This window comes from Methylobacterium longum (genome assembly GCF_022179385.1).
GTDB lineage: Bacteria > Pseudomonadota > Alphaproteobacteria > Rhizobiales > Beijerinckiaceae > Methylobacterium > Methylobacterium longum.
The window spans coordinates 55,811-105,636 of record NZ_BPQS01000018.1 but is presented as its reverse complement, the minus strand read 5'-3'; the positions used below and the strand labels follow the sequence as shown (position 1 = coordinate 105,636).

The window sequence follows — 49,826 nt, the reverse complement described above, 5'->3', positions numbered from 1 at the left end:
AGAGGCTCCCCCTCCGGCGCCGTCGCCTCCCGAGCCCTCGCGCCCGGGGACATCGCGAGGACGGCGAGGCCGAGAAAGACGGCGAACCCAGTGAGCCTCGGCATGTGCGCGTTCCTCAACGATCATCCAGCTGTCATCCGGGGGCGGTCTCAGCGGCTCGTGGCGGCGATCAGCCGTTCATCCGCCCGGTCCTGCCCGGCCGCCTTGGCGTAGAGATTCCTGGCGAGGTCCGGATCTGCTCGCAGGCCGCGCACGTTCCAGCTTTTCAGCATCGCCGGATCCCAGGTCTGCGCCAGAAGGAAGGTGGCGTTCGGGGCGTTGCGCGCCTGCGCGCGCTCCAGCAGGCGGCGGGCGCCGCTGATATCGCCGAGCCGGATCAGGCCCCGCGCGCGTTCGACGAGGGGATCGATCTGCGGCTTCGGCTGCGGAGACCCCGCGGGTCTTGGGAGGACAGCAGCCTGAGCCTTGGTCGCGAGCGTCTCATCCGCGACGGCCGAGACGGCACGAGAAGTGATCACTGCGGCGTTTCCGAGAGGTGCGACATTCACCTCCGGCACGATGACATCGGAGCTTGGGGCGTGCCGATCCGCGACGCTGAGGGCGGGTTGAATGGACGGGACTGCCTCGCGGGCCGGGACGGCAGACGGTTCGCGGCTGCCGGGTTCGCCACCGGAAGCCGCAGGATGGTCTGCAGGGCCTCGCATGAACCGGACGTTCAGGCGACGCGACGTGACCTCGTACCGGCCTCCGGTCTCCGGCATCCAGAACGCCGCGACCGCCAGCGGGAAGCTGCTGTTGCGCTCGTCACTCTGTGAAATCTCAAGCTTCGAGAGATCCCAGGTGCCGATGTCGACATCCGCGTTGTCGCTCGACGGCGAAAACGTGTGAGTCGCGTCGCTCACTGACGCGCCCGGAGGTAGACCAAGCAACGTAAGCGCTTCGATATCGACCTCTGGTGCGCGGACGAGCTTGATCTCCAGGGGGACGGCGGCACCCAGCCGTCCAACAACGTCGTGCGTGATGATCGACAGATCGGGCGCTTTGCGCGGCGCCGAATCCGAGTCCGGCCCGGTGTCGCGTGTGGCACGATCGGTGGGATGGCCATCGCCGAAGCGCTGCGCTGACGCCTGAAAGGGAACCGCAGACGTCAGCACCAGCGCGAGCGCGATCTGCGCGTATCGGGCCCTATTGCAGGAAGGCGTTGCCATCGGATGCACTCCGGGCCTGCGCTTATCAATAATATCTCTTGGGCAAATACAGTACTGGCCTACCAGCGTCAATTGATACGGATTAATATCGGACAGATCTGTGCGGAGGCAGGTGACGATATCGATCACATTGCAGGTGGCACTCTGCCGGATTTCAAGTTGCGGCTGGGGCGAGTTCGGCCGGTGCCAGGCCCGCGACGATGCGGTGTGCGCAGCCCACCACGCGCCTCATCGCCGAGGCGAGTGGGGGCGGCGATCGTGCGTCGGCAAGGCGTCACGGCCTCCGACGGCCCGTCGAGGGAAGCGTCCCCCTTCACGTCGACTCATCGTCCGAGACGGTGCCTCAGAACGGGCAAGGGCACGCCGTGCCGGGGGACCGGGAACCGGCGCGCCGGTCTCGGCGGCGCTTCGCGGAGTCCCGGAACGTCGGTGCCGTTACTCTTCGAGCGGGGCCGCAGGATCGTCCGGCTCCGGTTGGGCGTCATTCTTCGGCCGCTGCAGCACCTTCGCGGGCCGAGGCACGTGGGCCCGAACTTCCGTCTGGAAACTGGGCCGAGCCGGGGGCAGCGGCGGATTGGCGATCGGGTTGGTATTCTTCGGCTGCGCACGCGGGAGATGAGCCGTTCCGTTCACAGCGGACGTCGTGTCGGGGATCGGCGCGGCCGGCGTCGGGGCCGGGGATGCCGCCGGTCCCGCGGCTTCGGAGGTGGGGGCCGGATTTGGTGGCTCGACAGACGCGGTCGGGCTGGTTCGTCCTGAGGCGACGGGGGCTGCGGGCTTGGCACCCGGCGCCGGCACGGCCACCGCCTCCCCGGCGCCCCGCGATGGCCCAGGCGAGCCCTGCTGGCCGCAATTGCTGACGACGGCCTTGTAGGCTTTGCCCTCGATCGTCGCGGAGACGATGCAGGGCGCCGGATGGTAGATCAGCTCGTACTGGAAGCCTCCCCTCTCGTCGGATTCCGTGCGGAACTGACCGTCGAGGATCACGGGCGTGCGCGGCCGCTCGGTCGTCCCGAGGACGTAGAGCCGACCTGTTGCAATCGTTGCAATCGCGATGTCGGATCCCGCGGAAGCGGGCTCGCCGAGCATCAGCGCGGCTGCTCCTGCTGCCGAAAAGATCGAGATAATGCGGGGCAAATGAGCTGATCCTACCCGTCCGATTCAGTACGGTGATACAGACAAGCGAGGCTCGCCGACAGTTCCCTCCCCCGCCTGGCGGTTCTTCGCGCGACGATCCGGTACGCCCTGCTGCGCCCATGCGGGCCTCGGCTCGGTCCCAGAGGACCACGTCGGGCTCCCGGTCGCTCCGCGGTGGCTCACCAGTCATCTCGGCGAGCGGCGCCTCCCGCTCCCCGAGGGCGGGCGGGCTGATCGCCGTCGAGACGGCCGGGTACCTCCAACGATGGAGACCGGTTCGTAGCCCGGCTGCCATCCTGGATTTTGACATCGAACGGGACGCCGACCCGCTCTTGCGGGCGCATCTCGATGCGGTCGCCATATGGGATCGATGGGCGGGTCCGCTCGGCTGCAGCGCCCTATGCGGCCAGGTACACGCTCCCGTCGCAACGTCGGCCCTCCCAAGAGCCGGATTCAGCACGAATGGCCCGACGCACCTGACGACACGACGGGAAGTGCCATGCCTTACTCAACCTCATCATCGACGCGGGACAGGAATGAGGCCGGAATTTCTATCCCGAGTCGCTTCGCTTTCTGAAGATTCACCGACAAATAAAATCGCGTATTGAGCTGGACCGGAAGCTTGCCCACCTGCGCGCCGTCGATGATTTTCTTCACGTATCCGGCGGCTTTCCTATAGGCATCCACTTCCTCCGGGCCGTAAGCGATGAGCGCTTCGTTCAGCGCCGTAGCTTTGTTGTAGGCGACCACCGGCACACGGTATTGCTCCGACACCGTGCTGATGCGTTGGCGGTGCACGAAATTGAAACTGTCGTTCATCAACACCAAGCCGCATTTCCGGTCGGATAAATCACGGATCGTGCCTTCGATTTCCTGCTCGGTGGAAACATTCGACAAAATCGGCTCAATGCTCACTGACTTTGCAGCGTCCTCAAAGGGGCCCACGTAGTACTTGTAGTATGGCGCAGTCCGAGTGTTGTACATCATCGAAATGCACGGCAAGTCCGGCAAAAGTTCCTTGAGGTACTGAACCCATTTACCCGCGATGCTGCCCTCGGAATTTATGAATCCGGTCACGTTCTTCCCGGGAGCGGCCAAATTCTCCACGAAGCCGCTTCCAATCGGATCCGCGACAGTCGCGAACACGATCGGTATGGTCTTGGTTTCATTGAGCAGGGCGCTGACCACCGGTGTGGTGGCAGCAAAAATCGCGTCCGGACTGCTCGCGGCGACCTTTTTGGCATAGATCTTAGCGGTTTCAGTATTACCGCCGGACCAATAATACTCATACTTTATCGCCACATCGTTGCTTGCAGCTCGATCGAGAGCGTTCGCAAAACTCTTCACGAGATCCTGCGCTACCGCGTCATTCTCAGAGAAATTCGTAACGACCGCAACCTTCTTCTCTTTGTTGCGCGGCTCGGCGAGCGCTGGACCGCAACAGATCGTGATCGATAAGATCGGCATCGCGATTATCTTGATCATTGCTATGCGCGCTCGCTCGAGTCAGAATCCGTACGTGTGAATTGCGATGTCTCGTACTTAAGCTGACTACACTGATGCCCCGGAACTGCACATCGTTCCAAGCGAGAATCTGACAGGCCGCCTGCATCGCGCATATGGACTTCCGCGGCGTTCGACGGAGGAGCAGGATCGAATTCCCGGACTCGTCGGCATCCCTCCGTGATAGGCCTTGCGCGTCGATGTCGACAGGGCCGCGGGCGGGCTTCGACCAGCGCTGCTCGGTTCCACGTGTGAAGGATCCTGCGCCGACCGTCGCTGCGCCTCTGCAACACGTTCAGCCCATTTCCAGCGAGCTTCACCTTCGTGCCGCTCTCTAGGAAACCGGTCCCCGCCCAGCGCTGACACGCCGAGTAGACTGTCCTTCCCATCGCTTCATGATCCTCACAGCCCTGGACTTCAGACCTGAGGAGCACTCTTGGCTGCCGGCACCCGATCGAGGGACGCCTTTCGTGACTACGATCGCATCGGAGCTGTAGTATCTGCTGAAGACGCCCGCCGCGCCGGTGCGGTGAGCCTCAGCCCATTCGATCGCCGCGCCTTTGCAGGGGATTGCAGCGCATTGGACAAGACCGCACTTCAGGATGCCAGCATTCCGCTAGCAATCAATCGGGTAGCGAAATCACTGAGCGACGGACGCTCCATCCTATTGGATTATTTTAGGGCAAATACTGATGTTTCGGCAAGCACCATGATCGCTCCGCCTGTCGCGTTCTGCTCGGCATCGCCGAAATCGACATGGTTGCGGCCATCGGTCTGATGTCGCTGGCCATCGGTTCCGCGCGACAGCAGGTGAGGCAATTGGCGAACGAGGGATCATCGGCGATGTCAAAGACGTCTGCGGCCACGCTTGCCCTGTCGATGATGATCGCGGCCCCTGCGACCGCATGGAGCTTCGGCATCGCCGGGTGCCCCGATCTCCCCGCATACAATCGGGCATTGGGGACCCTCCAGGGGATCTCGACCTGTGGCATGTCCGTCGAGGAGGCCCGTCGCGTCATCGCGGATCATGACGGTCCTCCGGTAGCGGCACCGCCGGTCGCACCGGCGCCGGTGATCGCATCGAAGCCGCGAGCGGAGCACCGGCATCACCGGACGCGGACGCGGCACAGGGCGGCACACCGTCGGCGAGCCGTCACCGGCCAGGCGGATTGACCTGGATACCGATCCGCGGCGACGCGGCGCGCCCGGCATGTGTCATGGCAGCGCCGTCCAGCCCGCCAACGGGCAAAGCGTGCTACGAGGGCTGGTCAGTCGCATTCCTCGCTACCTGATCGGGAGATATCGATGCCGTCCCTCAGCTGGCTGATCTCCAAGACCATGCAGTTCTTTCTCGGCAGCGCGCAGGAGCGCCGAGCCGACGCTGCAGCCCGCGAAAAGGGAGCCGGGACATTCGACGACACGGCCAGGGCGCGTGGCCGGAACTTCGACGACGATTACAGAGCTGCGACGACGATGCTCAAGACGCGCGTCGATAGGGAGTTTCCCGACAGCTACTACGCAAGGCTGAGCTCCAAGAGTAACAGCTCGTACGATTATGGGCAGGATCGGGCCCTCGCCGTCGACACCATGTCGACCGCCATAGCGATGGCTCTGCGAGGGGGAGCGACCGTCCGACAGGCCGCCGATGCCGGTGCGGCGAGCGTCGGCATCTGAGCAGCGGCCGGCCGGCATAAAAGCTGCGTGGCCGACCGACAGCTTTGCCCGTCCCGCAGGTCTATCGGTGCGGGAGCCCGGCCGCAGCCCCGCGCCGCTGCTCCCGGATAAATCCCGATGGACGGCACGCGTTATGCGTCGGCGCGGATCAGGTCGGCCGCCTTCTCGGCGATCATGAACACCGCCGCCTGCGTGTTGCCGGAGACGATGCGCGGCATGATCGAGGCGTCCGCCACGCGCAGGCCCGTCACGCCGCGCACGCGCAGGTTCGGATCCGTGACCGACCCGGGATCGCCACCCATGCGGCAGGTTCCGCAGATATGATAGATCGTCTGGCCGTCGCGACGGGCGAAAGCGAGCCAGTCCGCGTCCGTCCGGCAATCCGGGCCGGGGTTGAGCTCGGGGCCGCGGAACCGGTCCATCGGCGCCTGGGCGACGATGGACCGGGCGATCTTCATCCCCTCGACCATCGCGCGGCGGTCCTCCTCGGTGGCGAGGAAGTTCGGTCGGATCGCCGGGGGCTTCAGCGGATCGGGCGAGGCGGCGTGGATCGTGCCGCGCGATTCCGGGCGCAGTTGCGTGACGCCGATCGTCATGCCGGGCAGGCGATCGAGCTTGCGCTCGGCCGCGTTGGCGTAGCTCGCATGCATGAAGAAGTACTGCACGTCGGGTCCATCGAGCCCCGGTCGCGTCCGCACGAAGCCGTGGGCGAGGCCGGTTCCGAGCGACAGGATCCCCTGCCGGGTGGCGAGGTAGCGCGCCGCCGCCAGACCGAGGCGGAGTCCGCGGGTCTGCTCGTTAAGCGTCACCGGCAGGCGCACGCGCCAGTTCATGCGCGTGCAGTAATGGTCCATGTAGTTGGCGCCGACCCCGGGGAGCGCGTGCTGCACCGGGACGCCGAGCCCGGCGAGGATCACCGGATCGCCGAGGCCGGACAATTCGAGGATCTGCGGGGTCTGGGCGGCGCCTGCGGCGAGGATCACCTCGCCGCGGCAGCGGAAAATCCGCTCGCGCCCGGCGACCAGCGCGGCGACGCCGTTCGCTCGGTCCTGATGGAAGGTCAGCCGCAGGACCTGCGCGTCCGTCACGACCGCGAGGTTCGCGCGCCCTAGCGCCGGCCTCAGGTAGGCGTCGGCAGCGCTGATCCGTCGACCGCCTCTCTGGTTGACCTGGTAATAGCCGAAGCCGTCCTGGCTCGCCGCGTTGTAGTCGGGATTGCGCGGATACCCTGCAGCCTGCGCGGAGGCGATGAAGGCCTCGGCGATGGCCGGACGCTCGGCCACCTCGGTGAGCGGCAGCGGTCCGCCGCGCGCCCGCAGCGGATCGGGGGCGCCATCGAAATCCTCCAGCTTGCAGAAGTAAGGCAGCACGTCCGCGGAGCCCCACCCGCGACACCCGGCCTGCGCCCAGGAATCGTAATCCTGCGGCTGGCCGCGCACGTAGATCATGCCGTTGATCAGCGTCGAGCCGCCGAGACCCCGGCCCCGTGGAACCGCGATCACCCGGCCGCCGGTCGCCTCCTCGGGTTCGGTCTGGAAGCGCCAGTTGTAGGCCGGGTGCTGGAGCAGGCGGCTGAACCCGGCCGGGATCGAGACCCAGGGACTGCGCGCGCGCCCCCCAGCCTCGAGGAGGAGCACCCGCTGCGTCCCGGTCTCGGTCAGCCGGTTGGCCAGGACGCAGCCCGCGGTGCCGCCGCCCACGATCACGTAGTCGAAGTCGCCCGCCTCGACGGCGTCGGTGTCGATCCGTTTCAAGATCCGGCCTCAGAGTGCGCCCATGTGACGGGCCATCAGGGCGATCTGCCGTTCCAGCATCGGCAGGCCCTTCTGGATGCGGCAGCCTGCGGCCAGCGCGGCGGCGAGCAGCGGCGTCATCTCCGGCTCCATGATCGCCTCGGCGACGAACTGTCCGTCGTGAAGGGCGGCGAGATCGAACGGGGCAGCGTCCTGCGGACGCATTCCGAGCGAGGTGCCGTTGACGAGAAGATCATGGTCCGGCTGAGCGCCTTCCGCCGCGACGACGAGTGTCGGGTAGGCCGCGCGCAGGCGGTCCACCAGCGCCTGCGCGCGGCCGGCGGTGCGGTTCAAGATCGTCAGGCGCGCGACGCCCGCCTCGGCCAGGGCGAAGGCGATGGCGCTCGCGGCGCCGCCCGCCCCCGCGAGCGCCGCATTACGGCCGCGGGGCTCCAGGCCCGAGGCGCGCAGGGCCTCGACGAAGCCGATTCCGTCCAGCATCGTGCCGATCATCCGGCCGTCCGCCTCGCGCCGGACGCAGTTCACGGCCCCGATCTGCTCGGCCTCGCGGGTGAGCGCATCGCACAGGCCGGTCATCGTCGTCTTGTGCGGGACCGTGGCGATGAAGCCGCCGAAATTGCGCAGGTGCCGCAGCCCGTCCATCACGGCGGCCAGCCCGTCCGCGGTCACGTGCAGCGGGACCAGCACGCCGTCCACCCCGTGGCGGGCGAAGAGCGCCCCCATCACCGCGGGCGCCTTCACGTGGTAGATCGGATCCGCCAGGATCCCGTAGACCCGGGTGCGCCCGGTGATCCCGGCGGCGCTGATCGTCCCGTCCATGGCCGTCCTCCCGTCCATCCGCCGTCCCGGCTCACGTCATGTACAGGCCGCCGGCCACGTCGACGGTCTGCCCGGTGACGAAGCTGGCCTCGGCGGAGGTCAGGTAGAGGGCGAGATCCGCGACTTCCTCGGGGGCGCCGAGGCGGCCCATCGGCGTCAGGCGGGCCTGTTCGTCGTTGACCGCGCGGCCCACTGCCCGGACCATCGGGGTCTCGATCCGGCCCGGCGCGATCGCGTTGACGCGGATGCCGAACGGGCCGAGCTCGGCCGCGAGGTGCTTGGTGAAGCCGATCAGCCCGGCCTTCGAGGCCGCGTAGTGGCAGGCGACGATCGGCGAGTAGGTCTTGCCCGCCACCGAGGACAGGTTGACGATCCAGCCGCGCCCGGCCGCGCGCATGGCCGGCGTCAGCGCCCGGACGGTGTTGAACGCCCCCGTCAGGTTGACCGCGACGACGCGGTTCCATTCCGCCGGATCCATCTCCCAGACGCGGTGGGCCGCGCCGTCGTGCTTGGGCGAGATGCCGGCATTGTTGACCACCGTGTCGAACGGGCCGTCGAGGGCGGCGGCGGCCGCCGACAGGGCCGCCGCGACGGCCGGATAATCGGCGACGTCGAGCTGCATCGCCAGGGCTCGTCCGCCGGCGGCCTCGATGGCCCCGACCGTCGCGGCCACGTCCTCCGGGTTCACGTCGGCGACGCCGACCAGGGCGCCGCGCGCGCCGAAGCCCTCCGCGATCGCCCGGCCGATCCCGCGCCCGGCGCCCGTGACGAGGACGCGGCGGCCGGCATGGCTCGGTCGGCGCGCGATCGGATCCGGATTCGTCTCCCGCTCGATCATCTCAGATCCCCAGATAGGCGCGACGGACATGGTCGTTGTCGAGCAGGGCCGCGGACGCGTCGGCCAGCACGACCTCACCGTTCTCCAACACGTAGCCCCGGTCGGCGACCTGGAGCGTGTGGAACACGTTCTGCTCGACGATCAGCACGGTGGCGCCGGTCTTCACGATCCGGTCGACGACCGCGAAGACCTGCGCCACCACGATCGGCGCGAGGCCGAGCGAGGGCTCGTCGAACATCAGGAGCTTGGGACGCGCCATCATCCCGCGGGCGATGGCCACCATCTGCTGCTCGCCCCCCGACAGGGACCCGGCATTCTGGTCGAGCCGCTCGCGCACCCGCGGGAACAGGTCGAGCACCTCCGCGAGCGTCTCCGCCTGGCGCCCCCGCGCCGCGCGGCGGTAGGCGCCCATCAGCAGGTTCTCCCGCACCGTCATCTCGGGGAAGAGCTGACGCCCCTCAGGGATCAGGGTGACGCCCCGCTCCACCATCTCGTGGCCCGAGAGACGGGTGACGTCCTCGTCCTCGAACAGGATCCGGCCGCGGGTCGGCTTCACCAGGCCGGCGATGGTCCGCAGCGTCGTCGTCTTGCCGGCGCCGTTGGCGCCGACGATGGTCACAACCTCGCCGGCGCGCACGTCCAGCGACACGGCGTGCAGGATGCTGGTCGCGCCGTAGCCGGCATCCACGCGCTCAAGCGTGAGCATGGACGAACTCCTTGCCGAGATACGCCTCGATCACGGCGGCATCGCGCACGACGTCCTGCGGGCTGCCCTGGGCGATGATCTGCCCGGAACTCAGGACGATCACCCGGTCGGAGAGCGCCATCACCGCCTGCATGACGTGCTCGATGGCGATGATGCTGACGCCGGTATCGCGGATCGACAGCATGAGGTCGATGGCGCGGCGCACGTCGGTCTGGTTGATGCCGGCCATCACCTCGTCGAGGAGCAGCACGCGCGGGCGCATGGCCATCACGCGGGCGACCTCGAGCCGCTTGAGGCCGCCGATCGTGAGGCCGCGGGCCTCGCTCCCGAGCCAGGGCGCGAGGCCCATCCGCTCGGCGGTCTCGCGGGCGACCTCTCGGGCCTCGCGCACGTCGCGGTGGCGGTAGAAGGCGCCGACCATGATGTTCTCCTCGACCGTCATGGCCGCGAAGGGCTGCACGATCTGGAAGGTCCGGCCGACGCCGAGCGCGGCGAAATCGGCCGGTCGGCCCGGGCTGTGCCACGTCCCGTCCGGCGCGCGGACGCTCACCGATCCGGCATCGGGCTTCAGGAAGCCGGAGATCATGTTGAAGACGGTGGTCTTGCCGGCCCCGTTCGGGCCGATCAGGCCGAGGATCTCGCCCTCGCGCAGCGTGAAGCCGACATCGTTGGTCACGTGCAGGCCGCCGAAGCGCTTCTGCAGGCCCTCGACCCGGATGACGGCCTCGCCGAGCGGCCGCCGCTCCGCCGCGCGCGGCGCTGCGGCGACCGTGCCGGCCTGCACCCCGCGGGTGCCGGCGCCGGCCCGCGTGAAGCGGGATACCAGGCCCATCAGGCCGTTGGGCAGGAACAGCACGACCAGCACCAGCACGAGGCCGTAAACCAGCCCGTGGAGCCCGAGCGCCTTGGCACCCAGCCAGCCGCGGGCGAGCTCGGTGATCGGCACGAGGAGCACCGCGCCCAGCAGCGGTCCGAACACCGTGCCCAGGCCGCCGATCAGCGCGAACATCGCGATCTGGATCGACAGGGTCAGCGAGAACACCGCCGCCGGCTCGATGAAGGTCAGGTACATGGCGTGGAAGGTGCCGACCATGGCGGTCAGCGCCCCCGACACCGCCACAGCCACGAGCCGCGTGCCCACCGTCGGCACGCCCGCGGCGCGGGCGGCCGATTCCCGCTCGCGGGTCGCCACGAGGTAGAACCCGATCCGGTGGGTCCGCATCCACCACGCGACGGCCAGCGTCAGCAGCAGCAGCCCGAAGGCGATGGCCAGGGGCGGCCAGCGGTCCCGGAACACCATCCAGGCCCAGCCGAACTTCAGCGGGATCATCAGCCCGGTGGCGCCACCGGTCAGATCCCGGAAATGCAGCGCCAGCACGCGGAAGACTTCGAGGAAGGCGATGGTCGCCAGCGAGAAGAACGGCCCGTGCAGCCGGAAGCACGGATAGCTGATGGCGAGCGCCACCAGCATGGCGAGGGCGGCGCCCGCCACCATGCCGATCCACGGGCTGATCCCGGCACCGACGAGCAGCATCCCGCAATAGGCGCCGAGCCCGTAGAAGATGCCGTGGCCGAGGGAGAGCTGGCCGGCATAGCCGCCGACGATGTTCCAGGCGGTCGAGAGCGCCGCGAAGACGCAGATCGTGATGAAGACGTGGTAGATGAACGGGTTGCCGACCGCGACCGGCACGGCCACCAGGGCCGCGAGAACGAGGGCCAGCGCCGCCGCGCCCCGGCGGGGGAACGCGGACAGTCCGGCGGACGGGGCGGCGGTGAGCGGGATATCGGTCATCGCGGCCCCCTCACGGCGAGACGTGGGACAGCCGGAGCTGTCGTCCGAACAAGCCCGAGGGCTTCAGGATCAGGATCGCCAGGAACACGCCGAAGACCGCGACCTCGCGCATGTCGGCCCCGACGTAGAAGCCCGTGACGCTGTCGATCAGGCCGATCAGGATCGCTCCGACGAAGGCGCCGCGGATCGAGCCGAGGCCGCCGAGCACGACGACCACGAAGGCGATCAGCACGAAGTAGGTGCCGCTGTTGGGCGAGGTCGGGTAGAGCGGCGCGATCAGCACCGCCGCCACGCCCACGCAGGCCGCGCCGATGCCGAAGGTCAGGGCGTAGATCCGGTTCACGTCGATGCCCATCAGCTCCGCCGCGGCGCGGTTCTGGGCCACCGCCCGGATCGCCCGCCCCGTGCGCGTCCGGGCCAGGAACGTCTGCAGCCCCGCCACCAGCAGGATCGCCGTACCGAGGATCACCACCTGTCCGAGGAGCACCCGCACCGGACCGATCTGCAGCGGTTGGCGCAGGCCCGACGGCGGGGTGTTGGCGATGTCGGCCCCGAAGACGAGGAGGGCGAGGTTGATCAGCACCGTCGACAGGCCGACCGTGGCGAAGATCTGGATGTGGTGGTCGCCCGCGGCGAGCAGCGGCTGGATCAGGAACCGCTGGGTCAGGGCGCCCAGCAGGAACAGGACCGGGACGACGAGGATCACGGCGGCGAACGGGTGCAGGCCGAGTCCGCTCACGGCGAGGTAGGTCAGGTACATCCCGACCATCAGGAACTCGCCGTGGGCGAAGTTGACGACCTTCACGATGCCGAAGATCAGGGTCAGCCCGACGCTGACGATGGCGAACAGGCCGCCGAGCATCACTCCATTGGCGAGCACCTGGAGGAAGACGTCCATCCCCGATCTCCGTGGCGGCGGCGCGGCTACTGGCGCGTCTGCATCGGGGCGACGGCGGCGCTGTCGGGATAGACCGTGACGAGCTTGCCGCCTTGCCACTGCATACCCATCATCGCGGCGCGCTCGTTCTGGTTGTTCTTGCCGAACTTGAACCCGTAGCCGACCGCGGTGACGCCGTCCTTGACGTCAATCCCCTTGGCCGCCTTGACGATGGTGTCGGGCTCGAAGCCCTTCGCCTTGTCGATGGCCTGCAGGATGAGCTTGGCGCCGACGTAGTTGTTCAGCGAGTGCCCGGAGCGCGGCGCGCCACCGTATTTCTTCTGGTAGGCCGCCACGAAGCTTTCCAGGCCGGGCGTGTACTGCGTGTTGACGAGGTACTGGGTGAAGTCGGTGTCGAGGACGCCCTCGATGACCGTGTGACCGACCGCGTCGGCGGTGGGTTGCATTGAGTATCCGCCGCCGCCTCCGATGATGGCGCCTGGCTTGAAGCCCGCCTCGTTGGCCTGTTGGAGGAACAGGACGGAATCGTTCTGGTAGGAGGTCTGGAGCAGGACGTCGATGCCGCGTCCCTTCAGGTCGAGGACTAGGGACGACATGTCGACCGTCGCGGCCGGATAGCCCTGCGCGGTGACGACGTTCAGCTTGGCCTGGGCGGCGAATTTCTTCTGGAAGCCCGCCACCGAGGTGCCGTAGCTCGAATCCTCGTAGATGATGCCGATCTTCAGGTCCCCGGGCTTCTTGCCGAGCCCGGCCGCAACCTTGTTGACGATCATCTCGACCGCGAGCTTGGCCATGTCCTCGGCCGTCGGGTTGGTGCGGTAGAGATACTGCAGGCCGCGCCCGGTCACCTCCTCGGCCACCGCGCCGAGCTCGAAATACGGGAGGCCCGACAGCTCGGCCACCTGGCTCGCGGCGATCGAGCGGGCGGACGAATAGGACCCGAAGATCGCCACCACCCGCTCCAGGGAGATGAGGCGGCGCGCCTCGCCGATCGCCTGATTGTTGTCGACCGCGTCGCCTCGGGCGAGCACGACCTTCTGGCCCTGGACGCCGCCGGCGGCGTTGATCTCGTCGACGGCGATCTCGACGCCCCGGGCGCTCTCCTCGCCCAGGAGCGCAAGCTGCCCGCTGAACGGGAACAGCGCGCCGAACTTCACGTCGGCGGCCCGAGCCGTCGTCGGGGCTGCGGCGCCCAGCGCGAGGGCGGCGGCGAGTGCACGCGCCAGAACTCTCATCGTATCCTCCCGTGTTCGGTGTCGACCCGGCGCTTCGCGCGCCTTCTCGGTGGGCCGGTCGTCGGCGTCAGTAAGCGAGCGCGTCCTTGCCCTCGAAGCTGGTGATCGGCGGGTAGGCCCGCTGGTCGGTGATCACGTCGATCACCGTCACGGCGCCGCTCGCGAGGGCCTCGCGCAGCGCCGGCGCGAGATCCCCGGGGCGCTCGACGCGTGTTCCAGCGCAACCGCAGGCCCGCGCGATCGCGGCGTGGTCCACCGCCTCGAAATCGCAGACGTCGGTGAAGTCGCCGAACAGGCTCAGCTCCGCGTGCTTCTGGTAGCCGAGGATCTGGTTGTTCAGGACCACGACGACGACCGGAAGCCGCATGCGCCGCGCCGTCTCCAGTTCCGACCAGACGTGCCCGAAGCCGCCGTCGCCGGTCACGCAGATCACGGGCGCCTCCGGTCGCGCCGCCTTCGCGCCCAGGGCGAAGGGCAGGCCCCAGCCGAGGCCCGCGATGCCGCGTGGCGTGAGGAAGCGCTGGCCGGATTTGCGCGCCGTGAGGAAGTTGGCGATCCAGATCGACGCATAGCTCGCGTCGGCGACGACGACGGTCTCGGGGGTCGTCGCCGCGTCGATCTCGGCCATGATCCGCTCGGGCCGGATCGGCGCGGCCTCCATGTCGACGAGGCGCGCCATGTCGGCGACGTGGGCCTCGCGGGCGCGGCCGATGGTGTCGGCGAGCCCCGCGCGGCGGCCCTCCAGCCCGGACAGATCCCGCTGCCGCAAGGCCTCGACGAGGGCCGCCAGCGTCAGCTTGGCGTCGCCGACGAGGCGCAGGGCTTCGTAGTTGCGGCCGACCTCGCCCCCGTCCACGTCGAGATGGATGAACCGGGCGCCCGCCGGGTAGAGCGACCAGCTGTCGGTGCCGTTCTGGTTGGTGCGGTTTCCGACCAGGAGGACGACGTCGGCTTCCGTGACGAGGGCGCGCAGATGGGACGAACGCGCCCGGGGCGCCATGAAGTAGCCGGCGACGCCCACGGAGAGCGGGTCGGTCTCGGCGACGGCGCCCTTGCCCATGACCGTGGTGGCGACCGGAAGTCCGAGGGCCTGGAGGGCGGCGAGTTCCGGATAGGCGCCGGAGGAATGGACGCCGCCGCCCGCGATGACCAGCGGGCGCTCCGCCCCGGCGATCAGGTCGGCGGCCTGCGCGATCCGGGCCGGGTCGGCGACCGTGCGGTCGAGGGGGTAGGTGCCGAGGTTGGCCGCACGGCGCGGGGCGGCGGCCTCGAAATCGGGGCGTTCGTCGAGGAGGTCGAGGGGCACCAGCAGCACCGCCGGTCCGGGCCGCCCGGACGCCGCAGCCGCGAAGGCCATGTCGACGTAATCGTCGATGCGCTCGGCGACCGCGACCCGTCGGACCCACTTGGCGACGCCGGAGAACAGGGCGAGGTGGTCGAGTTCCTGGAAGGCGTTCCGATCCGTGAAGCTGCGGTGGACGTCCTGGACGATCGCCACGACCGGTATGGACGCCTTCAGGGCTTCCGCGAGCCCCGGCACCAGCAGGGTCGCGGCGGGACCGTTCTGGGCCGCGACCACGGCGACCCGGCCCGAGATCCGCGCGTACGCATCGGCCATCGCGGCGCCCGCGTTCTCGGTGCGGTAGCCGATCTGGCGGATGCCGTGATGCGGCGCGGCCAGGAACAGGGCCGAGGGGATGCTCTGGCCGAACACGTCGCGGACCCCGTGCCGGTGGAGTGCGGCGGCGAGGGCGTGGGCGCCGCTCATGTTGGCACGCTCGGACATCGCGGACATCAGCGGCTCCCCTGCGCGGCGTCGCCCATCGTCAGGACGATCTTCCCGATGTGCTGGCCCGCATCCATCCGGGCATGGGCCTCGGCGACCCGGTCGAACGGGAACACGGAGTCGATCGGCGGCCGCACCCGCCCCGCCGCAAGCAGCGGCAGGACGTGCTCGGCGAGGGCCTCGGCGAGGCGCGCCTTCAGGGCGACCGGCCGGGCCCGCAGCGTGGAGCCCGTGAGCGTCAGCCGCTTCATCAGGAGCGGCTGGAAGTCGATCTCGGTCACCCGCGAGCCCTGCTGGAAGGCGATCTGCGCGATGCGCCCGTCGACCGCCACGGCGTCGAGGTTGCGGGCGATGTACGGGCCGCCGACCATGTCGAGGATCACGTCGGGACCCTTTCCGTCGGTGGCGGCCTTCGCGGCGGCAACGAAGTCCTCCTGCCGATAGTCGATCGCCGCATCCGCACCGAGCCTCAGGCAGGCCGCGCACTTCTCCGGCGAGCCAGCGGTGACGAGGACTGTGGCGCCGCGGGCCTTCGCCAGCAGGATCGCGGTGGTGCCGATGCCCGAGGAGCCGCCGTGGATCAGCAAGCTCTCGCCGGCCTGCAGCCGGGCGCGCTCGAACACGTTGCTCCAGACGGTGAAGTAGGTCTCGGGGATCGCCCCGGCCTCGACCGCCGGGAGGCCGTCGGGCACGGGCAGCGCGACCGCCTCGTCGACGACGGCCCACTCGGCGTAGGCGCCGCTATGCACCAGCGCCATCACCCGATCGCCGGGCCGGAAGCGCCCGGCACCGGGCCCGCGCGCCTCGACGATGCCGGCGAGTTCGAGCCCGAGCACGTCGGAGGCGCCGGGTGGCGGAGGGTATCGGCCCTCGCGCTGCATCACGTCCGGGCGGTTGACGCCCGCGGCCTCGACGCGCACGAGCACCTGGCCCTGGCCCGGCTCCGGGCGGGGCCGCTCGACGATCCGGAGGACTTCGGGGCCGCCCTGCCCTGCGGCGATGACCGCTCGCATCCCGGTGCTCATCACCCCTCCCCCTGCGTTGCGACTGCTTCGGGAAGAAGCAGCACCTTCATGGCTTGCCGGCTGCGCGCCAGCTCGAACGCCGCCCCGGCTTCGGCGAGGGGGCGTCGATGCGTGATCAGCGCTTCGAGGGTCGCGGCATGGACTGCGAGAAGGCGGATCGCCTCGTCGAAGGCCCGCGACGTGGTATCGTGCGCCGCACGTAGCTGCTTCTTGCTGCGGACGAAGCCGGTCAAGTCGAGGTCGAGGGATCCGGAATGGATCCCGGCCACAACCAGCACGCCGCCCGAGCGCAGAGCGGCCAGCCCTTCGACCACCGACCGGGCTGATCCCGTCGCCTCGATCACCCGGTCGGCCTCCCCGCCGAAGGCGTGCCGGACGGCAGCCTCCAGGCTTCCACCGCAGAGATCGGCGGTCGCGCGGATGCCGATCCGGCGGGCGAGATCCAGGCGGGCGGCGTCGTCGAGACCGGCGAGCAGCACGGCCGCGCCCCGAAGCTGCGCGACGAAGGCGATGGAGATTCCGATCGGGCCCGGGCCGAGCACCACCACCCGGTCGCCGGGCCCCAGCTCGGCCACGTCGACGGCGTTGACCGCGACCGCCAGGGGCTCGGCGAGCGCCGCGACGGTCAGCGGCAGCCCGTCGGGCAGGCGGCGGCAATTGTCGGCCGGAACCACGACCTGTTCGGCGAAGGCCCCGTCGGCGTGCAGACCGACGATCCGCCGGCCCTGGCAATGCTGCGGCCGGGCGGCGGAACAGGCCGCGCAGTCACCGCACGGCACCGTCGGCCAGCAGGTGACCCGGTCTCCGGGAGCGAGCGCCGTCACGCCGTCTCCAACCACCTGGACCGTGCCGGAAAACTCGTGGCCGAGGGTGACCGGCATGAAGGCGGTCATGAAGCCGTAGCCCGGCGTCCACTCGAAGGCGTGGAGGTCGCTGCCGCAGATACCGGCCGCGGCAACCGCGATGGTCACGCGGCCCGCGCCGGGGCCGGGCGGTGCATCGACGTGCACGAGGTCTGCCCCGAAGGCAGCCGTCGACTTGCGCAACGCAAGCATTTCCGTCCCCTGTCCGCGGCGAACCTCTCGGGCCCGGCGCCTGCGTCGCAGCGCGAGCCGTCGACGCAGTTTGTAATTTGTTATAACAAATATCGGGCCGAGGGGAGGAATATGTCAAGCGCTTCGGCGTCCGAGCCGCAAACCGGCGAAATCATGCCGGACTGGGTCCGTCCGATCGTCAAGGAGAGCCTGAGCGAGCGCGCCTATCGCGAGTTGCGCGTGGCCCTGATGCGCGGCCAGCTGCGCCCGGACACGCGCCTGCGTCTGCGCCCGATGTCGGCCCGGTTCGGTATCAGCGCGACCCCCATGCGCGAGGCCCTGCTCAGATTGGTCTCCGAGAAGGCTTTGGCCCTCGACGCGCGCGGCAGCGTCGTCGTGCCCAGGCTCGCCCTGGATCAGTTGCTGGAGATCCGCGCTATCCGCACGGATCTCGAGGGACGGGCGGCGGCCGCCGCGATCGCTTCACCCGCAGGGGAGATCGATGCGCTCGAGGCGATCCACGTGCAGATCTCCCAGTGTCATGCGAGCCGCGACTTCGCGCAGGCGGTGAACCTCAACACCGAGTTCCACTTGTCTCTGTGCAGGCTCGGGCGGATGCCGATCCTGTACGAGATCGTCGAGCTGCTGTGGGTGCGCTGCGGCCCGATCCTCTCGCACCTCTACGACGACGGTGTCCCCGATTGGGAGCCGCACCCCCATCGGCGCATCATCGACGCCCTGCGGCGCGGCGACTCGGATACGGCGCGCGACGCCGTCCGAGAGGACATCGAGCGCGGCGGCAGCGGGTTGTTCGCCCATGTTCGCCCCTCCCCCGCCGGGTGACCGGCGGAACGGGCGGCGCTCCGCGTCGACGACGCCCCCGATAGCGCGCCGGGATCCTCCGGCTCGTCGGCCGGCGCTTCCGGCAATCCCGCTGCCGCGAACTGCGAGGCCGATGGATCAAATTCGGCCGAGGATCGTCTGTCTGGCGGACTCATCGCGGACGAGGGGAGACGTGTGAGCGTCGGATTGATCGCCCTGCTGGACGACGTCGCCTTCATGGTCAGGACGGCGGCAGCCTCCCTCGACGATGTCGCGGGACAAGCCGCCAAGGCTGGAACGAAGGCGGCCGGCGTCGTCATCGACGATGCGGCAGTCACACCCCGCTACGTCGTCGGTTTCGCGGCGGAGCGCGAACTGCCCATCGTCGGCCGGATCGCCCTGGGATCGCTCCGCAACAAGCTCCTGTTCCTGCTCCCGGGCGCCCTCGCCCTCAGCGCCTTCGCGCCCTGGGCGATAACGCCGCTGCTGATGCTGGGCGGCGCGTATCTCTGCTTCGAGGGCGCCGAGAAGGTCTACGAGGCCCTCGTCCCGCACGGCGCTCACGACGACGGGGCGGCTGGCCAGGACGGCGCCGGGAGCGATCAGGCTCGGGAGGACCGCCGGGTCGCCAGTGCCATCAAGACCGACTTCATCCTCTCCGCAGAGATCATGGCCATCACCCTCGCGGCGTTGCCGGAGGGCGATTTCTGGATGCGCGCGGCCGTGCTGGCGATCGTCGCCGTGGGCATCACCGCGGGCGTCTACGGCGTGGTCGCGCTGATCGTGAAGGCGGACGACGCGGGCTTGGCCCTGGCGCGCAGCACCGCGAAGCCGCCGTTCGGAAGCCTCGTCCGCGGCCTCGGACGCGGCGTTGTCAAAGGCATGCCGCTCCTGCTCACGCTCCTGGCCGTCATCGGTACGGCCGCGATGGTCTGGGTCGGCGGCGGCATCCTGATGCACGGCCTGGAAGCCTACGGCCTGTCGGCGCCGGCGCATGCCGCCCACGCGGCCGCGGTGGCTGCGGCGTCACGCCTGCCCTTCGCCGAGGGCTTGGTCACGTGGCTGGTCACGGCTTTGGCATCGGGGCTGATCGGGCTGGCGGTCGGCGGTCTGTTGATCCCGCTGACGCGCTTCGTCCTGGTACCGGCGTGGCACTTCCTGTCGGGCTCGTGGCGGCGCCGGCCCTGACGTCGACCGGCCGGCCGTCCCGCAGGCCGCGTCGCCCAGGCTTCATCGCTCAGGGCTCATCGCGCAGTTCGGCCGGCGGCCCGTCACCGAGCGCTGGCGCCTCAGCCCGGGCACGACCACCGCGCCGTCCGCTTCGGAGCCCGCGTCCGGCCGTTCGGGACGGCCGCGACGGACGTGCAGCACTCGCTCGGAGGATGCGCGTCGTTCCCGGGCAGAGCGTGACCTCAGGCGGGCGACCCCACGATCAGTCCCGTGAGCGTTCCGCAGAACGCTTCGGCGGCGGCAGGCAACGTCCGCCCCGCCTTCTTGATCAGGCAAACCGAACGCACGAACTGCGGATCGTCGATCAGGCGTGACCGAAGCTCGGGCTCAGCATGGATCTCGCGTGCCGAGCCCGGGAGGATCGTCAGGCCGAGGCCGGCCCGAACCATACCGACCGCCGTCATCATGTAGGTCGCCTCGCACGCGATCGTCGGCAGGCGCCCCGCGCCGACGAAGGCCAGGTCGACCACCGCCCGGACACTCGTGGCGGGGTCCATCAAGATGAGCGGGTATTCGGCGAGAACGTCGACCGTAACCTTCGGCAGCGCGCCGATCGGATGGCCGCGGGGATAGATCACGTGCAGGACATCGCTCGTCCGATACAGAACGCTGAGCTCCGGATCGCCAACGTCGCCGCCGACGATGCCCAGATCGACGTCCTCGTTTCGCACGAGGTCGAGCACCCGCTGCGCGATCGCGTCCTTGATGAGGAAGGTCACGCGCGGATGTTCGCTGCGGAACTGCGCGATCGCCTCGGCCAGCGCGCTCGCCGCGAAGGACGGCAGGGTGGCGACCCGGACGACGCCGTGGCGCCGGGCCGCGAGATCGCGGGTATCGATCACCACCGCGTCGAGGTCGCGCAGAACCCGCTGGAACACCGGCAGCAACTCGCGGCCCAGACGCGTCGGCGCGACGGTTCGGCTGGTACGGTCGAGGAGCCGGGCCGCGAGGGTCTCTTCCAGGCGCTGGATCTGTACCGTGAGCGCCGGCTGCGACAGGTTCAGCAGGGCGGCCGCGCGGGTGAAGCTGCCGGCCTGAACGACCGACACGAAGGCGCGTACGTGGCGGAGGTTCAGATCCATAACCTTTAACTATCGCTGCGATCCAACCTTTTCAATTGCGTAATGCAGTATCTTGCCGTTTCTTCCGGCGCAAAGGCGCTCGGCAAGAGCGCCGCATTCCACCGGGAGGATTGCATGCTGGCCCTGCTCGGCCTGTGCACGATCGTGCTGCTGCTCGCCGTCATCCTCACCAAGCGCATGTCCCCGCTCGTGGCGCTGATCGTCATCCCGGTCGCGGCCGCGCTGGTGGGCGGCTTCGGCCTCGACACCGGCAAGTTCGTCCTCACCGGACTGCAAAACCTCGCCGGTGTCGTCGGCATGTTCGTGTTCGCGATTTTGTTCTTCGGCATCGTCAGCGATGCCGGGATGCTCGATCCGATCATCGACCGCATCCTCGCGACGGTGGGCACGCGCCCAACCCGCATCGTGCCCGGCACCACCCTGCTGGCGCTTCTGATCCATCTCGACGGCTCGGGCGCCGTGACCTTCCTGATCACGATCCCCGCGATGCTGCCCCTCTACGATCGCGTCGGCATCGACCGGCGCATCCTGGCCTGCGCGGCCTCGATGGCGGCGGGCGTGAACTTCCTGCCCTGGACCGGGCCGATGATCCGCGCCTCCGCGGCTCTCAAGCTGCCGATCCCCGAGATCTTCTCGCCGCTGGTGCCGGTGCAGCTCGTCGGCCTCGCCTTCATCTTCGCGGTCTCCTACTGGCTGGGGCTTCGCGAGGAGCGCCGTCTCGCGCTCGCGCCGCGCCTCGCCGCCGCCGGGGCCGCCCCGGCGCCGGTTGCCGCCCGCACCTTGAGCGACGCGGAGCGGGCCCTGCGCCGGCCGCGCCGGTTCTGGATCAACATCGTCCTCACGGCCGCCGTCCTCGGAACGATGGTGTTCATGGCCGAGAAGGTGCCGCCGGCCCTGATGTTCATGCTCGGCACGGCACTGGCGCTGATCATCAACTACCCGCAGGTCGACGCCCAGAGGCAGCGCATCGACGCCCACGCCAAGGCCGCGATCCTGATGGCGTCGATCCTCCTGGCGGCCGGCGTGTTCACCGGGATCATGCAGGGCACCGGCATGCTCAAGGCGATGGCCCAGACCGCCGTGACCTTCGTGCCGCCGGAGATGGGGCGCCACATCCCCTTCGCGCTCGGCCTCGTATCCATGCCGCTGTCGATGCTGTTCGACCCGGATTCGTTCTATTTCGGCGTCCTGCCCGTGGTGTCCGAGGTCGCCCAGCAGCTCGGCGTGCCGCCCGTGCAGGTCGCCCAGGGAGCCCTGCTCGGCCAGATGACGACGGGATTTCCCGTCAGCCCGCTGACGCCGGCGACCTTCCTGGTTTGCGGCCTGACCGGGATCGACCTCGCGGACCACCAGAAGTTCACCTTCCCGTTCCTGCTCGCGGCCTCGGTGGTGATGACCCTCGCCTGCGTCGCCCTCGGCGTCTTTCCCCTCTGACCGCGGAGATCGATCCATGAGAACCGTCAGCCTGGGGGCCGGCGCGGGCTATGCCGGCGACCGTATCGAGCCCGCCATCGAACTCGCCGAGAGGGGTACGATCGACTACCTCGTCTTCGAGTGCCTCGCCGAGCGCACCATCGCCTTGGCGCAGCAGGCGAAGCTTCGGGATCCCGAGGGCGGCTACGACCCGCTTCTCGAGGCGCGCATGCGGGCGGTGCTCGCACCGTGCCGACGGCGCGGCATCCGCATCGTTACCAACATGGGCGCGGCCAACCCGGTCGCCGCAGCGCAGAGGACACGGGCGCTGGCGCGGGAGCTGGGTCTCACGGGGTTGCGGATCGCCGCGGTCACCGGCGACGACCTCCTCGACGCGGTTCGGGCCGGGGACTTCACGTTGGAGGAGAGCGGCGCGCCGGTGACCAGCCTCGGCAACCGCATCGTCTCAGCCAACGCCTATCTCGGCGCCGCTCCGATCGTCGCCGCGCTCGCGGAGGGGGCCGACGTCGTCATCACCGGCCGCGTCGGCGATCCGGCCCTGTTCCTCGCGCCCTTGATCCACGCGTTCGGCTGGCCGATGGACGATTGGGAGCGGCTCGGCCGCGGCACCCTCGCGGGCCACCTGCTCGAATGCGCCGGCCAGATCACCGGCGGCTATTTCGCCGATCCGGGCTGCAAGGACGTTCCGGGTCTCGCCCGCCTCGGCTTCCCGATCGGCATCGTGGCTGAGGACGGTACGGTCGAGATCACGAAGGTCGCGGGTTCGGGCGGCCACGTCAGCCTCGCCACCTGCAAGGAGCAGATGCTCTACGAGGTGCATGACCCGGCCCGCTATCTTCAGCCGGACGTCGTCGGCGACTTCTCCGAGGTCGAAATGGAGCAAGTCGGTCCGGATCGCGTGCGGGCGACCGGGGCGACGGGCTCGGCGGCGACCGGCCTCCTGAAGGTCTCGGTCGGGTACGTGGACTCCTACATCGGCGAGGGGCAGATCTCTTACGCCGGACCCGGCGCTCTCGCCCGCGGTCGCCTCGCCCTGGAGGTGGTGCGCGAGCGCCTGGCGCTCACCGCCGTGGCGACGAGCGAGTTGCGCTGCGACCTGATCGGCGTCGATGCGCTGCATGGGGAGGCGCTGTCGCGCGGGCCGGAACCCTACGAGGTCAGGCTCCGCGTGGCCGGTCGGACCGAGACCCTCGCCGAGGCGGTGCGGATCGGCAACGAGGTCGAGACGCTCTACACCAACGGGCCGGCCGGCGGCGGCGGCGCCTGGAAATCGGCCCGCGAGGTCGTGGCCGTGCAATCGGTCCTCGTTCCGGCCGCGCTCGCCCGGCCGCGTGTGCAGTTCGTCGAGGCCTGAGGGCCGGGGGATCCAAGGATGAAGCTGCGTGCGCTCGCCCATACCCGCACGGGGGACAAGGGCAACACATCGAACATCGCGCTGATCGCCTACGACCGCGCGGATTACGACCACCTCGCGGCGCATGTGACGCCCGAGCGGGTGAGGGAGCACTTCCGCGGGATCGTCACCGGCGAGGTCATCCGCTACGCGCTGCCCAAGATCGGGGCGCTGAACTTCGTGATGACGGGCGCCCTCGGCGGGGGCGTGACCCGCTCGCTGGCGCTCGACGCGCACGGCAAGGGGCTCGGCTCGGCCCTGCTCGACCTGGATGTTCCGGACCGGACCCCGTCGGACTTCGCGCAGACCGGCCATTCGTCGGCGTGAATCTCCCACCATCGTGGTCGCCGCTCCCTTAGAAGGCGGGGATCGATGTACCGATCACTGCCGGGGCCATCCAGCCGGACGCCGCGTCAGGCCGCTTCGCGGTTGAGCCGAACGACGAGCTGATCAGCAAATTTCGCCGCGGCGACGGAGAGTGATCGCCCGCGCAATTGCGCGAGAACCAGCGTCATCGGCGTCAGGTCGCGGATGTCGATCGGCCGGCTGTGCAGCCTCTGATCCTGGGGGATGCCACTCGGGATCTGGAGGCTGACAACATCCTCGCGCAGCGTGAGATTGCGCAGAAATTCGAGCGATCCCGACTCGACGGCCGGCCGAAGCTCGACGCCGCGACGGGCGAGCGCCTGCTCGATGTGATGGCGGATGGCCAGCGAGTGGTCGGGTAGTGCGAGGGCGTGGGCGAGGCATTCGCGCAGCCGTACCGGCCCCGTCTCTGACGCCAGCGCATGTCGCTTGCGCATCAGAGCGCAGAGGATCTGGTGTCCGGAAAAGAGCGGATGGAGTTCCGCCGAGGGCGGCGGCTGCAGGATCAGGGCGAGATCCGCCTCGAACGCCGCCAAGGCGGTCACAGCCTGCGCGTGGTCGCGGACCTGTACCGTGAAGCCGACCTGGGGAAAGCGGGCGCGGTAAGCCTCGACCTCCGCGGGCACCACCTGCGTGACGAAGGCTTGGCTGCAGGCGAGCGACACGTGACCCCGGCGCACGCCCGACAGGTCGGCGATCTGCGACCGGACCCGCTCGAGATCCGCCGCCTGGTCGCGGATGTGCCTGGCGAAGAGCTCGCCGGCTGCGTTGAGCCGCATCCCCTGGGGCAGGCGTTCGAAGATTGGCGTGCCGAGCTCGTATTCGAGGTCCTGGATCTGCCGCGTCAGAGCCGACGGGGTCAGGTTCAGCCGTTCCGCCGCCCGTCGGATCGAACCGGCCCGGGCGATCTCGGACACGTAGGTGACGGTGCGCAGGTGCTTCACACCGACATCCTGCCGTGCTGTTGCGCTGAAGGCAACGGAACGGTCAGGAAATAGCACTTCCTCGCAACAGCCCTCCCGCTTAGCGTCGCGGATATCGGGACTCTGCAGGAGCCGTTCGATGATCCGCCGCCGTACTCTTCTGGCCGGCCTGGGAGCCGGCCTCGCCCTCGGACCCTTGTCCCGCGCCCGCGCGCAGGGCACCCCCGTCACGATCCGGATGGGATCGCTCAAGCTGATCCACTCGATCGCGCCGAGCTTCTACGAGCGCTTCACCCCCGCGGGCGTGCGGGTCGAGGTCGTGCCCTTCGAGAGCCCGACCGAGTGCAAGAACGCCGTCGTCACCAAGTCGGTCGATTTCGGCACCTTCGGCATCGCCGCGGCGACGCTGGGCGCCGCCGCCGGGGAGCCGGTCGTGGTGATCGCCTCGACCTGCAACCGCGGCATGGCGGTGATCGCCAAGAAGGATTCCGAGATCCACGCCATCAAGGATCTGCGGGGCAAGCGGGTCGCGATCTGGCCCGGCAGCACGCAGGAGGTTTTCGTCCTGGAGCGCATGCGCATGGAGGGTCTCTCCGTGAAGGACATCACGCCCGTGCGGATCTCCTTCTCGGAGATGCACATCGCGCTGGCTCGCGGCGACGTCGACGCCTATGTCGGCGCCGAGCCCGGCCCGGGCGTGAGCCTCGCCTCCGGCATCGGCCAGCTCGTCGAGTACCCCTACGGCACCGAGATGGGCGCGCTGAACATGGTGTTCGGCGCCCATCGCGACACGCTGACCGAGCGGTCCGACCTCGTGCGGACCATGCTGGAGATCCACCGGAAGGCCACGGATTTCGCAGCCGGCGATCGCGACGCGGTGATCGCCATGGCGGTCGCCAAGCTCGGGCAGAAGCGCGAGGCGCTGGAACTCTCCGCCCCGAACGTCGAGCTGACCTGGCGGCTGGGACCCGACGAGGTCCGGCAGGCCGGCGCCTACGCCCAGCACATGCTCGCGCTGAAGCAGATCAAGCGCCTGCCGGAGCCCGGCTTCATCGACACCCGTTTCGTCGACGCGATGGGACGGGCGTGAGCACCGGGATCGAGGCCGGCGCCCTGCCGGTGACGGCGACGCCGGCCACCGGCTACCGGGCCGACCGGACCCGGCCCGGGCTCGCCCATCTGCGTCGGCTGGCTCTGGCCTGCGTCGTGCCGGCCGCGCTCGCCGCGGTCTGGCAGTTCACCACCGCGGGCCGGCCCTACAGCCTGATCCCGCCGCCCGCGGAGGTCTGGGCCGAACTGCAGGACCTCGCGGTCGGCGGCGTCAACGACGACGCGTTCAGCGGCACCCTGTGGACCCATCTCGCGGCCTCTCTCGGGCGCGTCTACGGCGGCTTCGCCCTGGCGGCCGCCGCCGCCCTGCCGCTCGGACTGCTGATCGGCCGCGTCCCGGTGATCCGCGCGCTCTTCGATCCCGTGCTGCAGGTCCTGCGACCTGTCCCGGTCACCGCGTGGCTGCCGCTGGCGATGATCCTGTTCGGCCTTGGGCCGCGCTCAGCCTTCTTCCTGGTGTTTCTCGGGGCGTTCTACCCGATCCTGGTCAACACCGTGTTCGGAGTCCGCTCGGTGGAGCCGCGCCTGTTCGAGGCGGCCGCGATGCTGGGCTGCACCGGCCCGGCGCAGTTCGTCCGCGTGGTGCTGCCGGCGGCCCTGCCGTCGATCTTCACCGGCCTGCGGCTGGGCCTGGGCTTCGCCTGGGTGGTGATCGTGGTCGGCGAGATGACCGGCGTCCAGACCGGCCTCGGCGCGATCATCATGGAAGCACGCCAGCTCTCGCGCACCGAGATCGTGATCTGCGGCATGGCGGTGATCGGGGTCGCGGGGTTCGTCTCGGACTGGCTGGTCATGCAGCTCGGCCGCCGCCTGCTCGCCTGGAGCCCCAACCATGGGTGAGACCGATGGCTGATCCCACGATCCCGATCCTCGACATGCGCGCGGTCTCGAAGACCTACGCGGCGGGCGGGCGCCGGACCGAGGCCCTGCGCGAGGCCGACCTCACGGTCTCCCGCGGCGAGTTCGTCTGCCTGCTCGGCGCTTCGGGCTGCGGGAAGTCGACGCTGCTGCGGGTCGCCGCCGGCTTCGAGGCGCCGAGTTCCGGCGAGGCCCTGATGTGGGGCAAGCCCATCGCCGGGCCGGGGCCGAGTCGCGGCATGGTCTTCCAAGATTACGGCCTGTTCCCGTGGCTGACCGTGCGCGACAACATCGGCTTCGGTCCGAAGGCGCGCGGGCGGCCCGCCGCCGAGGTGCGCGAGGTCGCCGAGCGCTACATCGCCCTGGTCGGTCTCCAGGCCTTCGCCGACGCCTACCCGCACCAGCTCTCTGGCGGGATGAAGCAGCGGGTCGCCATCGCCCGCGTGCTCGCCAACGAGGCCGAGGTGGTGCTGATGGACGAGCCCTTCGGGGCGCTCGACGCGATGACCCGCGAGCGCCTGCAGGACGAGCTGCTCGACCTCTGGTCGCGCACAAGCCTGACGATCCTGTTCGTCACCCACGCCATCGAGGAGGCGATCTTCTTGGCCGACCGCATCGTGATGATGTCGCCGGGGCCCGGGCGGATCGAGGCGGTGCACGACGTGGACCTGAAGCGGCGGCGCGACGTGTCGAGCCCGGCCTTCAACGACCTGCGCCGGATGCTGGCGGCCCAGCTCCACAGCCACCACGCCCCGCGGGCTGCCGCCTGATGGACAGCGCCTTCGACGATCCCCGCCGGCCCGAGAACCGCCTGGCCTACCACGCCGCCATCGACCGGCCGCGCCTGACCCTGCCCGGCGGCAAGCACGTCGCCGTCTGGCCCGTGGTCAATGTCGAGCACTGGCTGATCGACCACCCGATGCCCCGCCAGATCCTGGTGCCGCCGACCGCCGCGAGCCTGCTGCCGGACATCCCGAACTGGGCCTGGCACGAGTACGGCATGCGGGTCGGCTTCTGGCGGTTCCTCGAGGCGTTCACGAGCCGCGGCATCCGCCCGACCCTGTCGATCAACGGCTCGGTCTGCACGGCCTACCCCCGGATCGCCGAGGCCGCCCATGCGGCGGGCTGGGAGTTCATGGCCCACGGCTTCCACCAAGTCCCGACCCACCGGGTCACGGACCAGCCCGGGATGATCGCCCGCACGGTCGCGACGATCACCGAGGCCACGGGGCATCCGCCGCGCGGCTGGCTCGGTCCGGGCCTGACCGAGACCCTCGACACGCCTGATCACCTCCACGAGGCCGGCATCGAGTATGTCGGCGACTTCGTGGTCGACGACCGTCCCTGCCGGGTGGCGACGCGCACCGGGTCCCTCGTCGCGCTGCCTTACTCGGTCGAGCTGAACGACATCCCGCTCCTCGCCATCCAGCACCACAGGGCCGACGAGTTCGTGGACCGGGCGCTCGCCAACCTCGATCGCCTCGCCGCGGAGGCCGCGGGTTCCGGCCCCCTCGCCGGTGCCAAGGTGATGGGCTTCGCGATCCATCCGTACATCACCGGCGTCCCGCACCGGATCGGCCTGCTGGAGCGGCTGCTCGATGCCCTCCTGGGGCGTCGCGACGTGGCCTTCATGCAGGGGGCTGAGATCCTCGACTGGTATCGCGCCACCGGCGACCAGAGCTGACCTTCGAGCGGGCCTGAGACGAGGAGCTGCCGTGCCCCCCTTCCCGACGATACCGCTCCTGCACGCGGCCTACGCGGCGGGCCTCGACCCGCGCGCCGTCGTGGCCGAGGCCTACCGGCGGCTCGCCGCGGTGGACGATCCCGGCATCTTCCTCGCTCTCGTGCCGGAGGCCGAGGCCCAGGCGGACGCGGCCGCGCTGCCGCGCTTCGATCCCCAAGCCATGCCGCTCTGGGGCGTGCCCTTCGCGGTCAAGGACAACATCGACGTGGCCGGCCTGCCGACCACGGCCGCTTGCCCGGACTTCGCCTACACACCGGAAGAGACCGCGACCGCGGTGACGCGCCTGCGCGCGGCCGGGGCGATCCTGATCGGCAAGACCAACCTCGACCAGTTCGCCACCGGGCTCGTCGGCCTGCGCACGCCCTACCCGGCTCCGCGCAACGCCATCGATCCACGCTACGTGCCGGGAGGCTCCAGCAGCGGCTCGGCGGTCGCAGTCGCCCATGGGATCGTCGCCTTCGCCCTGGGGACCGACACGGCGGGTTCGGGGCGGGTACCGGCGGCGCTCAACAACGTCGTGGGTCTGAAGCCGTCGCTCGGATCGGTCTCCAGTCGCGGCATGCTGCCGGCCTGCCGCACCCTCGACACGCTCTCGGTCTTCGCCGGCACGGTCGCCGACGCCGACGCGGCCTTCCGCGTGATGCTCGGTCCGGACGGGGCCGATCCCTGGTCGCGGGGACTGCCCGTAGCCGCAACGCCCGCCGGTCTTCCCCCCGGCCTGCGATTGGGCGTGCCGGATGCCGCCGGTCTCCGGTTCGAAGGCGACGCGCTCTCGGAAGCGGCGTTCGCGGCGACCCGGGCCGATCTCGAAGTGCTGGCGGGCGCGGCGGCGGCGATCGATTTCGCGCCGATGTTCGCCGTCGCGGCGCTACTCTACGACGGGCCCTGGGTCGCCGAGCGCTACGCGGCGATCCGCCCGGTCTTGGAGACGCGCCCCGGGATCCTGCATCCGACCACGCGGGCGGTGATCGGAGCAGCCGATCGCTTCAGCGCCGCGGACGCCTTCGTGGGCCTCTACAGCTTGGCGGAGCTGCGGCGCTCCGCGGATGCGGTCTGGGACCGTGTCGACGTGCTCGCCGTGCCGACCTACCCGCGTCCGCAGACCCGCGCCGCGCTGGAGGCCGATCCCATCGGGCCGAACAGCGAGCTCGGCACCTACACCAACTTCGTCAACCTGCTCGACTGGTGCGCCCTCGCGGTCCCGGGGCGTCCCCGCACCGACGGCCTTCCCGCAGGAATCACCCTTCTCGCCCCCCGCGGGTCCGACGGGCTGCTGGCGGCGCTGGGGGCGCGGCTGCATGCTGCGGCCGGCGGCCGGATCGGCACCGGCACGATGCCCGTGCCGGGGGTCGAGCCCGGCCCGGCCCGGGCCCTGCCGGGGGAGATCGAGTTGGCGGTCGTCGGCGCGCATCTGTCGGGTCTGCCCCTGAACCGCGAACTGGCCGAGCGCGGCGCGCGGTACCTGCGGACGGTGACGACCCGGCCGGACTATCGCCTCTACGCGCTCCCGGGCGAGCCGCCCCAGCGCCCGGGGCTGCTCCGGGTCGCCAGCGGCGGCGGTGCCATCGAGACGGAGGTGTGGGCGCTGCCGCCCGCCGCCTTCGGCACCTTCGTGGCCGGCATCCCGGCACCGCTCGGCATCGGCACTCTGCGGCTCGCCGACGGGACAGCGCCGAAGGGCTTCCTGGTCGAGGCGGCCGGCGTCGCGGGCGCGGTCGACATCACGCAGTTCGGTGGCTGGCGCGGCTACATGGCCGGTCGTGCCGCGGCCTAGCGGGCCCGTCGCTCGCGAGGGCCTTCTGCACCTGAGGGACCGGCTACGCGGATCGCCTAGCCGGCCCCGAGATCCCGTCCGCCCGGCACACCGCGTCCTCGATGCGCTCGGCGACGTGCGGCCCCTCAGGCGCAAGCACGGACCGGCCGCTTCGCTCCGAGAGCGACACAGGCGCGCCTTGCCGTTCGTTGAGCTCGGCGCCGCGGTGGCCTATGCAGTGGCGCCATGGAACTCCAAGCTCCCGCCAAACACGTCTTGGCCGCCCTCGCCACCAAGGCGCTGCCCCCCGGAAAGGCGGCGCCGTTCCTGCCGATGAGCCGCGCCGAGATGGCGGCGCTCGGATGGGACGCCTGCGACATCGTGCTGGTGACGGGCGACGCCTACGTGGATCATCCCAGCTTCGGCATGGCCATCATCGGCCGGCTGCTTGAGGCCCAGGGGTTCCGGGTCGGCATCATCGCGCAGCCCGACTGGCAATCCGCGGAGCCGTTCAAGGCGTTGGGCAGGCCGACGCTGTTCTTCGGCGTCACCGGCGGCAATCTCGATTCGATGGTGAACCGCTACACGGCGGACCGTCGCCTCCGTCATGACGACGCCTACACGGCGGGCGGAGAAGGCGGCCGGCGCCCGGACCGCTCGACCATCGTCTACACGCAGCGCTGCCGCGAGGCCTACAAGGACGTGCCAATCATCCTGGGCGGCATCGAGGCCTCGCTCCGCCGCATCGCCCACTATGATTACTGGTCCGACAAGGTGCGCCGCTCAATCCTGGCGGACGCGAAGGCCGATCTGCTCATCTACGGCAATGCCGAGCGCGCCGTCGTCGAGGTGGCGAACCGTCTCGCGGCCGGCGAGGCGCCGCACGAACTCCACTCCGTCCGGGGCGTCGCCCTGTTCCGCCGCGTGCCCGAGCATTACACGGAGCTGCCCGCCGACGATCTCGATTCGACCGACGAGGCCGCCGCCCGTCGCCCCGGCGAGACCGTGATCCGGCTCCCCGCCTACGAGCAGGTCAAGGACGACAAGGAGGCCTATGCGCGCGCCTCGCGGGTGCTCCACCGGGAGGCCAACCCCGGCAACGCACGCCCCCTCGTCCAGCGCCACGGCGACCGCGACCTGTGGCTGAACCCGCCGCCAATCCCGCTCTCCAGCGAGGAGATGGATGCGGTCTACGATCTGCCCTACGCCCGCGCCCCCCATCCCTCCTACGGCGACGCGAAGATCCCCGCGTGGGACATGATCAAGTTCTCGGTGACCATCATGCGCGGCTGCTTCGGCGGCTGCACCTTCTGCTCCATCACCGAGCACGAGGGCCGCGTCATCCAGAACCGCTCGGAAGGCTCGATCCTGCGCGAGATCGAGAAGATCCGCGACAAGACGCCGGGCTTCACGGGCGTGATCTCGGATGTCGGCGGGCCGACGGCGAACATGTACCGGATGGCCTGCAAGGACCCGAAGATCGAGGCCGCGTGCCGGCTTCCGTCCTGCGTCTTCCCGGACATCTGCCCGAACCTGAACACCTCGCACGACGACCTGATCCGGCTCTATCGCAAGGTCCGGGAGGTGAAGGGCGTCAAGAAGGTGATGGTCGCCTCCGGCGTGCGCTACGACCTCGCGGTCCGGAGCCCCGAATACGTCAAGGAGCTCGTGACCCATCACGTCGGTGGCCGTCTCAAGATCGCGCCCGAGCACACCGAGCGCGGCCCCCTCGACCTGATGATGAAGCCGGGGATCGGCACGTACGACCGCTTCAAGGAGATGTTCGACGCCGCCGCCAAGCAGGCCGGCAAGAAGTACTACCTGATCCCGTATTTCATCGCGGCGCATCCGGGCACGAACGACGAGGACATGATGAACCTCGCGCTCTGGCTCAAGAAGAACGACTATCGCGCCGATCAGGTCCAGACGTTCCTGCCCTCGCCCATGGCGACCGCCACGACCATGTACCACACCGAGATCAATCCGTTGCAGGGCGTGCGGCGCGGCGGTAGCGAGCCGGTCGACGCCATCAAGGGGATGCGGCAGCGCCGGCTGCACAAGGCGTTCCTGCGCTACCACGATCCCGAGAACTGGCCCCTGTTGCGCGAAGCGCTGCGGGCGATGGGCCGCGCGGATCTCATCGGGCCGAGGCCGGACCAGCTCATCCCGCTCTCACAGCCGCCGGGCGTGGGCTCCGGCGCGGGCAAGGCGGGAGGCCAGCCGCGACCCATGCGCCATCCGGGCGCGCCGCGTTTCACCACGAAGGGCGTGCCCCTGCGGAAGTGACGGTCTCGCGCGCGAGCCGAACTTGCGTTCCGACGCGTTTCCCCGCGCGGTTCAGACGCGCGGCGGCTGGTCGTCGCCCGCAGGGTCTGGTCCAATTCGAAGACCGACGGACGCGCTCGGGCCGATCCACTCCGGCCATCGACGGCGCTCCTCCCCGCGACCGCACATCGCCCGAGGCTGAACCGTCAGGTCACCCTGGGTCGGATCCGACCGGGTCGTGCATCGACGACCTAACGGAGCGGTGTGGCCCGTCTCCAATGCCGGACGAATGCCGGATCGCCACTCTGGGCGGCTGAGGACCGTCTGGTGGAAGCGCAGGCGCGGCTACAGAAGCCCCATAGCCAGCTTCCGAAACCTGCCCCGGATTCCGACAAGCCTCGCATTGGCAGACGGTCCGCACGGTCATACAGTCATACACATGACCGGGACCGCCATGCCCAAGACAGACTCGCCCAAGACAGACTCGCCCCAGACCGCCCTGCCCCAGACCGACCTGCGCCTGCCGCTCTACCAGCGCCTCCGCGACGAGATCGCCTACAGAATCGCGCGCAACGTCTGGCGCTCCGGCGAGCCGATCCCGACCGAGGCCGAATTGGCGGCCTCGCACGGAGTCGCCATCGGCACGGTGCGGAAGGCGATCGATGCCCTCGTCGCGGATGGTCTGGTGGAACGACAGCAGGGTCGTGGCACCTTCGTCCGGCGTCCGCGCTTCGACCGGTCCCTGTTCCGCTTCTTCCGACATCTCGATGCAGAGGGTGCGCAAGCTGTCCCGGAGGGTCGTATCCGGGCTCGGAAAGCCTGTCGGGCGTCCGAGGCCGTCCGTACCGCGCTGGGTCTCGAGACCGGCGCCCAGGCGATCTGCCTGCTGCGGACCCGGCTCGTCGAGGGCCGCCCGATCCTGTCGGAAGAGATCTGGCTGCCGGCCCTGCGGTTCGCCCCCTTGCTGAATGCGCCGCTGCCGGAGATCGGCGACCTGCTCTACCCCGCCTACGAGCGCCTCTGCGGAGAGATCGTCGCCCGTGCGGAGGAAACCTTGACGGTGGGCTCCGCGAACGAGGCCGACGGCGAGAACCTCGGCCTCGCGCAGGGCGCCCCCGTGGTGCTCATCGAGCGCCTCGCCTTCGGCTTCGACAGCCGCCCGATCGAGTGGCGCCTGACCCGCGGCGCGGCCGCGGGCTTCCGATATCACGTCGACATCCGCTGACACCGGCAGGCCCCTTGACGGTCCACCGGTTCCAAGTTCATATATTCATATAAATGACTAGTCCTCTTAAGGGGACGGAGGAACGCCCGTGTTTGGCTGGTACCGTGAAATCGGTCCGGCGGAACGTCGCACCTTCTGGGCCTGTCTGGGCGGGTGGTCGCTCGACGCTTTCGACGTGCAGATGTTCGGCCTCGCGATCCCGGCCCTGATCGCGACCTTCGGGCTGAGCCGCTCGGATGCCGGATTGATCGGCGCCGTCACCCTGCTGGCGGCGGCGCTCGGCGGGTGGATCGGCGGCGCGCTGTCGGATCGGATCGGCCGTGTCCGCGCTCTAAAGATCACGGTGCTCTGGTTCGCCGTCTCGACCTTCCTGGCGGCCTTCGCACAGAGCTTCGCCCAGCTTCTGAGCCTGAAGCTGCTTCAGGGGCTCGGTTTCGGCGCCGAGTGGGCGGCCGGCGCCGTGCTGATGGCCGAGGCTATCCGGCCCCGGCATCGCGGCAAGGCTCTGGGTGCCGTCCAGGGTGGCTGGGCGATCGGCTGGGGCGCGGCCGTGCTTCTCTCGACCGCTGCGTTCTCGGCCTTCGAGCAGGGGACGGCTTGGCGCCTCCTGTTCGCGTGCGGTCTCGCGCCCGCGCTCCTCATCCTCTACGTCCGCCGCTCCGTTCCCGAACCCGCTCGTCGACACGCTGCAGCCGAGCCTCAGGCGCCGGCCACTCCGCTCGCGATCTTCGCGCCGGGCATGCGCCGGGTCACGATCATCGGGGCGCTGCTGGGTCTTGGCGCGCATGGCGGCTTCCACGCCCTGTTCACGTGGCTTCCCACCTACCTGAGCGCCGAGCGCGGCACCTCCGTGCTCGGCACCGGCCTCTATCTCGGGATCATCATCGCGGCGTTCGGTCTGGGCTGCCTCGTCGCCGGCAGCTTGGTCGACAGGCTCGGCCGACGGACGACCGTGGCGATGTTTGCCATCGGCTGCATGATCCTGGTGGCGCTCTACCTGCTAGTCCCCGTCGACGGCACCGTCCTGCTCCTGCTCGGTGCGCCCCTCGGCTTCTGTGCGGCCGGGATCCCGGCGAGCCTCGCGGCGCTGTTCAGCGAACTCTTCCCGGCCGGCCTGCGGGGGACGGGGATGGGCTTCTGCTACAATGCCGGACGCTTCGCCTCGGCGGTGCTTCCCCTCGGTGTCGGCCTGCTCAGCGAGATCCTCGGCCTCGGCCCGGCGATCGGCGTGTCCGCCCTGGCCGCCTACGGGCTCGTACTCCTTGCTGTCACCCTTCTGCCGGACGCGCGAGCCGACGATGCGCGCCCCGCACATCGTGAGTTGACCCGATGAATCGGCGCACCTTCTGCCGCGACATGCTCGCGGGCGGTCTCGCACTGACCCTGGCCCGGCCGAGCGGCGCGGCCTCTGGCACGTCGGGCACGCCGGGCGCGTCGGGCATTGTGGCGGTGGACACCCACGCCCACGTCTTCACCCGCTCCCTCGCCCTGGCGGGTGAGCGGCGCTACGCCCCCGAGTACGACGCCAGCATTGCCGACTACCTCGCGATGCTGGACCGCAACGGCCTGTCGAACGGCGTGCTGATCCAGCCGAGCTTCCTCGGCACCGACAACAGCTACATGGTCTCGGCCCTGCGCCAGGAGCCGAAGCGGCTGCGCGGCATCGCCGTCCTCGCGCCGGAGGCCGAGGCCGCGACCATGCGCGACTTGGCCGAGGCGGGGATCGTGGGTCTGCGCCTGAACCTGATCGGCCGGCCCGACCCCGCCTTCGGCACCCCGGCCTGGAAGACCCATCTGGCACGGGCGAAGGAACTCGGCTGGCAGATCGAAGTCCAGGCCGAGGCGCGGCGTCTCGGCGGCCTCCTGCCGCCGCTCGTCGAGGCGGGTGTGCCGGTGGTCGTGGATCATTTCGGCCGCATCGACTCCGCCCTCGGCGTCGCCGATCCCGGCTTCGGCCGACTGCTCGGCTTTGGGGCCGGCGGGGGCGTCTGGGTGAAGCTGTCCGGGGCGTATCGCAACGGCAGCGGCGAAGCGGGGCAGCAGACGGCTCGGGAGGCGGCCGCGCGCCTGCGCGAGGCCTTCGGTCCGCAGCGGCTTCTCTGGGGCAGCGACTGGCCCCACACGCAGTTCGAGACGAAGGCCAGCCCCGCTGAGGCGCGACGCGACCTCGATGCCTGGGTGCCGGATGCGGCCGATCGCCGGATCATCCTCGCCGACACGCCGACGCAACTCTTTCGCTTCGACCGGTAGGGCCGCCACGGGCTCAGACCATCCGTCATCAGAGGAGGGACACGACCATGGCAGAGACGACCACGCCGCTCGCGGCACCCGCGGACGCCTTCGAGGCCCGGACGATGCGCAAGGTGGGCCTGCGCCTGATCCCGTTCCTCGTGCTCTGCTATTTCATCGCTTACGTCGACCGGGTGAACGTCGGCTTCGCGGCGCTGACCATGAACCGCGATCTCGGCCTCTCCACCGCGGCCTTCGGCCTGGGCGGGGGCCTGTTCTTCGTCGCCTACGTGCTGTTCGAGGTACCGAGCAACCTAGCCATGGAACGCGTGGGCGCGCGGATCTGGATCGCCCGGATCATGATCACCTGGGGCCTCGTGGGGATCGGCTCGGCCTTCGTCACCGGGCCGGTGAGCTTCGCGGTCGCCCGCTTCCTGCTCGGTGCCGCCGAGGCCGGCTTCTTCCCCGGCGTCATCCTCTACCTGACCTACTGGTTCCCGAAGGCCTACCGGGCGCGCATCGTGGCGATGTTCATGGTGGCGATCCCGCTCTCCAGCTTCTTCGGCTCGCCGCTCTCGGCCGCCCTGCTTACCCTCGATGGCGCGGCGTCCCTGCGGGGCTGGCAGTGGCTTCTGATCTTGGAGGCCGTGCCGGCGATCCTCCTGGGCTTCGCGGCCCTCGCACTCCTGCCGAGCCGGCCCGCGGGGGCGACGTTCCTCAGCCAGGAGGAGCGGGCTTGGCTGACCAACCGGCTGGACGCCGAGCGCCGGTCGGCGGAGGCTGCGGCTCCTCACCACGCGCACGGCCTCGCGGCGGTCTGGGCCGTGCTCGCCAATCGGCAGGTCTGGCTGCTGGCCGTGATCTACGCGGGCAGTTCGGCGACCAGCAACACGCTGTCGCTGTGGATGCCGCAGATCCTCAAGGGGTTCGGGCTCAGCAACCTGGAGACCGGTTTGCTCAACATGATCCCGTTCGGCATCGCCTCGGCGTTCATGATCTTCTGGGGCCTGCGCGCCGACCGCAGCGGCGAGCGCATCTGGAGCACGGCCTTGCCGCTGGCCTTGACCTCGGTCAGCTTCGCCCTGACGCTCCTGACGGGGTCGCTCTGGGCCACGCTGGTGCTGCTGTCGCTGGTCCTGCTCGGCAATTACGCCATCAAGGGACCGTTCTTCGCCCTGGCCACCGAGACGCTGCCACCGGCTCAGACGGCGGCCGGCATCGCCGCCATCAACACGCTGGCGCATCTCGGGACCGGCGCGATCACCTCGCTGATCGGCCTGCTCCGGGAGCAGACCGGGAGCTTCCCCGTCGCCCTGCTTCCGTTGTGCGTCCTCACCGGCGTCGGATGCGCCCTGGTCTTCTGGATCGGTCGCAACCAGTTGCCGGAGCAGAAGGTTCACGCCGCCGCGCCGATCGCCCGGGCTTGAGCGGAAACCCCTCGTCCCATGCCGCGCCCGCGCTGCCATGGGACGTCCGCGGATCGCCGTTCTCCCAGATCCGGTGGGTGGCGATCTTCGATCCGTTCGCGTCGGCCGCTCGAGCCCGCCTCCCGGCTTCGGCTCGCCGCAAGTCCCGGTCGTTCGCGGCCTCCGTCGCCCGCCCCGCAAAGCGGATTTCGCGCAGGACACGCCGTGGCGCGGGCGGGCGTCTGCCCGCCGGCACACGTCGGCGGGCCATCGCCGGCAGCGGGACGCCCACCGGCGCGTATCCTCCACCCGAATCCGGACCAGCCCGACGTACAGCAGGCTCGTCTGTCGCCGCCCCGTGCTAGAGGAAGCGGACGGCGCGCTGGTCATCCAGCGTCGAACGTCCCCGAACGTTCCCCCATGGAGAAGCGCAGTGGCCCATCCGGACCTCGGCACGAAGCGGATCTGCCCGACGACGGGCAGGAAATTCTACGACCTCAACAAGTCCCCCGTGATCTCCCCCTATTCGGGCGAGATCGTCCCGATCTCCCCGTCGACGTCCTTCGCCAGGGCGGCGCCCCCCGTGGCGGCGCGCAAAGCGGCCCCGACCGACGACGAAGAGGAGACGGACGGCCCGGAACTCGTCTCGCTGGATGAGGTCGAGGCCGAGGAAGCCGGTAAGGAGGCCGACGGCGAGGCCGAGGGCGATGATGCCTTGGAGATCGAGGACGAGGGCGACGGGGGCGAGGATGACACCCTCGTGGTCGACGAGGACGACGAGGACAGCACCGACCTGATCGAGGTCAACGACGACGATGACGACCAGTAGCCGCGCTCGAGCGTATCGCTCCAGCGGCCGGGCGCCGATCCGGCCGCGGTCTCGGCCGCTGTCCGATCGGCTCGCCCATGGGCAGGGCCCGATCGGATGATGCCGCGCGGCCGATTCCGTGAGGGCGACGTCGAAAATCGCACCGCCCCCGATCGGGACGCCCGTGCCGATGGCCGGATCCCCGCGCGCGGCGTCGTGCGACATCCGCGACATGCCAGATCCGGCTTCGGCGGCCGCACCACCCTGACAGCGCGGAGGGGCACATCATCGAAGCAACTCATGGGCAAGGCTCTCGCCGGGTGACACCCCCGCAGAACATCGCCGCACTCGCGCAAGGCCGGGCCTGCGGTTCCTGTACGATCTGTTGTCGGGTCTTGGAGATCGCGGTCCTCGACAAGCCCGCGGGGATCCTGTGCCGCCACAACACCGGCACGGCGTGCGGGATCTACCCGGAGCGTCCGGAGGCGTGCGCCCGGTGGCACTGCCTGTGGCGCAAGATCGGAGCCCTGCCGGATGAACTCAGGCCGGATCGATCGGGCGTGATGTTCTCGCTGGAGACCCGGTCACCGACCGCTGAGGCTCCCGACGAGGCCTGCATCGTCGGTCGCGCGGTGGAGGGCGCTCAGGCCTTCGACAGCTGGGAGGTGGAGGAGGCGTTCGCGATGTTCGCTCGCGAGGGGTCGCTGCCGGTTTGGAAGGTCTCCGGCCGAGACGTCATCCTGGTGAGCCGGGGCGGAGGGAACCCTGCGCGGTGACAGCGTCGATGGGCGATGCCGTACAGGTCTTCAGGTCCACCCGCGCGAGCCGATACTCGACTTGGCTCGCGGGGATGTCGGGACGGAGGGTCCGCTGACCCGGTCGGGACGACGCGCGTTGGCCGCCGTCCCGACCGAGGAAGGCTCAGGCGTTCGTCAGATTGGCGGCGCTTTCCTTGCCGCTGCGCCGGTCAGCCTCGACCTCGTAGGAGATCTTCTGTCCCTCGATGAGGTTGCGCATTCCAGCGCGCTCGACCGCCGAGATGTGCACGAACACGTCCTTGCCGCCGTCGTCGGGCTGGATGAATCCGTAGCCCTTCGTCTCGTTGAACCACTTCACAGTACCGGTAGCCATGGCGATAACCCTAATCGTCGGCTCGCCGAGGTGGCGTGCCGTGAGCGTCGAACCGGCCGTACTGGCCGACCGTTCCATGCTTAGCACGGTCTGGCGGGAACCGGGCGCGCTGTCGCACGAACCGTGACGGAAGTTTCCGGGTTCGCTGCGGCTGCCCCATGCGGCGGGCTATCTTTGCGGCTCACGGAGGCGCAGGATGTCGGTATCGGCGAGAAAGTGCCGCAAGCTTCGGGCTCGCGGTCTCGACTGTAGCGGACAGGCGCGCGAATGGCAGATGTCGTGAGCTTCCCGGCCGGCCGCCGCTCCTCCTGCGCGCTGACACCCTACCGGGCCTACCGGTTCGCGCCGGATGGCAGCGTCAGGTCGACCATCCCGATCGAGGCCGCCACCGATGCGGACGCGGCCGAGCGTGCTTTTCACCTGAGCGACGGGGACCGCGTCGAACTCTGGTCGCGCGCGCGCTTCGTAGCCCACGTGGGACCGCTGGACGGCCCCGTGGCGACCTCGATCGCCCTCCTTGAAGACGAGCCGACGCGCGATCCGTCAGCGTGAGTTCTCGCGGGGGATCGGCAGCAGGACGCCGGGACGAGCGGCCGCATCCTCGGCGTGTAGGCGAGGTTGGCGCGTGTTCCAGTCGAGGTGCAGGCGCGCTGGCCTCCTGCGGCATGACTTCTCCTCGGGACGCGACCGACTGCCGGACGTCGTTGCCGGGATGACCCGGCTGCGCCGTTCAACCCAAGCCGGCCCCTATCGCGGACGTGAGTGACGGGCGCCGCTCGCGAAGGGATGGATGCCGGTGCATGAAGCGATGCGCGGCAGCCGAGCCACCATGCCTGCGGCGCGGGTCATCGAAACAACGGCAGCTCGAATCCGAGCAGACCGAGGCCGCAAACGAGCATCCCGCCGCTGAGACCTTCGAGCCGAGCTTGGTAAGCCGGCCATCGTGACGCGGAAGCCGCGATTGCTGCGCCGAGGGCGAGGGCGCCGAGACTGAGGCCGAACATCGATGGAAACCTGCTCACCAGCCGGGGCAGCCAAGTCGGCTACAGCTGTGGGAAAATCGTTTCCAGCATTCAATTTTTTGCGTGACGCGCCATCTCCCATTTGGGGCATTATATTAGCTGTTATTTACACCTTCCGCGCCAACGGAATGAGCATATGGCGATCTGAGTCCGCTTTCGATGCTGCAACTGAAAAACAAAGAAAACGGAATATCCAATCCGGGCGACAGGCTCCGGCTGCGAGCAACGCGATGAATATTCTCGCTTGGAACGAGGCTGTCGATGCCGTCTACAGGGCGGCGGCCGAGCCTCTTCGCTGGCCGGAAGCCTTGCATCAAGTGGCCATCTTATTCGATGCCATGGGCGCCACTCTGCTTCATCGGCATGACGACGGCCGCATCGGCGTGATCGTCTCGCCCACTCTGTCGGCGTTGAATGAGGAGTATGGTCGTCGCTGGCAGCACCTCGATGTGCGCGCCGAGCGGGTTCTGAGCGCAATCGCGAGCGGGCGGCGGGATGTTCAGGCCGATCACACCGTCTGCACCGCGACAGAGGTGGCGACCCTGCCGATCTACCAGGACTTCCTGATTCCGAACGGCATCGGCTGGAGCGTGGGCGTGTCCGTCTCGCCGACGCCTGAAATCGCGGTCGCCCTGTCGCTGCTCCGAAGCCTCGGCAAGCCCACCTTCTCCGATGCCGAGCAGGAGCATGTTCTGGCGTTCAGCCGCCACATCGAGCGTGCGCTCAGCCTCTCCATCCGGCTGATGGATGCAGAGGCAGAGAACCTCTCGCTGGCCGGCGCACTCGACCGCCTCGATTGCGGTGTCTTCATCCTCGATGCGGACCAGCGCATCCTGACATCCAATGCCAGGGCCGGCGCTCTGCTGGGACGCGGCTTGATGGCTTTGGACGGGCGCCTGACCGCGCGCAGCGCCCAGACGCGGCGGGCGCTTCAGGACCGGCTTGTCGCGCGTTTCACGGGTCAGGAGCAAGGTCGGGCGCTGCCCGGGACCCTCGTCTTGGAGAACGGCGAGCACAGCCTCCTGCTGCAGATCATGCCGCTGCCCGTCGTGCCCGGGCCTTCATCCCTTCAGACGGCGAGCACGATCGTCCTCGTCGTGGAGACGGGACACGGCCGGCCGTTCGACCCCGCGGTGGTCCGTGACGTGTTCCAGTTGACGTTGGGGGAAGCGCGGTTGGCGGCGCTGATCGGCGCCGGCGTGTCTCCCGGGAAGGCAGCAGAGACCCTGGGCATCTCGGAGAACACGGTCCGCACCGTCCTGAAACGGGTGTTCGAGAAGATGGGCGTCTCCCGCCAGAACGAATTGGCAGCGCTCTTGGGCAAGCTGTTCATGCTGCGCCAAGGGTGAGTGCCCGAGGAGGCGCAGCGCGGCGAACAGAACGCGATCGGGGCCGCCACCGGCCCGCTGGTTGCGACGACGAAGACCGCAAGCTCTATCGACTGCTTCGTGTCCATCGGAACCTCCCTCGGTTCGTCGGTTGGAGCAGTCTAGCACAGGCCATCCGCATCTCTGCCGGGGACACCCGACGACTCAGTTGATCGCCCAAACCAGCGGCAGCGCGCCGGCGAGGAACAATGCGGAGGAGAGGAGCACGGCGAAGCGCTCGCGATGGCGGCAGACGAACGCGCGACGGTTGGCGAACATGACGGGTCCAGATCGGAGGAAGCGTGTCACGCTCGCTCCTGAACCTTGACCGATCGGGGGCACTCGGCACTGTCCACAGGCGGTCGCCGACACATGTCACCGCCGAGCCACATGCGGGTGGGTGGCGCTGAGCGCATCGTGGGACGACCGCCGCGCAGGAAGAGCGCCCGTGCGGCGGCCGTCATGCCCGCCATTGGCCGTTCCAGAGGCGCGGGCCCCCGGGGTCGCTGCGCCGAGGTCGAGCGGAGCCGCTACGGCCGCTTGGCCCGGTCTGCTTCTTCGGCCGTGACCGCTTCCACCGCCGCGATGACGTTCTCCAACTCGGCCACCTGACGCAGGGTGCTCCCGGCCGGCAATCCATCCTGCTCGGCCATTGCCAGGATGAGCGTGCGCTGATGCGCCTTGAGGCGTTCGAGGAGGGCGTCGAGCTTATTGGACATAGGCGGGCTGTAACCGGGCGAACTGCATTCGACAATCTGCGATGCTCAACCTGCGCTGATTGCTCCGCTACGCCGCCGCCTGCACGGCGGTAGCGGCCAGACCCTGTTCAAAGCGCGCGTCCGTCCGGGTCTTCCCGCCGTCGTTCGAGACCGCCACGGACAGGGGCGCTCACGCGACCGGCGGGACAGGTCCCGGATTCGGATCTCACCTTGGGCGGCCGTGCGCCGCCCATCAAAGCGGCGGAGCCGATCCCCCGCCGCTCCCCCTCTCGTCAATCCCGGCGCCTGGGCCGCGTGTCGCCCGCTGTCCTTACAGGCCCATCAGAACGCCGGCCGAGCCGGCGATCGTCATCGCGAGGCCGCCCACGAAGGCGCCGATCATCGCGTAGGAGAAACCCTTCAGGACCATGTCGAACACTCCTTATGAAGCGGCGGGCCCTCCGAGCGGCCCGATGAATTCGCCTGCCATGAAGATGCCGGATCCGCCGATTGCGTGCAGTGCGATGAGTCACGCTGCAGCGCGGAACCAACCTGGGACGCGCGCCTCCAGCGCCGCGCTACCGTCAGCGGATCCTGCGTCCGACTGATCCGCGGCGATGGAAGGGGTCCGGCTTTTGGTCGGGCTTTTGAGCCTTGAGAACGGACAAGATGGCAGAGCACCCGACGCCCGAAGAATGTGATGCCCGGCTGCGGCGGGCGGATGCGTTGAGCGCACGAAGCCGGAGCGTACCCGATGCGATCCGCGCGACTGGCCTGCGAGGGCGTGCGCGGGTGGGGGCCTCGTCCTCGCCTCGCGTTCAGCCACGCGACGTAGCCCGCGACGCGACCGCGATTGAACCTTCCACGACGCTGACACGGCGCGGCGCGATGGATTAATCCGCACAATCTTTCGGATGGCTATTCATCTTTGCTCGGCTCACGAAGCGGTCGATATCGCCTGAGACTGTGGACCACACAGAGAAGGGAAAGAGTATCTTATCGACAATTTGACCATGGCCGAGGCCCGCATAGATATGCGTCTCGACCTCGTGCCCGAGTTTGCGGATCCGGTCGGACAATGCGGTCGTACTCACCGGCAGGACGATCGTATCGTCTGCGCCGGTGAGCAGCAGCAGGGCGGGCTGTCGAGGGGAGCAGCCGTGGATCGGTTCCATGTCAGGGCCGGCGCCCGAAAACACCTCGTGATCCGCCTGTTCGGTCATCGATGAGATGGCGTATGGTCCCGCAATACCGATGACACCGGCCAAAGCACCCGGTTCCGAGCCGGCCTGTGCGAGCCATTCCGGGTACAGAGCCAACATGGTCGCCGCCCAGGCCCCGGATGAATGCCCGGCTACGACGACGCGTCGAGCGTCGCCGCCGAACTCATGAGCGTGCCCGATCGTCCATGCCACCGCGGTGGCCGTGTCGGCGAGAATGTCCGGCAGCTTGGCTGTCGGGAAGTGGCGATACTCCGGCACGACGACGACGTAGCCTTTCCGGGCTAGAGCTGCGCCGACATAGGCAACGCCTTCCTTGGATCCGTTCCGCCAACCGCCGCCATAGAAGAAAACGACGACCGGGTGTTCGCCGCCCTCCTTGGGCCGGTAGATGTCGGCCAGATTGGATCTGCTCGGCCCATACGCGACGTTCCGCTGCACTTCGGAGGATAGCGATGGAAAAAGATTACAAACCGCAATTATCAGATGTGCGAATTTGGTCCCCAGATCCCAGATCATCGTTGTTCGCATCCAGATATTCATTGGGTGGCGGTGACCCGGCTGCACTCGATGCCGCCGGTGTCCCGGAGGACCGAGCGGCCGTCGGCCTTGCGGTAGTACCGGGCACCCTTGGCGGGACGCGGCATCGCTTCACCACCCGCTCGATAATCCCCAGCGTCGTGTGCAGGCGCCGGAATACCCCATGGGTCGTCAGCCGATCATGGCAGGTCTCGCGCCGCAAGGCCTTCCCGCACGCGCGGGCGACGGCTCTGCGGGACTGCAAGCGAAGCGGGAACCCGGACCCTCCGCGACACTGCCCCCCCGCCACCCGACTTCCGGTTTCGCGGCGATCCGGCGCCGGAGACGCATGGCCGATCCTGACGCGATGCTGCTGGTCGCCCCGGCAGCAGAGGCGTCGAGCATGTCACCACGGCAAGTCGCGACAGAACCTCCGGCAGCTCCTCCCAGGCGCGACGCGCGTCAACATGGCGAAGATTGTTCACGGCTGCTGCACGGTGCGCCCGCTCTTCGGCGATCGCGGCAGCAGGACCGCGATCCTGTGTTCGCCGAGGCTGATCAGAAATTACCCGGCGCGACTTGGCAGACGACGATACCGCGGGCCCGCCACATGGCGACGACGCTGGCGCGATCGTCGAAGATCAGGTCCGGCGTGCGCCCCTCGTCCAGCCATTCGGCCTTGAGCACGGTGTCCGGCCGGTGATCGCCCGCGGCGCGCGTTCGGATCGGGATGCCTCCGAGCCCGTACCGGGCCAGCCATCCGAGGGTCTTGCCCTCGACCTCGTCCGACCGGCCGGACCAAATCTCGACGCTGTGGCCAGCGGCATCCAGGGCGAGAAGCGTCTGGATGATCGGCTGGCAGGGCTGGTCCTGGTCGCAGGCCGCGTAGAACCCGCCCCAGTCCTTCCGACCGGGCCGGGCGAGGAAATGCGCGCGGTGCTCCGTCAGGGCGAGCGTGCCATCCAAGTCGAACACGACGAACATGCGTTTCCTCGTTCGCGGGTCGATGCGGTCGGTCAGGACCGGATCACCGTGCGTCACGCGACACCGGCGGCCTCGTTCTCGCGGCACCTGTCGATCAGGGCCAGGCGGCTCTCGCCCCGGCGCGCCTCCTGCGGATCACCGCTGGCGATCTGCAGTCGCGCGCAGTGCTCTAACGGCCCGTAGCGATCCGTCAGGATCGCGCCGGCTCCGATCGCGCGGGCTCTCTTGCCCTTCGGGATGTCGAAGTGGACCCAGCTCGCGGTCCGGTGCTTACCGAAGGAGAGCGTCGGGTGCCCCTGGATCCACTTGCGCTCGACGCCGATGCGGTCGACCATCTCCAGCAACTCGTCGAGGCTGTCAGCCCAGAGATGGCACATGAGCATCCCATGAAAGGGATGCTCGACGTCGTCCACGTAGCAGCTCATGCCCGCCCCACGATGGCGGGTTCCGGGACCGGGGCGATCGGCTGCCCGCATGGCTCGGGATGCTGGAGGCGGTCTCGCACGTCTATTCCTGGCGGCTTCGCGCCGGTCACAGCGACGTGGCGGTACGCGGGGCGGCCTGGACTCGGACGACGGTATTCCCGATGTCGCGCGACATGCTGGTTCCTCTGGTCCTCGCGGCCGTCTTCACGCTGGGGTGCGTCAGCATCCATGGTGCTCGCAAGTATCCAGACGCCATGACCCTGGCTTTGCTTCTGCTGCTCGGATTTCTGGCGACCGTGTACGTCGGCCAGCATGTGCAGCTGGATGCACGGCACCCGACTTGGCAGCACGAAGCCTCCGACCTCAAAATACCGCTGCCGGCTCATCCGGTGATGTGACGGGAGCCGCAGGGGGACGGGTGAATCCACTTCGGGGTGGAGGCGGTGGATCATGACTCGGCACCCCGATTGGCCGTCCCCGTCGAACGCAGTTCGCTCCCTGCGGTCTTCGGCTGGATCGCGCTCTCCGCGAGCCCCCATCCCATGTTGCTCGCACCCGCCCTTGACGAGGATCACGGCGGCGAAGAGGCCGGGCGCGGAAGACGGGGTTCGCCTCGTGGTCGCGCGGGCCCGCGGCAGCGACTGATCCGACAGAGCCTCCGCTCGAACATCCACCAACGCCGCGGAACGGCAGGCACGCGCGGGCAAGCTCGGCGTCGGCCACGGACCGGCCGATGGGCCGATCGCAGATGCCCCCATCGGAATGTCCGGGCAAGCGTCGACCGTGCGTCCAGAATCCGCGATACCCGCCGCTCGTACCAAAGCCAGGCTGTTCAACCCGCCATGACATGACGTCTCACAGCAGGATGATATTGCGGGCTCTCCCGCCGATCGAACATTCCGTAATCGCGGATGATCCGCACGGCTCGGATGCGCATGCCCGCCGTCCCGGTCGAGGGTTCGGGAACCGCGTTGGCATCCACCCAGGATAGCAGTACCAGCATCTTCCCCGGCGTGGTGAGGGAATTGAACGCCGCCCACGCCACCAGTCCGTCGGCCCGGGGGACGAAGCCCAGCGCGAGCAACAGGTCGTCGTCGCCGGCGGCGAGCGCGCTTCGCGCCGGCATCACCTCCACGAGGGTGCAGACCTTGGCCTCGCCGATCTCGGTCGCGTCGAAACGCTGCTCCGAGATCGCGTGGCCGACGGGCGGATGGCTGTCCGCCGTCACCTCTCCGACGCGGAGATGGTAGTCGGTGAACACCTCGGATCGACCCCTCCCCTGGATCAGGTGATGGCCGGCATGGGTGCGCCAGCGGATCACGGACTTCTCGTCCCGCCACGTCGAGTGCGAGAGCACCCAGCCCGGTCGCGTCCGGCTCGAGAAGCGTTCGTTGTCGATGAAGCCGTCGATGCCCTCAAGCTCAGGCTTCAGCACGGCCGCGTGCGCCAAGTAGGTATCCTGAGCGCCGTCGCCGGGACGGACCTCGAAGATGACCGAGAACATGGATCCCTCCCCTGGCTCCGGTCTGGATCGACCCGGGACCGGCTGAACCGGACACGCGATTGAGGCTCGGCGGAGCGCCCGATATCCGCGCATCACTCGTACAGGTCGAAGCTCGCAGATTCGATCCGTCCGCAGGCGGCCTTCGTCGGCCCTTTGCAGTCGGTCGCCGTCCATGAGGCGACGATGCGGCCGCGGCAGCCTCGAATGACCGGCGTTCCAGCCTCGCGCCACGTCCGCCGATCTGTCCGGCCCCGGGGCCGCACGCTCCGCGGCCCGGCCGCGTTCGCACGACGCCGGTAGCGCGGACAGGCCGCGGCAGGTCGCAGCCTACCCGCCTTGGCGGCGGCGCGCCCGGCGTCGAGAGGGCGTCCACGACCCGGTGCCCCGGGTTCGCTCCCGAGCGGAAGCGATGAGACTCGAGGCGGCGGATCCGGTGACCGGCCCTGCCAGTCACAGGGCGGCGAGCAAATCAGACCCGGTCGCGCGGCCGGCCAGCGCAGCCTCGACAGCGGCGTCGACCTCCTGATCGACGACCCCGGCCGCCTGGCGCAGAACGGAAACAGTGCGGTTTGCGGCGATGCGGCAGCCTGCGCTCAAGCAGGCTCGGAGGATGATCGGAGCGTCGACCCGTGTCGCGGCGCCGGTTCAGGCTAAACCCATGCCGGAATTGGTGGGCGGTGAGGGACTCGAACCCCCGACCCTCTCCGTGTAAAGGAGACGCTCTACCAACTGAGCTAACCGCCCGGCGGTCAACCGTTACGGCATGGCGCCGGTCCGGTGCAAGGCACCACGGCAACGGCCGTACCACCGTCGCGGCCGGCGCGCCGCACGACGCCCTCCGGCCGCCACACGAGCCGGAACGACGGCCGGCGGCCGCACAGCACCGGATGCGTCCCGTGCCGTGCGGCCTAGCATGTTCCTAGGGGCGCACGACGAGGCGCGAGTTCCGGTTCTCGTCCGGCCAACCGAGACCGCGCCCCCTGCCCCGATGGCGTCGCACTCGACCGGCATCGGATCCCCCGCCAGGAAGAAAGGCACACCGAACCCCGGCACGAAAAAACCCCCGGCGCCGGAGCGCCGAGGGCTGTTGTGGTCAGGCGTTGCGGGCGATCAGTGCGCCACGAAAGCGGCGCCGTCCTCTTCCGTCCGCGCGGGCTTGGCCACGGGCAGCGGCTCCTCCCACTCGATCGCCACGGGCTGGCGAACCAGCGCCTTCTCCAGCACCTGATCCATCCGAGAGACCGGGATGATCTCCAGCCCGTTCTTCACGCTGTCGGGCACCTCGGCGATGTCCTTGGCGTTCTCCTCGGGAATCAGCACCGTCTTGATGCCGCCGCGAAGGGCGGCGAGCAGCTTCTCCTTCAGGCCGCCGATCGGCAGCACACGACCGCGGAGCGTCACCTCGCCGGTCATCGCGACGTCGCGGCGGACCGGGATCCCGGTGAGCGTCGAGATGATCGCGGTGGCCATGGCGATGCCCGCCGACGGACCGTCCTTCGGGGTCGCCCCCTCCGGAACGTGGACGTGGATGTCGCGACGCTCGAACAGGGGCGGCTCGATGCCGAAATCGATGGCCCGCGAACGCACGTAGGATGCGGCCGCCGAGATCGACTCCTTCATCACGTCCTTCAGGTTGCCGGTCACGGTCATCTTGCCCTTGCCGGGCATCATGACACCCTCGATCGTCAGCAACTCGCCGCCGACCTCGGTCCAAGCCAGACCCGTGACCACGCCGACCTGATCGTCCGCGTCGATCTCGCCGTAGCGGAACTTCGGCGGACCGAGGAAGACCGGGAGGGTTTCCACGGTCACCGCGATCGACTCGGTCTTGGTGATCAGGATCTCCTTCACCGCCTTGCGGATCAGGTTGGACAGCTCACGCTCCAGGTTGCGGACGCCGGCCTCCCGCGTGTAGCGGCGAACCAGCATCATCAAGCCGTCGTCGTCGATCGACCACTCGTGCGTCCCGAGGCCGTGCTTCTTCAGGGCGTTCGGGATCAGGTGCTTGCGCGCGATCTCGACCTTCTCCTCCTCGGTGTATCCCGCGATGCGGATCACCTCCATCCGGTCCATGAGCGGGCCCGGGATGTTGAGGGTGTTGGCCGTGGTCACGAACATCACGTTCGAGAGGTCGTAATCCACCTCCAGGTAGTGGTCGTTGAAGGTGCTGTTCTGCTCGGGATCCAGGACCTCGAGGAGCGCCGCAGACGGATCGCCGCGGAAATCCATGCCCATCTTGTCGATCTCGTCGAGCAGGATGAGCGGGTTCGAGGTCTTGGCCTTGCGCATCGACTGGACGATCTTGCCCGGCATCGAGCCGATGTAGGTCCGGCGGTGACCGCGGATCTCGGCCTCGTCGCGCACGCCGCCGAGGGACATGCGCACGAACTCGCGACCCGTCGCCTTCGCGATGGACTTGCCGAGCGAGGTCTTGCCGACACCGGGAGGTCCGACGAGGCACAGGATCGGGCCCGTGAGCTTGTTCGCCCGCTGCTGCACGGCGAGGTACTCGACGATCCGCTCCTTGACCTTGTCGAGGCCGAAATGGTCCTCGTCGAGGAGCGCCTGGGCGCCGAGCAGATCCTTCTTGATCTTTGAGCGCTTGCCCCACGGGATGCCGAGCATCCAGTCGAGGTAGTTGCGCACGACGGTCGCCTCTGCCGACATCGGCGACATCTGGCGCAGCTTCTTCAGCTCAGCCGTCGCCTTGTCGCGCGCCTCCTTGGTGAACTTGGTCTTCTCGATCTTCTCTTCCAGCTCGGCCAGCTCGTCGCGGCCGTCCTCCGAGTCGCCCAGTTCCTTCTGGATCGCCTTCATCTGCTCGTTCAGGTAGTACTCGCGCTGGGTCTTCTCCATCTGCCGCTTGACGCGGGTCCGGATGCGCTTCTCCACCTGGAGC

46 protein-coding genes and 1 tRNA gene (1 of these 47 cut by a window edge) are annotated in these 49,826 nt (G+C 69.2%); 22 read left to right on the top strand and 25 right to left on the bottom strand.

The features are described 5' to 3' along the window. Nucleotides 1-149: 149 nt before the first annotated feature. From MFF58_RS16980 to MFF58_RS16970, 3 genes are all read right to left on the bottom strand, one after another. Nucleotides 150-1,337 (bottom strand): hypothetical protein, encoded by a 1,188-nt coding sequence (locus MFF58_RS16980; RefSeq protein WP_238289936.1) that lies wholly within the window; start codon nt 1,335-1,337, stop codon nt 150-152. A gap of 306 nt (nt 1,338-1,643) precedes the next feature. Then, nucleotides 1,644-2,297 carry a hypothetical protein gene (locus MFF58_RS16975; protein ID WP_238289935.1) on the bottom strand — a complete coding sequence of 218 codons (654 nt, stop codon included), beginning with the start codon at nt 2,295-2,297 and terminating at the stop codon, nt 1,644-1,646. A gap of 552 nt (nt 2,298-2,849) precedes the next feature. Further along, on the bottom strand, nt 2,850-3,830 hold the full coding sequence (locus MFF58_RS16970; RefSeq protein ID WP_238289934.1) for an ABC transporter substrate-binding protein: 981 nt from the start codon (nt 3,828-3,830) through the stop codon (nt 2,850-2,852). Between the two features lie 454 nt (nt 3,831-4,284). On the opposite strand from MFF58_RS16970, the gene MFF58_RS16965 reads away from it, so the two are divergent. Beyond that, on the top strand, nt 4,285-4,626 hold the full coding sequence (locus tag MFF58_RS16965; RefSeq protein WP_238289933.1) for a hypothetical protein: 342 nt from the start codon (nt 4,285-4,287) through the stop codon (nt 4,624-4,626). Between the two features lie 527 nt (nt 4,627-5,153). Next, nucleotides 5,154-5,522 carry a hypothetical protein gene (locus MFF58_RS16960; RefSeq protein ID WP_238289931.1) on the top strand — a complete coding sequence of 123 codons (369 nt, stop codon included), beginning with the start codon at nt 5,154-5,156 and terminating at the stop codon, nt 5,520-5,522. Between the two features lie 131 nt (nt 5,523-5,653). Here the strand turns inward: MFF58_RS16960 and MFF58_RS16955 are convergent, their stop codons facing one another. The 10 genes from MFF58_RS16955 to MFF58_RS16910 all read right to left on the bottom strand — a co-directional run bounded on the left by MFF58_RS16955 (nt 5,654) and on the right by MFF58_RS16910 (nt 17,430). After that, on the bottom strand, nt 5,654-7,267 hold the full coding sequence (locus MFF58_RS16955; protein WP_435404734.1) for a GMC family oxidoreductase: 1,614 nt from the start codon (nt 7,265-7,267) through the stop codon (nt 5,654-5,656). 18 nt (nt 7,268-7,285) lie between these two features. Next, entirely contained in the window at nt 7,286-8,095 is an 810-nt protein-coding gene (locus MFF58_RS16950) for a shikimate dehydrogenase family protein (protein WP_238289928.1), read from the bottom strand. 31 nt (nt 8,096-8,126) lie between these two features. After that, entirely contained in the window at nt 8,127-8,933 is an 807-nt protein-coding gene (fabG, locus tag MFF58_RS16945) for a 3-oxoacyl-ACP reductase FabG (protein WP_238289926.1), read from the bottom strand. 1 nt (nt 8,934) lies between these two features. Beyond that, nucleotides 8,935-9,639, bottom strand: a complete 705-nt coding sequence (locus MFF58_RS16940) for an ABC transporter ATP-binding protein (protein WP_238289925.1) — start codon at nt 9,637-9,639, stop codon at nt 8,935-8,937. Further along, a complete protein-coding gene (locus MFF58_RS16935; protein WP_238289923.1) occupies nt 9,626-11,431 on the bottom strand; it encodes a branched-chain amino acid ABC transporter ATP-binding protein/permease in 1,806 nt (601 codons plus the stop codon). The genes MFF58_RS16940 and MFF58_RS16935 overlap by 14 nt, the downstream gene beginning before the upstream one ends. A 10-nt stretch (nt 11,432-11,441) precedes the next feature. After that, on the bottom strand, nt 11,442-12,329 hold the full coding sequence (locus MFF58_RS16930; RefSeq protein WP_238289922.1) for a branched-chain amino acid ABC transporter permease: 888 nt from the start codon (nt 12,327-12,329) through the stop codon (nt 11,442-11,444). Between the two features lie 26 nt (nt 12,330-12,355). Next, a complete protein-coding gene (locus MFF58_RS16925) occupies nt 12,356-13,564 on the bottom strand; it encodes an ABC transporter substrate-binding protein (RefSeq protein WP_238289921.1) in 1,209 nt (402 codons plus the stop codon). Nucleotides 13,565-13,631: 67 nt separating this feature from the next. Beyond that, entirely contained in the window at nt 13,632-15,359 is a 1,728-nt protein-coding gene (locus MFF58_RS16920) for an acetolactate synthase catalytic subunit (protein WP_238289920.1), read from the bottom strand. Continuing rightward, entirely contained in the window at nt 15,359-16,375 is a 1,017-nt protein-coding gene (locus tag MFF58_RS16915) for an NAD(P)H-quinone oxidoreductase (RefSeq protein WP_238289919.1), read from the bottom strand. Before MFF58_RS16915 ends, MFF58_RS16920 begins: the two co-directional genes overlap by 1 nt. After that, nucleotides 16,375-17,430 carry a zinc-dependent alcohol dehydrogenase gene (locus tag MFF58_RS16910; protein ID WP_238289918.1) on the bottom strand — a complete coding sequence of 352 codons (1,056 nt, stop codon included), beginning with the start codon at nt 17,428-17,430 and terminating at the stop codon, nt 16,375-16,377. Before MFF58_RS16910 ends, MFF58_RS16915 begins: the two co-directional genes overlap by 1 nt. 111 nt (nt 17,431-17,541) lie before the next feature. Between MFF58_RS16910 and MFF58_RS16905 the strand changes: the two genes are divergently transcribed. Continuing rightward, nucleotides 17,542-18,252 (top strand): GntR family transcriptional regulator, encoded by a 711-nt coding sequence (locus tag MFF58_RS16905; protein WP_373323350.1) that lies wholly within the window; start codon nt 17,542-17,544, stop codon nt 18,250-18,252. A 174-nt stretch (nt 18,253-18,426) separates the two neighbouring features. Beyond that, the gene (locus MFF58_RS16900; RefSeq protein ID WP_238289917.1) at nt 18,427-19,419 is read left to right on the top strand and encodes a DUF808 domain-containing protein; all 993 of its coding nucleotides are present in this window, start codon (nt 18,427-18,429) and stop codon (nt 19,417-19,419) included. Between the two features lie 224 nt (nt 19,420-19,643). Here the strand turns inward: MFF58_RS16900 and MFF58_RS16895 are convergent, their stop codons facing one another. Further along, nucleotides 19,644-20,543: a LysR family transcriptional regulator gene (locus MFF58_RS16895; RefSeq protein ID WP_238289915.1), complete on the bottom strand. Its 900-nt coding sequence runs from the start codon at nt 20,541-20,543 to the stop codon at nt 19,644-19,646. Nucleotides 20,544-20,657: 114 nt separating this feature from the next. Here MFF58_RS16895 and MFF58_RS16890 point away from each other — a divergent pair, with 114 nt between their 5' ends. The 3 genes from MFF58_RS16890 to MFF58_RS16880 are packed head-to-tail and all read left to right on the top strand — an operon-like array spanning nt 20,658 to nt 23,697. Next, entirely contained in the window at nt 20,658-21,977 is a 1,320-nt protein-coding gene (locus MFF58_RS16890) for a CitMHS family transporter (protein WP_238289913.1), read from the top strand. A 16-nt stretch (nt 21,978-21,993) separates the two neighbouring features. Beyond that, nucleotides 21,994-23,331, top strand: a complete 1,338-nt coding sequence (locus MFF58_RS16885) for an acyclic terpene utilization AtuA family protein (RefSeq protein WP_238289912.1) — start codon at nt 21,994-21,996, stop codon at nt 23,329-23,331. An 18-nt stretch (nt 23,332-23,349) separates the two neighbouring features. Continuing rightward, nucleotides 23,350-23,697, top strand: a complete 348-nt coding sequence (locus MFF58_RS16880; protein ID WP_238289911.1) for an AtuA-related protein — start codon at nt 23,350-23,352, stop codon at nt 23,695-23,697. Between the two features lie 86 nt (nt 23,698-23,783). Here the strand turns inward: MFF58_RS16880 and MFF58_RS16875 are convergent, their stop codons facing one another. Further along, entirely contained in the window at nt 23,784-24,680 is an 897-nt protein-coding gene (locus tag MFF58_RS16875) for a LysR family transcriptional regulator (RefSeq protein WP_238289910.1), read from the bottom strand. Nucleotides 24,681-24,798: 118 nt separating this feature from the next. Between MFF58_RS16875 and MFF58_RS16870 the strand changes: the two genes are divergently transcribed. The 12 genes from MFF58_RS16870 (at nt 24,799) to MFF58_RS16815 (ending at nt 38,833) form a co-directional block, all read left to right on the top strand. Continuing rightward, nucleotides 24,799-25,749 (top strand): ABC transporter substrate-binding protein, encoded by a 951-nt coding sequence (locus MFF58_RS16870; protein ID WP_238289909.1) that lies wholly within the window; start codon nt 24,799-24,801, stop codon nt 25,747-25,749. Continuing rightward, the gene (locus MFF58_RS16865; protein WP_238289908.1) at nt 25,746-26,609 is read left to right on the top strand and encodes an ABC transporter permease; all 864 of its coding nucleotides are present in this window, start codon (nt 25,746-25,748) and stop codon (nt 26,607-26,609) included. The genes MFF58_RS16870 and MFF58_RS16865 overlap by 4 nt, the downstream gene beginning before the upstream one ends. Nucleotides 26,610-26,614: 5 nt before the next feature. Then, nucleotides 26,615-27,397, top strand: coding sequence for an ABC transporter ATP-binding protein (locus MFF58_RS16860; RefSeq protein WP_238289907.1), 783 nt, complete (start codon nt 26,615-26,617; stop codon nt 27,395-27,397). After that, on the top strand, nt 27,397-28,311 hold the full coding sequence (locus tag MFF58_RS16855) for a polysaccharide deacetylase family protein (protein ID WP_238289906.1): 915 nt from the start codon (nt 27,397-27,399) through the stop codon (nt 28,309-28,311). Before MFF58_RS16860 ends, MFF58_RS16855 begins: the two co-directional genes overlap by 1 nt. 31 nt (nt 28,312-28,342) lie before the next feature. Continuing rightward, on the top strand, nt 28,343-30,145 hold the full coding sequence (gene atzF, locus MFF58_RS16850; RefSeq protein ID WP_238289904.1) for an allophanate hydrolase: 1,803 nt from the start codon (nt 28,343-28,345) through the stop codon (nt 30,143-30,145). Between the two features lie 225 nt (nt 30,146-30,370). After that, nucleotides 30,371-32,410: a YgiQ family radical SAM protein gene (locus MFF58_RS16845; RefSeq protein WP_238289903.1), complete on the top strand. Its 2,040-nt coding sequence runs from the start codon at nt 30,371-30,373 to the stop codon at nt 32,408-32,410. 433 nt (nt 32,411-32,843) lie between these two features. Then, nucleotides 32,844-33,614: a GntR family transcriptional regulator gene (locus MFF58_RS16840; protein WP_238289902.1), complete on the top strand. Its 771-nt coding sequence runs from the start codon at nt 32,844-32,846 to the stop codon at nt 33,612-33,614. 88 nt (nt 33,615-33,702) lie between these two features. Next, the gene (locus MFF58_RS16835) at nt 33,703-34,947 is read left to right on the top strand and encodes an MFS transporter (protein ID WP_238289901.1); all 1,245 of its coding nucleotides are present in this window, start codon (nt 33,703-33,705) and stop codon (nt 34,945-34,947) included. Continuing rightward, entirely contained in the window at nt 34,944-35,864 is a 921-nt protein-coding gene (locus MFF58_RS16830) for an amidohydrolase family protein (RefSeq protein WP_238289900.1), read from the top strand. Before MFF58_RS16835 ends, MFF58_RS16830 begins: the two co-directional genes overlap by 4 nt. Nucleotides 35,865-35,911: 47 nt before the next feature. After that, on the top strand, nt 35,912-37,270 hold the full coding sequence (locus MFF58_RS16825; protein WP_238289899.1) for an MFS transporter: 1,359 nt from the start codon (nt 35,912-35,914) through the stop codon (nt 37,268-37,270). Between the two features lie 412 nt (nt 37,271-37,682). Then, a complete protein-coding gene (locus MFF58_RS16820) occupies nt 37,683-38,078 on the top strand; it encodes a TIGR02300 family protein (RefSeq protein ID WP_238289898.1) in 396 nt (131 codons plus the stop codon). A 374-nt stretch (nt 38,079-38,452) separates the two neighbouring features. Continuing rightward, a complete protein-coding gene (locus tag MFF58_RS16815) occupies nt 38,453-38,833 on the top strand; it encodes a hypothetical protein (protein ID WP_238289897.1) in 381 nt (126 codons plus the stop codon). 145 nt (nt 38,834-38,978) lie between these two features. Here the strand turns inward: MFF58_RS16815 and MFF58_RS16810 are convergent, their stop codons facing one another. Further along, entirely contained in the window at nt 38,979-39,188 is a 210-nt protein-coding gene (locus MFF58_RS16810; protein ID WP_238289896.1) for a cold-shock protein, read from the bottom strand. Between the two features lie 267 nt (nt 39,189-39,455). On the opposite strand from MFF58_RS16810, the gene MFF58_RS16805 reads away from it, so the two are divergent. Both MFF58_RS16805 and MFF58_RS16800 read left to right on the top strand, forming a co-directional pair. Next, nucleotides 39,456-39,740, top strand: a complete 285-nt coding sequence (locus tag MFF58_RS16805; protein ID WP_238289894.1) for a hypothetical protein — start codon at nt 39,456-39,458, stop codon at nt 39,738-39,740. A 454-nt stretch (nt 39,741-40,194) separates the two neighbouring features. After that, on the top strand, nt 40,195-41,559 hold the full coding sequence (locus MFF58_RS16800; RefSeq protein WP_238289893.1) for a helix-turn-helix transcriptional regulator: 1,365 nt from the start codon (nt 40,195-40,197) through the stop codon (nt 41,557-41,559). 183 nt (nt 41,560-41,742) lie between these two features. Here the strand turns inward: MFF58_RS16800 and MFF58_RS16795 are convergent, their stop codons facing one another. The 5 genes from MFF58_RS16795 to MFF58_RS16775 all read right to left on the bottom strand — a co-directional run bounded on the left by MFF58_RS16795 (nt 41,743) and on the right by MFF58_RS16775 (nt 45,411). Next, a complete protein-coding gene (locus MFF58_RS16795) occupies nt 41,743-41,886 on the bottom strand; it encodes a hypothetical protein (protein ID WP_238289892.1) in 144 nt (47 codons plus the stop codon). A 221-nt stretch (nt 41,887-42,107) separates the two neighbouring features. Beyond that, nucleotides 42,108-42,296 carry a hypothetical protein gene (locus MFF58_RS16790; RefSeq protein ID WP_238289891.1) on the bottom strand — a complete coding sequence of 63 codons (189 nt, stop codon included), beginning with the start codon at nt 42,294-42,296 and terminating at the stop codon, nt 42,108-42,110. A gap of 872 nt (nt 42,297-43,168) precedes the next feature. Then, the gene (locus MFF58_RS16785) at nt 43,169-44,014 is read right to left on the bottom strand and encodes an alpha/beta hydrolase (RefSeq protein WP_238289890.1); all 846 of its coding nucleotides are present in this window, start codon (nt 44,012-44,014) and stop codon (nt 43,169-43,171) included. Between the two features lie 558 nt (nt 44,015-44,572). Next, the gene (locus tag MFF58_RS16780; protein ID WP_238289889.1) at nt 44,573-44,998 is read right to left on the bottom strand and encodes a phosphatase domain-containing protein; all 426 of its coding nucleotides are present in this window, start codon (nt 44,996-44,998) and stop codon (nt 44,573-44,575) included. A gap of 53 nt (nt 44,999-45,051) precedes the next feature. After that, a complete protein-coding gene (locus tag MFF58_RS16775) occupies nt 45,052-45,411 on the bottom strand; it encodes a DUF4031 domain-containing protein (RefSeq protein WP_238289888.1) in 360 nt (119 codons plus the stop codon). 71 nt (nt 45,412-45,482) lie between these two features. On the opposite strand from MFF58_RS16775, the gene MFF58_RS16770 reads away from it, so the two are divergent. After that, complete coding sequence (locus MFF58_RS16770) at nt 45,483-45,821, top strand: hypothetical protein (RefSeq protein ID WP_238289887.1); 339 nt, start codon at nt 45,483-45,485, stop codon at nt 45,819-45,821. Between the two features lie 434 nt (nt 45,822-46,255). Here MFF58_RS16770 and MFF58_RS16765 read toward each other — a convergent pair whose 3' ends face one another. The 4 genes from MFF58_RS16765 to lon all read right to left on the bottom strand — a co-directional run. Next, nucleotides 46,256-46,927: an antibiotic biosynthesis monooxygenase family protein gene (locus MFF58_RS16765; RefSeq protein ID WP_238289886.1), complete on the bottom strand. Its 672-nt coding sequence runs from the start codon at nt 46,925-46,927 to the stop codon at nt 46,256-46,258. A gap of 450 nt (nt 46,928-47,377) precedes the next feature. After that, nucleotides 47,378-47,524 carry a hypothetical protein gene (locus MFF58_RS16760; RefSeq protein WP_238289884.1) on the bottom strand — a complete coding sequence of 49 codons (147 nt, stop codon included), beginning with the start codon at nt 47,522-47,524 and terminating at the stop codon, nt 47,378-47,380. A 71-nt stretch (nt 47,525-47,595) separates the two neighbouring features. Next, nucleotides 47,596-47,671: transfer RNA gene (locus tag MFF58_RS16755), tRNA-Val, on the bottom strand. 366 nt (nt 47,672-48,037) lie between these two features. Then, nucleotides 48,038-49,826, bottom strand: the 3' portion of a protein-coding gene (gene lon / locus MFF58_RS16750) for an endopeptidase La (RefSeq protein ID WP_238289883.1). Its footprint extends 638 nt past the window's final position; only the last 1,789 of its 2,427 coding nucleotides appear in the window; its start codon lies beyond the right edge, outside the window — the gene reads right to left on this strand; it ends in the stop codon at nt 48,038-48,040.

Coding starts and splice junctions, on each gene's coding strand:
- MFF58_RS16975 (WP_238289935.1), bottom strand. CDS start 2,297: ATGCTCGGCGAGCCCGCTTCCGCGGGATCCGACATCGCGATTGCAACG.
- MFF58_RS16970 (WP_238289934.1), bottom strand. CDS start 3,830: ATGATCAAGATAATCGCGATGCCGATCTTATCGATCACGATCTGTTGC.
- MFF58_RS16960 (WP_238289931.1), top strand. CDS start 5,154: ATGCCGTCCCTCAGCTGGCTGATCTCCAAGACCATGCAGTTCTTTCTC.
- MFF58_RS16950 (WP_238289928.1), bottom strand. CDS start 8,095: ATGGACGGGACGATCAGCGCCGCCGGGATCACCGGGCGCACCCGGGTC.
- fabG (WP_238289926.1), bottom strand. CDS start 8,933: ATGATCGAGCGGGAGACGAATCCGGATCCGATCGCGCGCCGACCGAGC.
- MFF58_RS16940 (WP_238289925.1), bottom strand. CDS start 9,639: ATGCTCACGCTTGAGCGCGTGGATGCCGGCTACGGCGCGACCAGCATC.
- MFF58_RS16935 (WP_238289923.1), bottom strand. CDS start 11,431: ATGACCGATATCCCGCTCACCGCCGCCCCGTCCGCCGGACTGTCCGCG.
- MFF58_RS16930 (WP_238289922.1), bottom strand. CDS start 12,329: ATGGACGTCTTCCTCCAGGTGCTCGCCAATGGAGTGATGCTCGGCGGC.
- MFF58_RS16925 (WP_238289921.1), bottom strand. CDS start 13,564: ATGAGAGTTCTGGCGCGTGCACTCGCCGCCGCCCTCGCGCTGGGCGCC.
- MFF58_RS16920 (WP_238289920.1), bottom strand. CDS start 15,359: ATGTCCGCGATGTCCGAGCGTGCCAACATGAGCGGCGCCCACGCCCTC.
- MFF58_RS16915 (WP_238289919.1), bottom strand. CDS start 16,375: ATGAGCACCGGGATGCGAGCGGTCATCGCCGCAGGGCAGGGCGGCCCC.
- MFF58_RS16910 (WP_238289918.1), bottom strand. CDS start 17,430: ATGCTTGCGTTGCGCAAGTCGACGGCTGCCTTCGGGGCAGACCTCGTG.
- MFF58_RS16905 (WP_373323350.1), top strand. CDS start 17,542: ATGTCAAGCGCTTCGGCGTCCGAGCCGCAAACCGGCGAAATCATGCCG.
- MFF58_RS16895 (WP_238289915.1), bottom strand. CDS start 20,543: ATGGATCTGAACCTCCGCCACGTACGCGCCTTCGTGTCGGTCGTTCAG.
- MFF58_RS16890 (WP_238289913.1), top strand. CDS start 20,658: ATGCTGGCCCTGCTCGGCCTGTGCACGATCGTGCTGCTGCTCGCCGTC.
- MFF58_RS16885 (WP_238289912.1), top strand. CDS start 21,994: ATGAGAACCGTCAGCCTGGGGGCCGGCGCGGGCTATGCCGGCGACCGT.
- MFF58_RS16880 (WP_238289911.1), top strand. CDS start 23,350: ATGAAGCTGCGTGCGCTCGCCCATACCCGCACGGGGGACAAGGGCAAC.
- MFF58_RS16870 (WP_238289909.1), top strand. CDS start 24,799: ATGATCCGCCGCCGTACTCTTCTGGCCGGCCTGGGAGCCGGCCTCGCC.
- MFF58_RS16860 (WP_238289907.1), top strand. CDS start 26,615: ATGGCTGATCCCACGATCCCGATCCTCGACATGCGCGCGGTCTCGAAG.
- MFF58_RS16855 (WP_238289906.1), top strand. CDS start 27,397: ATGGACAGCGCCTTCGACGATCCCCGCCGGCCCGAGAACCGCCTGGCC.
- MFF58_RS16845 (WP_238289903.1), top strand. CDS start 30,371: ATGGAACTCCAAGCTCCCGCCAAACACGTCTTGGCCGCCCTCGCCACC.
- MFF58_RS16840 (WP_238289902.1), top strand. CDS start 32,844: ATGCCCAAGACAGACTCGCCCAAGACAGACTCGCCCCAGACCGCCCTG.
- MFF58_RS16830 (WP_238289900.1), top strand. CDS start 34,944: ATGAATCGGCGCACCTTCTGCCGCGACATGCTCGCGGGCGGTCTCGCA.
- MFF58_RS16825 (WP_238289899.1), top strand. CDS start 35,912: ATGGCAGAGACGACCACGCCGCTCGCGGCACCCGCGGACGCCTTCGAG.
- MFF58_RS16810 (WP_238289896.1), bottom strand. CDS start 39,188: ATGGCTACCGGTACTGTGAAGTGGTTCAACGAGACGAAGGGCTACGGA.
- MFF58_RS16805 (WP_238289894.1), top strand. CDS start 39,456: ATGGCAGATGTCGTGAGCTTCCCGGCCGGCCGCCGCTCCTCCTGCGCG.
- MFF58_RS16800 (WP_238289893.1), top strand. CDS start 40,195: ATGGAAACCTGCTCACCAGCCGGGGCAGCCAAGTCGGCTACAGCTGTG.
- MFF58_RS16790 (WP_238289891.1), bottom strand. CDS start 42,296: ATGTCCAATAAGCTCGACGCCCTCCTCGAACGCCTCAAGGCGCATCAG.
- MFF58_RS16785 (WP_238289890.1), bottom strand. CDS start 44,014: ATGATCTGGGATCTGGGGACCAAATTCGCACATCTGATAATTGCGGTT.
- MFF58_RS16780 (WP_238289889.1), bottom strand. CDS start 44,998: ATGTTCGTCGTGTTCGACTTGGATGGCACGCTCGCCCTGACGGAGCAC.
- MFF58_RS16770 (WP_238289887.1), top strand. CDS start 45,483: ATGCTGGAGGCGGTCTCGCACGTCTATTCCTGGCGGCTTCGCGCCGGT.
- MFF58_RS16765 (WP_238289886.1), bottom strand. CDS start 46,927: ATGTTCTCGGTCATCTTCGAGGTCCGTCCCGGCGACGGCGCTCAGGAT.